Raw genomic sequence first — 57,671 nt, 5'->3', positions numbered from 1 at the left:
CGCTGGAGTTGGCCTGCTGCTTGGACTGCAGCGCGGCCACGGCGATCGGGGCACCCAGGGTGACCACGTAGTCGATGGTCGGGTCCTGGGCCAGCTTGGCCTGGATGGTCGAGGTGACCGACGCGATGTCGGCGCCGTTGACCTGGAGGTTCTCGGTGTTCGGGGCCTTGTCCTTCACACCGGCGCAGCGCGCCTCCAGCGCAACCGAGCCCTCGGCCTGGATCACGCAGAGCGGGTGCTTGGCACCGGCCTCGGTGATCTTCTCGCCGACGGTGTTGCCGGCGATGGTCTCGTCCGAGCCGAAGTACATCAGCGCGCCGAGTTCCTTGTACTCGCTGATGCCGGAGTTGAACCCGACCAGCGGGATCCCGGCGTCGGTGGCCGCCTTCACCGCGCCGGAAAGCGCGTCCGGGGTCACCAGGGTGGTGGCGATGCCGTCCACCTTGGAGTCGACGGCGGTCTGGATCAGCTGCGCCTGCGCGGCGGCCTGCGGGTCGTTCGAGTACTTCAGCTCGATGTTGTACCGGGCGGCCGCGGCATTGGCCCCGGACTTGATCTTGTCCCAGAAGGTGTCACCCGGGGTCTCGTGGGTGACCATGGCGATGGTGAACTCGGGCGTTCCGGAGGTGCCACCCCCACCGGCCGGCTGGGAGGCCGCCGTGGTCTGGGTCTGCGCGCCACCGGTACTGCTGCACGCGGCCAGCGCGAGTGCCGTGACCAGCACTCCGGCGATCCGCACACCCCTGCGTGCACGACTCGACATCATCGGGAGATCCTTTCATCGGTGGTGGGATCCGGCGACTCGCCGGGGCTCCGGACGCCCGGACGGGCGGGCGGAGCGGGATGCGTACCCGGAGGAACGGGACGCGGGTCTGTGGTGAGGGTCGGAGATCCGGTGCGACGGACCGGGTTGCTCTCCGGACCGATCGATCAGGTGGTCCGGTGCCGGACCGGGGTGTCCGGCCGGTGGACCGGTGCGGCCGGCCCGGTGGATCTGCTCCGGAGGGAAGGACGGACATCCGAACGGCGGACCGGCGGGCCGGGGTGTGAACGGCCGGCCGGGCGGATCACCGGGCGGGCGGCGAGGGAGAACCTTCCGGAGTGCGGGGCACCTGCGGCGACCGGACGGATCACGTCCGCGCCACCGTCTCCGCCGGCCCGGATGGAACCGGCGGGAACTGCCCACTGCACCGTCGCCCTGGTGGTGATCACCATCAAGCCTCCGATCGTCGACCGGCTCCGGCGCCGGACCGGTCAAGAGTGACGTAGACCGCAATCAGTGTCAATACTTTGTTCTGACATGTTGATGTCCTCATGCAAGGTCCACCCGTGTGGCGGCACTCGGATCATCACGTGACACGTCCGCCCACGACCCGCACCGGCGCCGGGTCACCGCGGCACACCGCCGGGAACGCGAGAACCGTGATCGGCGAACAACTTCACGGCATGCCACCGACCCGCGCCGGAAGGCGCGGGTCGGTGCGATGACGCGATCACCGGGGGATCCTGTCACTCCCCGGCGCGGGCGTCATGTCCTGCGGGACAGTGCGGCGGCACCGTCATCGGGATGCGGCCCGATCGAGACCGGACCGCGACAGTGCCGGTCCCGGTCCAGCGGCCGGCCGGCGGAGGTTCAAAGGCCGGCCGGCGGCGGTTCAGAGGCCGGCCGGCGGCGGTCCAGGGGCCGGTCAGAGACCGGCGGCCACCTCGGCGCCGAAGTGCTTCGCCACCAGCGCGAGGACCTTCTCCCGCTGCCGGGTGCTCACCTGCTCGGCGATCTCCTCCCAGCCGAACACGCAGCTGCTGAGCACCCCGTCGAACCCGGCTGCGGCCAGGCCGGCGAAGGCGGCGTCGAAATCGACCTCACCACGCCCGATCTCGGCGTGCTGGTGCACCCGCACGGTGGAGCCCGGCGGATTCACGATGTACCGCAGGCCGTTCGAGGCCGTGTGGTCCAGGGTGTCGGCCAGGTGCACGTAGCTGGTCAGCGGTCCGGCGGCGGCCAGGATGCCGGCCGGGTCGTTGCCCTGGTGGAAGGTGTGCGGGGTGCAGTAGAGGAACGAGATCCAGTCCTTGTTCAGACCTTTCACCATGTTCACCGCGGCGCGGCCATCCTCGATGAAGTCGTCCGGGTGCGGCTCCAGGACGAGCTTCACCCCTTCGGACTCGAACACCGGGATCAGCTCGTCCATCGACCGCAGGAACTGGCTCTCGGCGTGCTCGGCGCCCTCCGGCCGACCGTTGAACTCGGAGTTCATCACGTCCACCCCGAGGTCCACCGTCATCCGGATGGCCCGCTTCCAGGCGCGGACGGCGGCCTGCCGCTCGTCCTCGCCCGGTCCGGACCAGCGCAGCACCGGAAGCACCGAGGCGATGCCCACTCCTGCGTCGGCGGCCCGCTTGCGCAGCGCCTTCACCGTGGCGTCGTCGGCCCGCGGGTGCTTGAAGAACGGGACGAAGTCCTCCTTCGGCGAGAGCTCCATCCAGGAGTAGCCCATCCGCGCCACCACGTCCGGCAGCTCCAGCACCGAGTGGGTGGCGTAGAACATCTGCGGGTCGAGGGCCAGCTTCACGGCCGCGGTCCCATCTGCACGGCGACCGTCTCCCCGGTCAGCACGGCCTCGACGCCGGCCTCGCACACCGCGACGGCCGCATAGCCGTCCCAGGCGCCGGGGCCGTCGATGGTGCCCTCCGTCGCCGCCGCGACCCAGCGCTGCAGCTCGGTGACGTAGGCCTGGCCGAAGCGCTCGACGAAACCGGGGGTGATGGACCCGCCCCAGCGCCCGTCGGTCGACTTGACCAGCATGTTCTGGTCCAGCCCGATGAAGGCGGACCCCTGCGAGCCGACGACCTCGGTGCGCACCTCGTAGGCCACGCCGGTGCGGACGAAGATCTCGTCGGTGGCGATCCGGCCGCCCTCGGTGGTGAAGGTGACCATCATCGGATCCGAGACACCCTCCGGCGCCGAGGGTGTCGGCCGGCCGCGGGTTACCTGGACGGAGGTGATCTCCTCGTCGAGCAGGAACCGGATGACATCCACCTCGTGCACCACCGAGTCGCGGATCATCATCTCGGAGTTGAAGTGCGGCGGCACGTCCGGGTTGCGATGGGTGCAGTGCACCAGCAGGGGGTCACCCAGACCACCCTTCGCGATCAGCTCGCGCAGGGCGGCGTACTCGGCGTCGAACCGGCGCATGAACCCGACCTGGATCAGACTGCGGCCCAGCGCCGCCTCGGCCTTGACCACCGCATAGGCGGTGTCGATCGACGTGGTCAGCGGCTTCTCGCAGAGCACCGGGATGCCGCGGTCCAGGCAGGCCAGCACCTGCGCCTCGTGGGCCGCGCCCGGGGTCGCGATGACCACGGCGTCCACGTCCGGGTCGGCGATCGCCGCGAACGGGTCGTCGACCACCCGGGCCCCGGTGGCGGCCGCGACCTCGGCGGCCCGCTCCGCCGAGAAGTCGTTCACCACGGTGACAGTCGCGCCGCGGACGAGCGACGAGAGCGTGGTGGCGTGGTAGGACCCCATCATCCCGACGCCGAGCACGGCCACCTTCAGATCGGACACGATCAGTGCTCCTTCGGGGTGAGCTCGTGCTGGGTGCCGATCTCCATCCAGGGACCGCCGCACGAGGCCAGGTAGGTGTGGGTGCGCCGGGCGATCGGGAACGGCTGGTCCGGCGGGCACGGGTACATGTCCTGCTCGACGATCCCGTACAGGTCGCGGTCGAGTTCGTGCACCGCGGCGAGTACGGCCCCGAGATCCGGTTCGCCGCGGGGCGGCTCGGTCATGACGCCCATCTTGACCGCCTCGCTGAACGGCAGGTCCTCGGCCAGCACCTTGGCCACCAGTTCCGGGTCGACCTGCTTGAGGTGCAGGTAGCCGATGCGGTCCGGGTACTTGCGGATCAACTCGAGGTTGTCGCCGCCGTAGTAGGAGACGTGCCCGGTGTCCAGACACAGGTTCACGTACTCGGGATTCGTGGACTCCACGAACTTCTCGATGTCGACCTGGTAGCCGACGTGCGAGTCGGCGTGCGAGTGGAACTGCACCTTCAGGCCGTACTCGTCGAGGATGCGGCGACCCAGTTCGTCGTGGCCGGAGGTGATCAGGCCCCACTGCTCGGCCGTGAGGTCGCGGGACTCCTTCTCCTTGCCGGTCTTGTCGTCCCGCCACAGGTCCGGAATCACCACGATGTGCTCGCCGCCGACGGCCTTGGTCAGGGCGGCGACATCGGTGACCTGGCGCCACACCTCGTCCCAGGTGCCCTCGTGCTGCAGCCGGGAGAACACGGTGCCGGCGGACACCCGGAGCCCGTGGGCGTCCAGCGCGTCCTGCAGCTGCGCCGGGTCCTTCGGCAGGTAACCGTAGGGACCGAGCTCGATCCACTCGTAGCCCGAGGCCGCGACCTCGTCGAGGAACCGCTCCGCCGGGGTCTGCAGCGGGTCGTCGGCGAACCACACCCCCCAGGAATCGGGGGCGGATCCGATCCGGATCTTGCCTGCCATGGAAGAACCTCCTGCACGTCGTCGTCCGGGAATCTCCGGGCCGGGATCTGGGTGGAACGAAGGTCAAACGGGTGATGCTGGTGCCGGTGTGGTCGTGCGTGAGCTGGTGCCGCGGACGAGCTCAGTCGGCGTTGGGATCCCCGCCGTCGAGCAGGATGTCGATCTCGGCCGAGGTCGGCATGGCGGTCGAGCACTCGAGCCGGGAGGCGACGATCGCGCCGGCGGCGTTCGCCCGCGCCAGCACCTTCTCCAGCGGCCAGCCGGCCAGCAGCCCGTGCGCCAGTGAGCCGCCGAAGCTGTCACCGGCGCCGAGCCCGTTGACCGGCTGGATCAGGATCGGCGGCGAGACCACCCGCTCGGTCCGGGTCTTCGCCAGCACACCCTTCGGGCCCTGCTTCACGATGGCCAGCTCGACGCCGGCGTCCAGCAGCGCGTCGGCCGCCTTCTCCGGGTCGGTCTCGCCGACCGCGACCTCGCACTCCTCGCGGTTGCCGACGGCCACCGTGACCTGGGACAGGATCTTCTGCACCTGCTCGGTGGCGTGCGCCGGGGTCTCCCAGAACATCGGCCGGTAGTCCAGGTCGAGCACGGTGAACTGCTTCTTCGCCCGGGCGGTCAGCACCTCCAGATGCGTCTCCCGGCTGGGCTCCTCGGACAGGCCGGTGGTGGACACCCACAGCAGGTCGACCGCCCGGACCAGGTCCAGATCGACGTCCTGCGGCCGGATCTGCAGGTCCGGGGCGGTCGGCTTGCGGTAGAACCACAGCGGGAAGTCGTCCGGCGGGAAGATCTCGCAGAAGGTCACCGGCGTCGGGTACTCGGTGTTCGTGACCACCTGGCCGTCGTCGACCCCGAGCTCCAGCAGCGCCCGCCGGACGAACCGGCCGAACGGGTCGTCGCCGACTCCGGTGATGATCGAGGTACGGCGGCCCAGCCGGGCCGCCGCCACCGCGACGTTGGCGGTGGTGCCGCCGAGGAACTTGCCGAAGGTCTCCACGTCCTCCAGACCGACACCGATCTGCAGCGGGTAGATGTCGACCCCGGCACGGCCGAAGGTCAGCACCTCGGGGGTGCCGGTGTTCGTCATCGTCAGTACCTCTTCAAGGAGTGCTGGTCGGGAGGATCGGATGGCTGCCGACCCCGCGGCGGCAGCCCGGACGGGAGAGCCGGAAGGCCCTGGGCTCAGTCGTTCTGCGGGAAGCCGAGGTTGATCCCGCCGTGGCTCGGGTCGAGCCAGCGGGTGGTGATCACCTTGCCCCGGGTGAAGAAGTGCACGCCCTCGGTGCCGTGGGCGTGGGTGTCGCCGAACAGCGAGGCCTTCCAGCCGCCGAAGCTGTAGTAGCCCACCGGCACCGGCACCGCGACGTTGATGCCGACCATGCCGACCTCGACCTCGTTCTGGAAGCGCCGGGCGGCGCCGCCGTCGTTGGTGAAGATCGCCACGCCGTTGCCGTACGGGTTCGAGTTGATCATCTGCAGGCCCTCGTCGTACCCGTCGACCCGGAGCACCGACAGCACCGGTCCGAAGATCTCGTCGGTGTAGATCGACATGTCGGTGGTCACGTGGTCGAACAGCGTCGGCGAGACCCAGTAGCCGCCGGCATCGCCGTCGACCTCTCCCCCGCGCCCGTCGACCACCGCGGTGGCGCCGGCCTGCACGCCGGCCTCGATGTAGCCGACCACCCGGTCCCGGGCCTGCGCGGTGACCAGCGGCCCCATGTCGCAGCCGCGGCGGCCGTCACCGGTGCGCAGCCCGGCCATCCGGTCCTTGATCTTCCCGACCAGCTCGTCGGCGATCGAGTCCACCGCGACCAGCGCCGAGATCGCCATGCAGCGCTCGCCGGCCGAACCGAACCCGCCGTTGACCGCCGCGTCCGCGGCCAGGTCCAGGTCGGCGTCGGGCAGCACCAGCATGTGGTTCTTCGCCCCACCCAGGGCCTGCACCCGCTTGCCGTGCCGGGTGCCGGTCTCGTAGACGTAGCGGGCGATCGGGGTCGAGCCGACGAAGCTGATCGACCGCACCGACGGGCTCTCCAGCAGCGCGTCCACCGCGGTCTTGTCGCCGTGCAGCACGTTGAAGACGCCGTCCGGCAGGCCGGCTTCCTTCCACAGCGCCGCCAGCCAGTTCGCCGCCGACGGGTCCTTCTCGCTCGGCTTGAGCACCACCGCGTTGCCGCAGGCGATGGCCACCGGGAAGAACCACATCGGCACCATGGCCGGGAAGTTGAACGGGGAGATGATGCCGACCACCCCGAGCGGCTGCCGCAGCGAGGCGACATCGACCTTGGTGGAGGCGTTCTCGGTGTTGCCGCCCTTGAGCAGGTGGGCCAGGCCGCAGGCGAACTCCACCACCTCCTGGCCGCGGGTCACCTCGCCCAGCGCGTCGTCCAGCACCTTGCCGTGCTCGGCGGTGATGATCGCCGCCAGCTCTCCCTTGCGGGCGTTGAGCAGCTCCCGGAAGGCGAAGAGCACCTGGGTGCGCCGGGCCAGCGAGATGTCCCGCCACGCCGGCCAGGCCTGTGCCGCCGCCGCGATCACGGCGTCCGCGTCCTCCCGGGACGCCAGCGAGACCAGTGACGACGCCACCCCGGTGGCCGGGTCGAACACCTGCGCGGTCCGGCCGGACGTCCCGGCGAACTCGGTGCCGCCGGCCCAGTGCGGCAGCACCGGCAGGCCCGCCGTCTCCTGCGCCAGAGTGTCGGTGTCGGTGATGGTGGTCATGAGAGTTCCTCTCGGTGAACGGTTCTCGTCCTAGAACAGCGGGCGCTGGGCCTGCTTGTGGTGGTCGTAGTTCGCGCGGGCGGTCTGCGTGACGTCGAGGGTGGAGACCTCGGCCACGGGCACGTCCCACCAGCCGTCGCCGGACGGGGACTGCTCGATCAGGTCGGTGTCCACGTGCACCATCACCGGCCCGCCGGTGTGCGCCTTGGCCGACTCCAGCGCCGACTTCAGCTCGGTGAGCGTCTTCGCCCGGAACACGGTGACGCCCATGCTCTCCGCGTTGGCCGCGATGTCGACCGGCAGGATCCCGCCGTCCAGCCGGCCCGAGGTCTCGTCCCGGTAGCGGTACTTCGTGCCGAAGCGGCTGACGCCGACCTGCTCGGTCAGCGCGCCGATCGAGGCGTAGCCGTGGTTCTGCAGCAGCACCACGATGATCTTGATGTGCTCCTGCACCGCGGTGACCAGCTCGGTCGGCATCATCAGGTACGAGCCGTCGCCGACGGTCACGAAGACGTCCCGCTCGGGGGCGGCCATCCGGATGCCGATCCCACCGGGGATCTCGTACCCCATGCAGGAGAAGCCGTACTCGACGTGGTAACCCTTGCGCTCCCGGGTGCGCCACATGCCGTGCAGGTCACCGGGCAGCGATCCGGCGGCACACACCACGACGTCGGTCGGCTCCATGGCCGCCTCGACGGCGCCGAGCACCTCGGCCTGGGCCAGCACCCCGGTCCGTTCGCCGTAGCCGGAGTGGTGCGAGGCCACGACGACGGCGTCCCACTCCCGGGCCAGCGCGGTGGCGCGGTCCTGGTAGTGCTGGGAGGTCCGGTGACCCGCCAGGGCCGCGGTCAGCGCGGTCAGCGTCTCCCGGGCGTCGGCCTGCAGCGGCAGCCCGGCGTGCTTGACCGCGTCGATCCGGGCCACGTTGACGTTGACGAACCGGACGTCCGGCGCCTGGAAGGCGGTGCGTGACGCGGTGGTGAAATCCGAGTAGCGGGTGCCGATCCCGATGATCAGGTCGGCCTCGCGGGCCAGCGCGTTGGCTGCCGTCGTTCCGGTCGCCCCGATCGCGCCGGCGTTGAGCGGGTGGTCGAAGGGCAGCGAGCCCTTGCCGGCCTGGGACTCCCCGATCGGGATCCCGGTGGTCTCGACGAACACCCGCAGCGCCTCGTTGGCATCGGCGTAGGTGACGCCGCCGCCGGCCACGATCAACGGTCGCTTCGCGGCACGGATGAGCTCGGCGGCCTCCTGCACCAGCGCCGGCTCGGGCACCGGCCGGCCGACCCGCCAGGTGCGGTCGGCGAACAGCTCGACCGGCCAATCGTGCGCCTCGGCCTGCACGTCCTGCGGCAGCGCGATGGTCGCCGCGCCGGTCTCCGCGGGATCGGTGAGCACCCGCATGGCGCCCAGCAGCGCTGCCGGCAGCTGCTCGGCCCGCCACACCCGGTCGAAGAACTTCGACAGCGGGCGGAAGGCATCGTTGACCGACACGTCGTACCCGGACGGCAGTTCCAGCTCCTGCAGCACCGGGGACGACACCCGGGTGGCGAAGATGTCGCCGGGCAGCAGCAGCACCGGGAGCCGGTTGATCGTCGCCAGCGCGGCACCGGTCAGCATGTTGGAGGCACCCGGGCCGACCGACGCGGTGACCGCGAAGGTGCGCAACCGGTCGTGCTGCCGGGCGAAGCCGGAGGCGATGTGCACCATGGCCTGCTCGTTGCGGCCCTGGTGGTACGGCAGCAGCTCCGGTTCCTCGATCTCGGCCTGCAGCAGCGCCTGGCCGAGGCCGGCCACGTTGCCGTGGCCGAAGATCCCGAAGCAGCCGGCGAAGAACTTCTGCCGGATCCCGTCCCGCTCGACGTACTGGTGCCCGAGGAAACGGACCACCGCTTGCGCGACGGTCAGCCGGACCGTGGTCGGGGTCATCACCGATCTCCTTGCTGCGCAGGGGCGGTCGCCGTGTAGAAGGGCAGCCGCGGGTCGACGTCCTGGTCGGCCCAGCGGTCGCGGACCCAGCCGTGGTCGGGATCGTCGACGATCTTCCACGCCCGGGTCGGCTCCGGGCCGGCCATCACGTTCAGGTAGTACATGTCGTGCGACGGGGAGGCGATGGACGGGCCGTGCCACCCGTGCGGGATCAGCACCGTGTCGCCGTCGGCCACCTCCTCGAGGATCTCGATCGGCCGGTCCGCGGTCCCGTAGACCCGCTGGATGCCGGCGCCGTGCCCGCTCACCGGCACCGGGGCCTGCGAACGGAACCGGTACCAGTAGATCTCCTCGAGCTCCGACTCGCTCTCCGAGGTCTCGTCGTGCTTGTGCGGCGGGTAGGAGGACCAGTTGCCGGCGGGGGTGAGAACCTCGCAGGCGATGAGCTTGTCGGTCTCGAACGCGGCCGGGGTGGCGAAGTTGTTGACCTGCCGGCTGGCCGAACCGGCGCCGCGCAGCTCGACCGGCACCTCGGCGGCCGGGGCGTACCGCAGCGGCAGCCGCCGGGACGCCCGGGCGGCCGGCAGCGCCACCAGCGCGCCCTGTTCGCTCTCCAGCACGGCGTCGGTGTCCCGCGGCAGGTACACGAAGTCGGTGACGCCGTCGAAGACGGAGGTCCGGCCGGCCAGCAGCAGTCGCTGCCCCTCGGCCCGCACCTCGAGCCCACCGGACAGCGGCAGCACGATCACCTCGTCCTCGCCGGTGGCGACGGCGACCGGCACGCCCGGCGGCAGGGTGAGCACGCGCAGACCGGAGAAGCCCCAGCCCGCGGTCTCCGGGGTGACCTCGAGGTCGAACGGGTCCCGGGCGGCGGACCCGGCGGGAAGGTAGAGCTGCGGCACGACCGTCACCGCACCATCGAGACGGCGGTGTCCACCGCGGCGGCGACGTCGCCGTCCTGCGGGTAGAGCAGGGTGCGGCCGACGACCAGGCCGCGCACCGCGGGCAGCTGCAACGCCTTCCGCCAGGTCGCGTAGGTCTCCTCCGGCGAGGTGGCCGGGTCGCCGCCGAGCAGCAGGGTCGGCATGGTCGTCGACTCCATGACCCGCTCCATGTCGTCCACCACCGGCAGCTTCATCCACGTGTAGGCGGACGTACGGCCCAGGCCCGAGCACACGGCGACCGACTTGATCACGGCCTCCGGCGAGAGGTCGTTGGTGACACGGCCTCCCGAGCGGAAGGACCAGAACGGCTCGATCATCGCCATCAGCTTGCGCTCGGCCAGCTCGTTGATCGCCTGCGCGCTGGCGACCATCGTCGACACGGTGCCCGGATCGCCGAGGGCGATGCGGGTGAGCATCTTCCCGCCCTCCAGCCCCATGTCCGCGCAGCCCTGCGCGTCGTAGCCGGTGAACCGGTCGTCGAGCTCGAACTCGGCACCCTGCAGGCCGCCGCGGTTCATCGAGCCGATGACCACCTTGTCGTCGAGAGCGCCGAGCAGCAGCAGGTCCTCGATGATGTCGGCGGTGCCGAGCAGGCCGTCCACGCCGGGGCGGGACAGCGCGGTCTGCAGCCGGTCGAGCAGTTCGATCCGGCTGCCCATCGCCATCGGCGAGGACCCGACGCCGAGCGCGCCGCGGGCGGGATGGTCGGCGGCGATGATCATCAGCCGGCCGTCGCCCTGCAGCAGCGGGCGGCGGCGGCGGGCCGCGGCGGCCCGGGCGACGGCATCCGGGTCCTGGGCGCGGATCTCGGTGATCCGGGCGTAGCGGCCGGCGAGCGTGTCAGACATGGAGCACCTTCGCGGTTGCGGACGCGGGAACGGGGAGGGCGGCCGGGGACGACGTGGCCGCGCGGGCAGCGGGGGTGGGAGCCGGACCGCCGGCGCCGCCGAGGCACCGGCGACGGCCAACGGCAGGGAGGGAACGCCGGTCGACCCGGGAACCGGGGACCGACACGATCCGGACGAGATGTGGCGCCACGCCGAGCCTTTCTGCTGTGGAACACGTGCACACGGGCCGGAGACCAGGAAGCGCACATGGACCACGACGGCGTGTGCGCCCAGACTGGTCTCGCTGCCCGCGCTCTGTCAATAGTTTGTCAGAACATTCCGTCATTCAGTCGTGCGGAGCTGCCCGCTAGTCTGTGTGTCACCTCATACCCCGGGCGGAGCCGATGACCGACCTCTTCGTGGACCTCGACCGGTCCAGCCCCATCCCCCTGTACTTCCAGGCCGCCCGGCAGATCGAGGAGGCCATCTCCTCCGGCCAGCTGGGCCCGGGGACCCGCCTGGACAACGAGATCAGTCTGGCCGACCAGCTCGGCCTGTCCCGCCCGACGATGCGCCGGGCCATCCAGGAACTCGTCGACAAGGGGCTGCTGGTCCGCAAGCGCGGGGTGGGCACGCAGGTGGTGCACGGCAAGGTGACCCGGCCGGTCGAGCTGACCTCGCTCTTCGACGACCTGAGCCGGCACCACCAGGCGCCGCGCACCGACGTGCTGTGCAACGAACTGATCCCGGCGTCCGAGCTGGTCTCCTCGCAGCTGGAGGTCGCCGTCGGGCGGCCGGTGCTGCACCTGCGCCGGCTGCGCTGGGCCAACGGCGAGCCGCTGGCGATCCTGGAGAACTACCTGCCGGAGGAACTCACCGACATCGGCAACGCCGACCTGCAGGACCGCGGGCTGTACCAGGTGATGCGGTCCCGGGGCGTGCACATCAAGGTGGCCAAGCAGCGGATCGGAGCCCGCTCGGGCCTGCCGGAGGAGTGCCAGCTGCTCACCGAGCGCCGCGGCAGCCCGCTGCTGACCATGGACCGCACCACCCACGACGACACCGGGCAGGTGGTCGAGTGGGGACACCACGTCTACCGGGCCAGCCAGTACTCCTTCGAGGTCACCCTCGTCGACCACTGATCCCGGCGCCGCTCCGGCCGTCGGGGCGGTCCTGTGCGGACGGTTTGGAGCGCGCCCCGGGCGCGGGTAGGCTGGAGCGGTTGCCTCGGCGAGGGTGATCCCCGTCGTGTCCGTCGGCTCAGTCCTTCCGGTTCCCGGAGGTGCGGTCGGGCGGACATGCCGGATCACCGTGATCGACGCGGTGGGTCCGTCCCGCTGTGCCTGTCCCCGCGCCCCGGCCACACGCCCCCGGGCCGGAGGATCCGCACGTCGCTGCGATCGCCGAGGCCCACCGCACCGAGAGTCTGCTAGGAGTCACCGTGTCCGAGTCCCGCCTGAGCGCCGAGACCCGCACCGAGTTCGGCAAGGGCGGCGCCCGCCGCACCCGCCGCGCCGGCAAGATCCCCGCCGTCCTGTACGGCCACGGCACCGAGCCGCGCCACCTGTCGCTGCACGCCCGCGAGTTCGCCCACGCCATCAAGGCCGGCGCGAACACCGTCCTCACCCTCGAGCTCGAGGGCGGCGCGTCGGAGCTGGCCCTGGCCAAGTCCGTCGTCCGGCACCCGCTGAAGGACTACGTCGAGCACATCGACCTGGTCATCGTGAAGCGCGGCGAGAAGGTCACCGTCGACGTGCCGGTCACCACCGTCGGCGAGCCGGCCCCGTCGACCCTGCTGCTGGTCGATTCCGCCACCGTGTCGATCGAGGTCGACGCGCTGCACATCCCGTCCGGCATCGAGGTGTCGGTGGAGGGTGCCGAGGCCGGCACCCAGATCCTGGCCGGGGCGCTGACCCTGCCGTCCGGCGCCGTCCTGGTCACCGACCCGGAGACCCTCGTCGTCGCGGTCAACACCGCGCAGCTGGCCGAGGTCCCCGAGGAGGACGAGGCCGCCGAGGGCGAAGCTGCCGAGGGCGAGACCGCCGAGGCCGAGAGCTCCGACGAGTCCTGATCGGAACCCACGCCACCTGCTGTCCTGTCGGGCGCCGCACCGGGAACTCCCGGGCGGCGCCCGCCGTGGTTCTGCCCCGGCCGCCGGCCGGTAGCCGCTGAGTACCCATGATCGAGAGGATCCCGCCGTGCCCCCGTTGATCATCGGTCTCGGCAATCCCGGACCGGGCTACGCCGGGAACCGGCACAACGTCGGTGCGATGGTCGCCGATGTGCTCGCCGCGCGCGCCGGCAGCCGGTTCACCTCGCACAAGAGCGGCGCCGACGTCGCCACCGGCCGGCTGGCCGGGCAGTCGGTGGTGATCGGCAAGCCGCGGTCGTACATGAACCTCTCCGGGGGGCCGACCGCGGCACTGGCCCGGTTCTACAAGACCCCGCCCGCCGAGATCGTCGTGCTGCACGACGAACTCGACATCCCGGCCGGCACCATCCGGGTCAAGCTGGGCGGCGGCGAGGGCGGCCACAACGGGCTGCGCTCGATCTCCGCCTCGATCGGTACCAAGGACTACCTGCGGGTGCGGATCGGCATCGGCCGGCCCCCGGGCCGGCAGGACCCCGCCGACTACGTGCTCAAGGACTTCTCCGCCGCCGAGCGCAAAGAACTGCCGCTGCTGCTGGAACTGGCGGCCGACGCCGCGGAGTCGCTGCTGGAGATCGGGCTGCTCGAGACGCAGAACCGGATCCACGGCTCCTGAGCCGTGCCCGAGCAGCGGGCGCGGCTACTGGTCCTGTTCCGCCTGCCAGTCCAGGTACTGACCCTCGACCTCGTTCCAGACCTTGGCCGGGACAAGGGCTTTCGAGGCCTCCTCCAACGCCTCCATGGCGATCCGCGAGTCGCGGTTGAACCCGAGCCGGTCACCGAAGACGGTGCCGTCGGGCAGGGTGATCCGGTAGGTCGCCCAGGAGCCGCCGACCGATCCGTCGTCGGCGTCGTCGATGGTGCCGTCCGGGAACTGCTCGTGCACCACCGCGAGGTAGGCGGCCACCGCCTCCGGGCCGGGCTCGAAGGTCTGCTCCCAGCTGGGCTCGTCCTCGACGTACATCGCCTGGAACATCAACGTTCCGGTGTCCGGGGACCCGTCCTCGCCGACGGTCAGCGTGACGGTCCACTCGTGGTTGTAGGGCGGCGCGATCGACCCGGTGTTCCACGTGTACTCGATGACGGTGCCGGTGGGGTACGTACCGGCCGGCCCGTCCACCACGCTGCTGCTGACCGGCGCCGTGGTCGTGGCGCTCGCGGCCGGGGTGGTCAGGGCGGGGGTGGTGCCGTCGGCGCGCACCGGGGTGCCCTGCGAGCCGCAGGCGCCCGCCAGCAACAGGGCGGCACCGGTGGCCAGACCGGCCAGCGCGCGCACGCTGCGGGTGGTGCCGCGCCGGTCGGCGGTGCGGCCGGGCCGGCCGGTCGGTCGGGTGCGGGTCGTCGTGCGGGAGTCGGTCGGGTTCATGTCGGATCCTCGGGCTGGGTGCATCGGTCGGCTGTCAGGTGCCGATCCGACGCCGTCCGATACGTCCCGGTTCCCGGTTGTTCGTGAATCTTCCCGTTTCTTCCGGTTCGGTGCCCACCACTGCCCGGAGACTTCCGGCGCCGTGTTCAGGACTGCCCGGAGACCTCCGGGCCCGCACTCAGGCCTGCAGCAGCTTCCCGGCGGCGGCCCGCTGCAACTTGCCTGACGGCGTCTTCGGCAGCGTGCCGACCGGCAGCACCTTCACCAGCCCCGGCCGGACCCCCATCGCGGCGGTGACCGCCGACCGCACCGCACTCGCGATCCCGGCCGCCGCCGACTCGTCGTCGGCCTGCCGCGATTCCACCGCGACGGCGAAACTCTCCCGCCGGCCGTCCTCCACCCAGCGCACGGCCACCGCGTTGCCCGCGCGGACCCCGTCGACCTCTTCGGCCACCCGCTCCACGTCGGTCGGGTAGATGTTGCGCCCGCCCATGATGATGACGTCCTTGACCCGCCCGCAGACGACCACGCGGCCGTCGGCCAGGTAGCCGAGATCGCCGGTGTCCAGCCAGCCGTCGTCGCCGCGGGTGGGCACCGGGCCGTCGACGGTGAGGTACAGCGAGGTGATCGCCGGGCCGCGCAGCTGCAGCACGCCGACCTCACGGTCGCCGCGCACGGCACCGTCGTCGGCCACCACCCGTACCTCGATCCCGTCCAGCGGCGGACCCAGGACGGGGAAGGACCGGGTGTCCGGTCCGGGTTCGGCAGGTCGCGCCCGCGCCTCGTGCTCCAGGGCGTGCGCATCCAGCACGTCGATCTCCAGCGGGGTGCCCCACGGATGGAACGACACACCGAGTGTCGCCTCGGCCATGCCGTAGGCACAGACCACCGCTGTCGGTGCCAGGCCGAACCGCTCCCCGGCCGCCAGGAAGCCGCGGACCGCGCGCACGTCGATCGGCTCTGCCCCGTTGAGCGCGAACCGCAGGGTGGACAGGTCCAGCTCCTCCGCACGCGGCAGCACCCGGGCCGCCAGCGCGTAGGCGAAGTTCGGCGCGGCCGTGCAGGTCCCGCCGTACCGGCTGATCAGCTCCAGCCAGAGCAGCGGCCGGCCGAGGAAGTCGGCCGGGGTCACCGTGACCAGATCGATCCCGCGGCACATCGGCAGGGTCAGGAAGCCGACCATGCCCATGTCGTGGAACAGCGGCAGCCAGGACACCATCACGTCCCGGCCGCCACGGAGATCCGCTGCGGCACACATGGACTCGAGGTTCGCCCAGAGGTTGCCGTGGGTGATGCGGACCGCCTTCGGTGCGGCGGTGGAGCCGGAGGTGAGCTGCAGCAGCGCCGGGTCGTCGTCGCCGCGGGTCACGTCGGGGGCGGCGTCGGGGTCGCCGGCGCGCAGCTCGTCGACGGTGACCGCGTCCACCCCGTTCTCCCGGAGCGCGTCGGCGAACTCGTCGAACGGCGCCCCGACCACCACCCGGCGGGCGCCGATCACCTGGAGGGTGCGCAACGTCTCCGCGGCGTACCGGTCCAACCGGGTCCGGGCGGTCGGCTGGTGCAGCATGGTGACCGACCCACCGGCCAGCCAGACGGCCTGTGCGGCGGGCGCGACATCGGCCGGGGCGCCGGCGAGGATCGCGACCGCGTCGCCCGGTGCCAGACCGCCGGCCGCCAGGACGGCGGCCCCGCCGAGCGCGGCCCGGTGCACCTCGTCCCAGCCGGTCCGCACCGCCGCGTGCGGCTCACCGGTGGTCATCCCGGCGTCCCCCTGTCCAGCGGTGCGCAGGGCGTCGAGGAAGGCGCTCATGGCCACCACCGTAGAGCAGCCCGGTCCGCGGTAGGTTCGGCCGGTCCCGGCCGGAGAGCCGGGATCACGAGCGCCGCACCACCGACCCCCAGGAGAGACCGTTGCCCGCGCAGGCCACCAGGATCGTCGTGCTCGGATCGATGAACATGGACCTGGTGGGCACGGTGGCGCACTTCCCGGCACCGGGCGAGACCATCCTGGGGCGGGAGTTCCGGACCGTGCCCGGGGGCAAGGGCGCCAACCAGGCGATCGCCGCGGCGCGGGCCGGCGGCGACGTCCAGTTCGTCGGGGCGCTGGGCACCGACCCGTTCGGCGACACCCTGGCGGCCCACCTGGCGGCCGAGGGGGTCGGCCGGGACGGACTGGACCGGGTCGACGGGGTCAGCGGCATCGCACTGATCACGGTGGCCGACGGCGGCGAGAACACCATCGTCGTGGTGCCCGGGGCCAACGGCACGCTGGCGGACCTGAACCCGGTCCAGCAGCAGCTGATCCGGGACGCGGACGTGCTCGTCTGCCAGTTGGAGATCCCGATGGCCGGGGTGACCCGGGGCGCCGGGATCGCCGCCGCCGCCGGAGTCCCGGTACTGCTCAACGCCTCCCCGGTCACCGCGCTGCCCGACGAGCTGATCGACGCGGTGACCGTGGCGATCGTGAACGAGGGCGAGGCGGCGGATCTGGGAGATGCGGTGCTGCAACGGATCCCGCACCTGGTCACCACGCTGGGCGCGGCGGGCGCCCGCTACCGCGGCCCGGAGGGTACGACCGCGGCCGTCGGCGCCCCGGCCGTGAACGCCGTCGACACCACCGGAGCCGGAGACGCCTTCACCGGCGCCCTCGCGGTCGCCTGGTCGCGCGGGCTGCCCCCGGCCGAGGCGCTCGAGTACGCCTGTGCCGCAGGCGCTCTGGCCACCACGGTGTTCGGCGCCGGGGTGAGCGCGCCGACCGAGTCGGCGATCCGTGAACTGCTCGCCGGCTGAGAACATCGGTCCGGGACCGGCCGGCGACACTGCTCCATCCGGGCGGAATCCTGATCTTGGACTCCGAAAATCGGGCGAACCGGACCGAGCGTTCGCCACTGCCCCCGCGCGGTCCTAGAGTCCCCGTGTCGACCGCGCCGGAGCGGTCGGGAGCGGAGGACACGATGGCCGGCACGGACCCGTCGGAGCGGTCGCACAACGCCCTGATCTTCAGTCCCTGGAACCTGCTGCTGCTGGTCCCGCTGCTGATGCTGATCACCGCCTGGTTCAACAAGGACGGGCCGCGACTGTTCGGGATGCCGTTCTTCTACTGGTACCAGTTCGCCTTCGTCTTCGTCGGTGTCGCCTGCGTCTGGATCGTCTTCGCCGCGACGAAACACCTACGGGCGCCGGGATCCCCGGCGCTGACGCCGGCGAACCCGGACGAAGGCGACCTCGGGGAGGCCCGGCGATGACCGGCGGGCAGGTCGTCGAGCTGATCGTCTTCTCGGTGCTCTTCGTCGGGGTGGCGGTGATGGGTTTCCTGGCCAGCCGCTGGAAGCGCGGCGACACCATGGAGCACCTCGACGAGTGGGGCCTGGGTGGCCGCAAGTTCGGCGGCTGGATCACCTGGTTCCTGGTCGGCGGCGACCTCTACACCGCCTACACCTTCGTCGCCGTGCCGGCGCTGGTCTTCAGCTCGGGGGCGCTGGGCTTCTACGCCCTGCCGTACACGGTGGTGCTCTACCCGATCGTCTTCCTGCCGGTGCTGCGGCTGTGGTCCGTGTCCCGGGCGAACGGCTACGTCACGCCGGCCGACTTCGTCCGTGGACGCTACTCCTCCCCCACCCTGGCCCTGCTGGTCGCGATCACCGGCATCGTCGCGACCATGCCCTACATCGCCCTCCAGCTGGTCGGTCTCGAGGCCGTGCTGCGCACCATGGGCATCAACGGGTCCGGGATCGTCGGCCACCTGCCGCTGTTCGTCGCGTTCCTGGTGCTGGCGCTGTACACGTTTCAGTCCGGGCTGCGCGCGCCGGCGCTGATCGCGTTCGTCAAGGACTCGCTGATCTACATCGTGATCATCGTGGCGGTCATCTACCTGCCCAGCAAGCTCGGCGGCTGGAGCCACATCTTCGACACCGCACAGGCGAAGTTCGACGCCAGCGAGTCGAAGGCGGACGGGATCCTGCTCACCGGGAACAACCAGTTGCAGTACGCCACACTGGCTCTCGGTTCGGCGCTGGCGCTGTTCCTGTACCCGCACTCGGCCACCGGGATCCTGGCGTCCAAGAGCCGGAACACCATCAAGAAGAACATGATCGCGCTGCCGGCGTACTCGTTCCTGCTCGGCCTGCTGGCGCTGCTGGGCTTCGCCGCGATCGCCGCCGGGACGAAGCCGGTGACCAACAACGCGACCGGCCGGCCGGACAGCAACACCATCATCCCGGCGCTGTTCGACGGCCAGTTCCCCGACTGGTTCGCGGGTGTCGCCTACGCGGCGATCGGGATCGGCGCGCTGGTGCCGGCGGCGATCATGTCGATCGCGGCCGCCAACCTGTGGACCCGCAACATCTACAAGGAGTACATCGCCAAGCACGCGACGCCGAAACAGGAGGCCAAGCAGGCGAAGTGGGCCTCGCTGGTGGTCAAGTTCGGCGCGGTGGCGTTCATCCTGTTCGTCGACCCGCAGTTCTCCATCGACCTGCAGCTGATCGGCGGTGTCATCATCCTGCAGACCCTGCCGGCGGTGGCCATCGCGCTGTACACCCGGTGGCTGCACTCCCGGGCGCTGATCGCCGGCTGGGTGGTCGGGATGGCCTGGGGGCTGTACCTGCTCTACACGATCCCCAACCCGGCCAACGGCAAGCTGCACTTCGGCGGCTCGGCGCTGTCCCTCGGTGAGCTGTCGATCTTCGGCTGGCACCCGTTCAGCGGGTCCACGATCCAGATCTACGTCGGCATCGTGGCGCTGGTGGCGAACATGGTGGTCGCCGTGGTCGTGACGGTCGTGCTGCGGGCGATGAAGGCGCGGGAGGGCCGCGACCTGACCAGGGGCGAGGACTTCCACGTGGACGAAGGCGACGCCGGACTCCGCGAGGTGGCCACCTGACCCTGTCCGCCTCCGCCGCCCTGCCGCGCACGTCGCCCCGACCCCGTCCCGCCCTGCGGGATCGGCGCTGATCAGTCATGATCGGCGGATGTACAGCGCTGTGCACGACATGCTCATCGACGAACGCGAACTCCGGATCTGCAGCAACGGCACCGGGCCGCCGCTGCTGATGCTGCACGACCTCGGGGACTCCGCCGCCGTCTTCGAGCAGCTGACGGGCCCGGTGTGCGAGGCCCGCCGCGAACTGGTGGCGCTGGACCTGCCGGGATCGGGTCATTCCGACCCGGTCCCGACCACCGATCTGGCGTCCTTCGTCGAGTACCTGGCCCTGGCGTTGCCCGCGCTGGCCGACGGCAAGACCATCGACATCGGTGGCCACGGCTTCGGCGGCTACCTCGCTCTGTCGCTGGCCGCGACCCTGCCCGACATGTTCGGCCACGTGGTGGTCGTCGACCCGGCGCTGCCGCCGCGGTCCGGCCCGGCCGCCAGCTCGCGGATGTCGATGGGCATGGCGGTGAACGGCGCCCTGACCACCCTGCGCCGCGGCAAGCTCCGGCAGAACCTGTCCGGCCTGTCCCGCGCCCGCAGCGTGCTGGACCAGCTGGCCCAGGCCGATCCCGCCTGGTGGGACCGGCTCGCGACGATCACCGCACCCACGCTCATTCTCGGGCACAGCGGCGCGGACACCGGTGAGCGGGCGCTGCTGGACCAGCTGGCCGGGGCGGTGCCGGACGCGAAACGCAACACCGTCGCCGGGGGCCGCCGCCCGCATGTCGCCGATCCCGCCGACTTCGCCGGTCACGTGCTGGACTTCGTCGCGACCTGACCTCCTCCGGGTGTCCCGCCCGGTGGGACCGACGCGGCGACGCTCAGCCTTGTTCCAGCTTCTCCGCCACGCCCAGCCATTCCAGCTCGACGTCCTCCCGCTCGCCCAGCACCGACCGCAGCTCGGCGTCCATCGCCGCCGCCGCGGCGAAGTCGGCGCCCACGTCGGCCAGTCGCCTGTGCAGATCGGACTCCTTGCGCTGCAACGACTCCATCTTCTTCTCCAGCCGCTGCAGGTCCTTGCGCAGCTGCCGCGCCTCACCCGGGTCCAGGGCGGTCGGCGCTGCCGGCGCTGCCGGACCCGGCAGGCCCGGACGGCCTGCCGCAGGGCGGGCCGTCGCAGCGGCACCTTCCCGCCGACGCCGCAGGTACTCGTCGATCCCGCCGGGCAGGCCGGTGATCCGGCCGTCCCCGAACAGCGCGACCACGTCGTCGGTGACCCGCTCGACCAGGTACCGGTCGTGGCTGACCACCAGCAGGGTGCCCGGCCAGGAGTCGAGCAGGTCCTCCAGGGCGGAGAGCGTGTCGGTGTCCAGGTCGTTGGTCGGCTCGTCGAGGACCAGCACGTTGGGCTCGGCCATCAGGATCCGCAACAGCTGCAGCCGGCGTCGCTCACCGCCGGACAGCTCCCCCACCCGGGTCCACTGCTGGGCGTTGGTGAAGCCGAACCGCTCGGCCAGCTGACCGGCGGTCAGGTCCTTGCCGCCGAGGTTCACGGTGCCGGCGATCTCCGAGACCGCCTCGATCAGCCGGAGGTCCGCCGGCAGCTCGGCCACCGCCTGGGACAGGTACCCGATGCGCACGGTCGAGCCGACCTTGCGCACGCCGGACTCCAGCGGGCGCTCCCCGACCAGCACCCGCAGCAAGGTGGACTTCCCGGAGCCGTTCACGCCGACCAGGCCGATCCGGTCACCGGGCCCGATCCGCCAGGTGACGTCGTCCAGCAGCACCCGGTCGCCGTCGGGGGTGGGCACGGTGGCCGTCGCGTCCTCGACGTCCAGCACGTCTTTGCCGAGGCGACGGCGGGCGAAGGTGTGCAGCTCCACCACGTTCCGCGGTTCCGGGACGTCGGCGATCAGCGCCTCGGCCGCGTCGATCCGGTAGCGCGGCTTGGACGTCCGGGCCGGCGCGCCGCGGCGGAGCCAGGCCAGTTCCTTGCGCGCCAGGTTCTTCCGGCGGTCCTCCGCGGCCCGGTCCAGCCGGAGCCGCTCGGCGCGGGCGAACACCCAGTCCGAGTAGCCGCCTTCGCGGATGTACACCGTGCCGTCGACGACCTCCCAGGTGGTGGTGGCCACCGCGTCCAGGAACCAGCGATCGTGGGTGACGGTGATCAGCGCGCTGCGCCGGGAGAGCAGGTGCTCCGCCAGCCACGCGACACCCTCGATGTCCAGGTGGTTGGTCGGCTCGTCGAGCACCAGGATGTCGGTCGGGCTGTCCGGGGTGACCAGCACCGCGGCCAGGGCGACCCGCCGGCGCTCACCGCCGGAGAGCCGGTCCACCGGTGAGTCCAGCCCGATCGCGGACAGGCCGAGGCCGTCCAGGATGCCGCGCACGGCGGAGTCCGAGGCCCAGCCGTGGTCCCCGTCGCCGAACCGGGCCAGCACCACCTCGCGGACCGTGTCCCCGGGCGGCAGCTCGCCGCCCTGGGTGACGACCTCCATGGTGGTGCCGCGGGACACGGCGACCCGGCCGGAGTCCGGCGGGACCAGGCCGGCCAGCACCGACAGCAGGGTGGTCTTGCCGGAGCCGTTGAGGCCGAGCACCCCGATCCGGTCACCGGTCTGTACGCCGAGCGAGATCCCGTCCAGCACGGTCCGCACCCCGCGGTTCACCGAGACCGCTTCCAGGTTCACCAGATTCGCCATGCCGTACCCACTTCCGCGCCCAGATCCGCACTCCTGCCGGCCACATCCACCTGCACCGTCCCCGACGTCGGGCATCCCGTGAGCAATCGCCCACGCGCTGCCGGACGCCCGGTGGTGCGCATCATCCGATCACCCGGGCGCCGGGCACCGGGCCGCTCGCCACCCGCACCGACCGGCAGGTGCCGGTGCCGGCCAGTTCGGTGGCGACATCCGCTGCGGCTTGGGCACTCTCGCAGAGGAAAGCAGTGGTCGGACCGGACCCGGAGACGATCCCGCCGAGCGCACCGGCCTGCAGGCCGGCCTGCAGCGTGCGACGCAGACCGGGCTGCAGCGAGATGGCCGCCGCCTGCAGGTCGTTGCCGAGCGCGGCGGCCACCCGGTGCACGTCGTGCGAGGCGAGGGCGGAGAGCATGTCCTCGACTCCGGGTACCCGCGGCGGGTCCCCGGCCGCCCGCAGCCGGTCGAGCTCGCCGAAGACCGCCGGGGTGAGCAGGCCCTCGTGGCCCAGCCCGAGCACCCAGTGCAGCTGCATCCGGGTCAGCACCGGGGAGAGCAGGTTGCCGCGGCCGGTGCCGACCGCGGTGCCGCCGCGGAGCGCGAACGGCACGTCGGAGCCCAGCTCGGCGGCGATGGCGGCCAGCCGGTCGCGCGGCACGTCGGTCCCCCACAATCGATCACAGGCGACGAGAGCGCCTGCGGCGTCGGCACTCCCGCCTGCCATCCCGCCGGCCACCGGGATCTGCTTGGTGATCTCGATGGCCACCGGGCCGGTCGCCCGATACTCCTTGGCCAACCGACGCGCGGCCATGCCGGCCAAGTTGCGGGCGCCGGCCGGCACACCGGCCACCGCCTTGCTGCCCGGCGACACCGTGCGCACCGAGTGCCGGTCGGCGAGCCGCACGACGAGCTCGTCGAACAGGTCCACGGCGTGGAACACGGTGACCAGGTCGTGGTAGCCGTCGGGCCGCAGATCGCCCACCGCGAGCAGCAGGTTGATCTTCGCCGGGACCCGGACCCGGACCTCCTGGGTGCTGCGGCTCATCCGGCGGAGCCCGCGGGGTCGTCAGCGGGATCGGCGTCCCCGGGGACCTCGTCCGCAGCCGCGGCAATGGCGACAAACGCTCCGATGTCGAGCATCTCGCCGCGCAGCGACGGGTCGACACCGGCCGTCCGGAGCACCGCCTCGGCCCGCGGCGCCGACCCGGCCCAACCGGACAGGGCGGAGCGCAACGTCTTCCGGCGCTGGGCGAAGGCACCGTCGATCACCGCGAAGACAGCCGCACGCTCCCCGCCCATCGGGACGTCGTGCCGGTGCAGCGACACCAGCGCCGAGTCCACACCGGGCACCGGCCAGAACACCGACCGGCCCACGGCCCCGGCGCGTTTCGTGCGCCCGTACCAGGCGGCCTTCGCACTCGGCGCACCGTAGGTCCGGGATCCGGGCGGGGCGGCCAGCCGGTCGGCGACCTCGGCCTGCACCATCACCAGCACGGTGCGCAGCGACGGCAGTTCGGCGAGCAGGTGCAGCAGCACCGGCACGGCGACGTTGTACGGGAGGTTCGCGACCAGGGCGACCGGCTCCCCGTCGATGTCGGCGCGCGCCACCCGCAGTGCGTCGGCCTCGATCACGGTGAGGTCGGCCGCCCGGTCCGGTGCGTGCTCGGCGACGGTGCGGGGCAGCAACCCGGCCAGCCGCGGGTCGATCTCGACGGCGGTGACCCGGCCGGCCCGCTCCAGCAGGGCCAGGGTCAGCGAGCCGAGTCCCGGCCCGACCTCGAGCACATGGTCGCCCGGACCGATGCCCGCGGCATCGGCGATCCGCCGCACCGTGTTGGCGTCGTGCACGAAGTTCTGCCCGAGGGTCTTGGTCGGGCGCAGATCCAGCTCGGCGGCGAGCCGGCGGATCTCCGCGGCGCCGAGCAGGGTCAGCGGCGACGGACCGGTCCCGGCCGCCGCGGTCTGCTCGTCGCTCACCCCACCATCCTCACACGGGTGGAGCAGCGCCCCGACCGGCTCAGCCGGTCATCCAGTACTGGCTGTTCAGGTGGAAGTAGTGGTCGCTGTAGTAGTCGGCGCAGGTGACGCCGTACTCGCGGACGGTGCAGGTGATCGCGCCCATGGTGAGACTGTCGCCGTAGCCGAGGGTCGCACCACCGAGCCGACGTCCCGCCGCTGCACATCCGTGCCGTTCAGCCGTGGATTCAGCGGTCGGACTGCACCGATCGGCGCCCGCGTCCCGGCCCGGTGCCAGGACGGTGCCGGAGGCGGACGGACCGGACGGGGCTGCGGATCAGATCGGCTGCACATCCGTGCCGTTCAGCCGTGGATTCCGCGGTCAGAAGGCACCGATCGGAACCCACCTCCCCGGCCTGGTGCCAGGACGGTGCCGGAGGCGGACGGACCGGACGGGGCTGCGGATCAGGTCGGCTGCACATCCGTGCCGCTCACCCGCGCCTTCCGCGGTCAGAAGGCACCGATCGGAGCCCGCCTCCCGGCCTGGCGCCAGGACGGTGCCGGAAACGGACGGATCGGCCGGGGCCGGGATGGTGGCGGACCACCTCGGTCGGCGGCACATCCGTGCCGTTCACCCGCGCCTTCTACGGTTGAATGGCACCGATCAGCTCCTTTGCGGGTGCGGCTGATCAACGATCCCCCGTCCGGCGCGTCGGTCAGCGATCAGGCGGAGTCGCGGCAGGCCCAGGGCTCGAGGCCGCGCTGCAGGTAGAGGAGCTTGGCCCGCATCAACTGCTCGGAGGGAGTGGCGTCCATCGGGTTGCCGGACCCGCCGACGGACTCCCAGGTGGGGATGTCGAACTGGAACATGCCGTAGGTGGGCAGGCCGGCCGACGGATAGGCGTTGACGGCCTTCGGGTTGTGGGTGGACTCGCAGAAGGCCAGCCCGTCCCAGTCGACGCCGAAGGTGGTGTCGTGGGTGAAGACCTGCTCGCCGTCGTAGGTGAACTTCTTCTCGGCCAATGCCGCCTCGGCGGGGGTGCCCGGCTCGGGGGTGCGGGTGCCGACCTTGATCAGCGAGGACACCGGCGCGGTGAGCACCTTCCGGCCGGTGACCACCCGCGCGGTCTCGGTGCCGTTGACCGTGGTGACGCGATAGGTGACGGATTCCTCGCCCGCGCTGCCCTTGGTGGCGACGACGGTGGTCCCCAGATCGACGTTCTTGTCCTCGACGCGGCGGTCGGCCGGTTGGGCCAGCGCCTTCTTCTCGGTCACCGAGGTGGTGACGACCCGGTTGACCACGACCGACATCCCGGCGGCCAGTGTGGTCGACACGGCCGGCTCGACGGTGTCCGAGGCGCCCAGCGTCACGCCGTGCTCGGTGAGCAGCTCGCCGACGGTGGTCGCACCGGTGACCTGCTCGGTGGCCGCCGCACCGCCGACCGACAGTTCCACCCGGACGGTGCTGGTCGCGGTGACCGCCATGCCGTCCAGTGGGATGTCCCGCGAGCGGTCCGCCGACAGTGACAGGGTCCGGCCACGCTGGTCGCCGACGCCGAGATCGGCGAGCGCCTCGTCGACGGTCCGGGCGGTGGTCCAGACGTCCTGCTGCTTGCCGTTCCAGGTCAGCGTCAGCTTCCGCGCCCGCTCCATCACGATGGTCGACCCGTCGGAGATGGAACTGCCGGCGGACGGCGCGAGCACGTCGTGCTGACCCTCGTCGATGCCGGCGGCGGCCAGCGCGTCGGCGACGGTGCCGGCATAGGTCGAGATCTGGGTGGTCTGGCCGTCGACGACCAGGGTGACCTGCTTGCGCAACGCGAGGGCCGTGCCGCCACCCGCGGTGAGCAGGCACAGCGCCGCGGCTGCGCCGATCAGCACCGGCTTGCGCCATCCGCGACGCAACCGCACCTCGTCGACTGCCGACACGGCCCGCTCGCGGCCCGTCGGGTCGTCTTCGCCCTGCTCATCGGTGACAACAGGGATCTCCGCGGTGGCGTCCGCGGGCTCCTCGATGTCGACGGAGGTCAGCGCCGCGGGCACGGGGATCTCGTCGGTGGCATCGACAGCGCTGACATCGGCGGCGCCGGCTTCGATGGCGCCCGGATCCGGAGCCCCGGACCCGACGACAGCACCGGCAGCCGGATCGGTGGCCGCGAGCTCGGCAGCGGCGGCGGGGTCAGCAGCAACAAGGTCGGCAGCGACGACGGCCGGCTCAGCAGAGATGACGGTGCCCGAGGAGTCCTCGTCCTCGGCGGCGCGACGGCTGCGTCGCCCGCCCGGCCGGAGCTGGGTGGCGCCGGGCTCGCCGGCCTCGGCGGCGGCCAGCAGCCGCTGCCAGGACTGATCAGGCCGGTCGGCTCTGTCGTCGTCGGCGGCGCGGTGCTTGCTCACGGATCTCCGGGTGGTCGAGGTGCCCGGGCAGGGTGCGCCGGCGGCGGCAGTACCTGTGGGTGCGAAGCGCATCGACCCCCGACGAACCGATGCGACCGCTGACCTGCCGACGCCGGAGATCTCTTCGGACCATCCCGGCGGCTATCACAGGACGATAACAAGAACATTCACCGAGAAGCAAACCGGACATTGTCGAAAACATTGTTGCTGATACGCCGATGCGAATCCGCCACCCGTGTGACATGCCTGCCGGAATGACCCGCCGGACCTTTGACCGGAAAGACACATCGGCACCCGGCCGCAGCCTGCGGTCGGGTGCCGATGATGTGCCGGTCGTCACGGCAGAGCGGATCAGCCGGCGGCGTACCCACACGCCCAGGGCTGGAGACCCCGGTCGGCGTAGACCTTCTCGGCGATCGCGATCTGCTGGGCCTTGGTGGCGAGGTCGGCCCGCTCGGCGTACACACCGCCACCGGCGCCCTGCCAGGTGCCGTAGTCGAACTGCAGACCGCCGTAATAGCCGTTGCCGGTGTTGATGGACCAGTTGCCGGTCGATTCGCAATGCGCGATGGCATCCCAGTCGGTGCTCCAGTGCGCCGGGTCCGCGTAATAGGCGGCGGGGTCCGCAGCGGCAGCAGCCGGATCAGCAGCGGCCGACGGGGCGGGGTCGGCCGCAGGAGCCGGATCGGCGGCCGGGGCCGGATCCGGGGCGGGCGGCGGCGGGACCTTGGTGCCGACCCGGGTGATCGTCGGCAGCGCCTCGGTCACCGTCTTGCGGGAGACCTCGGTCGGGGTCCCGGGCTTCCCGTTGACCACCTTCGTCCGCAGCGTCACCTCGACGACGCCACCGCGACCCTGCTGGTCGACCTGGGTGACACCCTGGTCGATGGTGTCGTCCTCGACGGTCTGGTCGGCGGGCTGGGCGGTCGCGACGGAGCGCACCTCCACCGTGTAGCCGATGCGGGTGATGCTGATCTTGAGACCCTCGGCGAGCGGGGTGGTCAGTGCCGGGGTGACGGTGTCGTCCTTGCCCAGCGTGATGCCCTGCGCCTTGAGCAGGTCACCGACGGTCTTCGCCTCGGTGGCGGACGCGGCTCCCGGCTTCGACCCGTCGGCCACCACGACCGTCGGCAGCGTCCGGATGGTGACTGCGACGCCGTCGGTCAGCGGGGTGGTCGCCGGCACCGAGAGCCGGTCGTTCTTGCCGACCGGGATCTTCTGCTCGGCCAGCAGGTCCTTGACGGTGGTGGCGGTGGTGCTCACCGAGATCTTCTTGCCGGCCGGCGTGGTGACGCTGACGTCGTTGAGGGTCTTCGCGCTCACCCCGAGGCCGGTCAGCGGGATCTCCCGCGAGCGATCCGCGGACAGCTGGTAGTCGGCCGGGTTCTCGCCCAGCTCGGCCAGCGCCTCGTCGACCGTCCGGGCGGTGGTCCACACGGTCTGCGGGGTGCCGTCGACGGTCAGGGTGAACTCGCGGCCGCGCTGGATCACCACCGAGGAACCGTCCGAGATGTCGGTGCCCAGACCCGGAGCCAGCGTGTCGTGCTCGCCGACCTGCAGCCCGGCGGCCTCCAGCGCACCGGACACGGAGCCGGCCAGCGTGGTGACCTGACGCTGCTCGCCGTCGACGGTGACGGTGACGGTCTTGGTCATGGCGGCGACGGTGCCGCCGCCGACGGTCAGTCCTGCCACCAACACGGCGGCGGCGACCAGGGCGACCCGGCGACCGCGGCGGCGTCCCGGGCGGTCCACAGCGATCGGGGTGCCGGACGCCGGCGGCGGCGGGGCGGTGCCGGTCTCGGCAACGTTGTCCGCTGCGGTCTCCGCAGGGGTGTCCACGACGGCGACCACGGGCGCGGTGGTGGGGGCTTCTTCGTCGGTCTCGCGCTCATCCACCGGGGCGGTCACGGCGGCAGCGGGCACGGCATCCTCGGCCGCGGCGGCGGAGGATGCGGAACGGTCGGCCTGGAACGGCAGCAGGGGGACGGCCCGGAGCGTTTCCGCGGCAGCAGCACTGTCGAAGGCGGTGGAATCGGCACCGGTGTCCGATTCGGTCCCGCGGGCAGGCGCGAAACGGTCGAAGAAGGTGGTCAAGGGTCCGTCCAGGGTCGTGCTGCCCGGGCAGTGGCGGGGCGTCGTGACGTGGCGCGGCTGTGCACACGATCAAAGGCAGGGCGGCACCGGAAGCCTTCCGCGCACACTCGCACGGGCCTCGCCGGTACTGCACCTGCCCCGACACCCGGAACTTCCCCATCCCGGCCGTTGTCACAAGACAATAACGACAGGGGCACGGACCGGCAACCTCACGGCCGCTCGCGCGTCGACACTTCAGCCGTTCGTACGCCGTGGGCGCCCTGCGCACGGCCGGACCGTGCACGCGGTGACGATTTCAGGCCGTCGGTTGCGGCAGTCGGTACACCCGTTCCGCGGTCCCCCGCACCTGGTCACAGACGGTATCGAGATCCACATCACGGAGCGCTGCCAGGGCCCGGACCGTCCACGGCAGTGCGTACGGCTCGTTGCGTCGGCCACGGTGCGGGTGCGGGGTGAGGAACGGTGCATCGGTCTCGGCCATGTACAGATCACCCGGGATCACGGCGGCCGCCTCGGCGAGGTCCCGGGCGTTCTTGAACGTCACCGGTCCGGCGAAGGAGAGCACCCACCCGCGGTCGGCACAGCGACGGGCCATCTCCGCGTCGCCCGAGTAGCAGTGGAAGACCACGGTCTCCGGGGCGCCTTCGCCGTCCAGCACGTCGAAGATCGCCTCGTGCGCCTGCCGGTCATGGATCATCAGCGCCTTGCCGGTCCGTTTGGCCAGGTCGATGTGCCAGGCGAAGGCCTCCCGCTGCACATCGTGCGGCGCCGCGTCCCAGTAGAAGTCCAGACCGGTCTCGCCGATCGCCACCACCCGGTCGGAGCCCGCGAGCGACTCGATCTCCCGGCGGGCGGCGTCGTCGAGCGTGTCGGCCCGGGTCGGGTGCAGGGCGACCGCCGCGAACACCCGCGGGTCCCAGGTGGCGGCCCGGGCCGCCCAGTGGGCGGAGGCCAGGTCGTCGGCGACGGTCACCAGCCGGGTCACCCCCACCGCCGCGGCCCGGTCAGCGGCGGCCACCACGTCGGCCGCGTCGAGACAGCCGCAGGCGTCCAGGTGGGTGTGCGCGTCCACCACCTGGGCGGGCAGCGGTTCCGGGACGGGCGCCGGCTTCCTGTCGGCGACCGCCTCGTGCACGGTCACGCGATCGGCGCCCAGTCCGGGCCGGTCTCGCCCAGCCCCGGGTCGAGCTTGGTGAACAGCGGGCTCGGCTTCTGCAGTCGGCGTCCGCTGGTGATCTCCGTCCGCACCCACCGCGCCTGCTCGGCGGCGTAATCACCGGTCAGCACCGGGTAGTCGCGCACTGGCGGCACGCCGACACCCTCGACGTCGTCGTCGAAGTCGGTGACCTCGTGGATCTCCGGCTGCGCCGCCCACACACCTTCGCCGCCGAGCGCGGCGAACACCGACTGGCTGGAGTGCGGCAGGAAAGGCGTCAGCATGGTCTTGACGTCGTCGACCACCTGCAGCGCCGTGTGCAGCACGGTGCCCTGCCGCTCCTTGTCAGCCCCCAGCTTCCACGGCTCGGTCTCCGACAGGTACTTGTTCGCCAGCGCCGCCACCCGCATCGCCTCACCGGAGGCGGCCCGGAACCGACTGCGCGCCAACAGGTCCCCGACGGTGTCGAAGCCCTTCCCGGCGGCCGCCAGCAGCTCGGCGTCCACGTCCTGCAGGGCACCGCGCTGCGGGATCTCACCGAAGTTCTTGTGCGCCATGGAGATCGAGCGGTTGACCAGGTTGCCCCACTCGTTGGCCAGCTCGAAGTTGGTGCGCCGCACGAACTCCTCCCAGGTGAAGTCGGCGTCCTGGTTCTCCGGGCCGGCGGCTGCGATGAAGTAGCGCAGCGCGTCCGGACCGTAGGCCTTCAGGAAGTCACCGACGTAGATGACCGTCTTCCGGGAGGTGGAGAACTTCGACCCGCTCATGGTGAGGAACTCGCTGGAGACCACCTCGGTGGGCAGCTGCAGCCCGCCGAAGGTGCCCGGGGCACCGCCGCGCTCGCCCAGGCCGTCGTAGCCGAGCAGCTCGGCCGGCCAGATCTGCGAGTGGAAGGTGATGTTGTCCTTGCCCATGAAGTAGTACTGGGCGGCGCCGGAGTCCGAGCTCCACCACTTCTGCCACTGGTCGGCGTCCTTGCCGAAGCGGCGCGCCCACTCGATGCTCGCGGACAGGTAGCCGATCACCGCGTCGAACCAGACGTACAGCTTCTTGTCGCCGCGCTCGCGCCAGCCGTCCAGGGGAACCGGGATACCCCAGTCGATGTCGCGGGTCATCGCCCGCGGGCGGAGGTCGTCGAGCAGGTTCAGCGAGAACTTGAGCACGTTGGGGCGCCAGTCGTTCCGGGTGCGCAGCCAGTCGCCGAGCGCCCCCGCCAGGGCCGGCAGGTCCAGGAAGAAGTGCTCGGACTCGACGAACTTCGGTGTCTCGCCGTTGATCCGCGAGCGCGGCTCGATCAGGTCGACGGGATCCAGCTGGTTGCCGCAGTTGTCGCACTGGTCGCCGCGGGCCGCGGTGTACCCGCAGATGGGGCAGGTGCCTTCGATGTAGCGGTCGGGCAGGGTGCGGCCGGTGGACGGCGAGATCGCCGACATGGTGGTGCGCGGCACCAGATACCCGTTGCGGTGCACCGTGCGGAACAGTTCCTGCACCACCGCGTAGTGGTTGCGGGTGGTGGTCCGGGTGAAGAGGTCGTAGGACAGGCCGAGCCCCTGCAGGTCGCCGACGATGACCCGGTTGTAGCGGTCGGCGAGCTCGCGTGCCGACACCCCCTCCTGGTCGGCCTGCACCAGGATCGGCGTGCCGTGCTCGTCGGTCCCGGACACCATCAGCACGTCGTTGCCGGCCATCCGCTGGTAGCGGGAGAAGACGTCGGAGGGGACGCCGAAGCCGGACACGTGGCCGATGTGGCGGGGGCCGTTGGCGTAGGGCCAGGCCACCGCGGTCAGGACGGAACTCATGCACCCAGATTAGTGCGCGTCGGCCATCGGCTTTCCCGGGCCGCCGCGACCGGACCGGGGTCAGGAACCGGCGCGGTAGCGGAGCCCGTCGTAGATGAGGTCGATCAGGGCCACCGCCACCGGGCCGGCGGCCGGCTGGTCGGTGGCCATGCACACCCCGCCCATCGCCCGCAACAGCTCCGGCGGCCCGAAACCGCCGAAGTCGGGCCGGATCTCGCCGGACTCGCGGGCGGCGTTGAGCAGCCTGTTCGCGGCCGCGTGCAGCGTCGCCTTCGCGTCGACGAACAGCTCGCTGTCCGTCTCCATCATCGACTTGAGCAGTCCGACCATGCCGCGCTTGACCGCCGCGTAGTTCACGAAGGCGTGCATCCACTCCCGCAGCGCCTCTCCCGGCGGCAACTCGTCGAGCAGCCGCAGCGAGGTGGCGTCCAGCTCGTCGATCTGCTGCCGGTAGACGCCGAGGACCAGCGCCTCCCGGGTCGGGAAGTGCCGGTAGAGGGTGCCGATGCCGACCCCGGCCTGGCGGGCGATGTCCTCCAGCGAGACGTCGACGCCGTTCGCGGTGAACGCGGTCGCGGCGGCGGCCAGCACCTTGTCGCGGTTACGGCGCGCGTCGGCGCGCAGCGGCTTCACGGCGGGCGTCGCCGGCGCCGCGCGGTCCGGCGCCTCGGCGAGCCGGGTCCTGGTCGTCACGTCCACCGCTCCTGTCACTCCTCCGTCGGTCCCCGGCGGGGTCCCTCCGGTCCCGACGATACCGACATCCACTGCGTTTCCGACTGCTGCCGGTGGTCCGACCTGCAGTGACACCGGCGACACCATGATCGACACCAGTCCACGGCAGCATCCACTTGCAGAACCGGAGGCACCCTCCGTATAGTTCTATCCGGAGGCCAGCTCCACTTCGAGGAAGCCTCCGCTTAGCGCAAGAGTACGCCACCTGGCGTCGGAAGGAAGTCCGCATGTCCGTCCAGTCCTCCGTGGACCGGCCCGCAGGGGCCGGCACCGCGACGAGTGCCCCCACCGCAGCACCGGGAGGTCGCCGGCAGCGCTCCCGCGGCCTGGTGCTCGCACTGGTGCTCACCGCGCAGCTGATGATCGTGCTGGATGCCAGCATCGTGAACATCGCGCTGCCCGACCTGCAGTCCTCGCTCGGCTTCACGCCCACCGGCCTGTCCTGGGTGGTGAACGCCTACACGCTGGTCTTCGGTGGCCTGCTGCTGCTGGGCGCCCGCGCCGGTGACCTGCTGGGCCGCCGCCGGGTGTTCCTCATCGGCATCGGCATCTTCGCCGCCGCATCCTTGGCCGGCGGGTTCGCCGAGGGCCAGGGCCTGCTGCTGGCCTCCCGCGCCCTGCAGGGCGTCGGTGCCGCGATGGCCGCGCCGTCCGCGCTGGCCCTGCTGATGACGATGTACCCCGAGGCCAGGGAGCGCACCAAGGCGCTCGGCTACTTCACCGCGGTGTCCATCGGCGGTGCCGCCCTCGGCCTGATCGCCGGCGGCATGCTCACCGAGTGGGCGTCGTGGCGCTGGGTGTTCTTCGTCAACGTCCCGATCGGTATCGCCGTGCTGGTCGGCGCGATCGTCGCGATGTCCGAGACCCCTCGCCGTACCGGTCATTTCGACCTCGCCGGCGCCGTCACCTCCACGCTGGGCACCACCGGCCTGGTCTACGGCTTCGTCCGTGCGGCCTCCGACGGCTGGAGCGACCCGCTGACCATCGCCGCCTTCGCCGGTGGCGTGATCCTGCTGGCCTCCTTCATCGCGGTCGAACTGCGGGCCACCTCGCCGATCACCCCGCTGCGGCTGTTCGCCGACCGGGAGCGCGCCGTGTCCTACGTGGCCCGGCTGCTGCTGGTCGCCGGGATGATGGGGATGTTCTTCTTCCTCAGCCAGTTCCTGCAGGACGTGCTCGGCTACTCGGCCCTGCAGTCCGGCCTGGCGTTCCTGCCGCTGACCGTCATGGTCTTCTCCGCCTCCCAGCTCTCCGCCCGGGTGCTGGCCGAGAAGCTGCCGACCAAGTGGCTGATCGCCGGTGCGCTGTCGGTGTCCACCCTGGGTCTGCTCTGGCTGACCCAGCTGCACGCCGACTCGTCCTACCTGGACCTGCTGTTCCCGCTGATCCTGTTCGGTCTGGGTAACGGCCTGGCCTTCGTGCCGCTGACCGCGCTGTCGCTGCGCGGGGTGCAGCCGGCCGACGCCGGCGCCGCCTCCGGGCTGGTCAACGTCACGCAGCAGGTCGGCGGTGCGCTCGGCCTGGCCGTGCTGGTCACCGTGTTCGGTGCCGCCTCGCGTGGCGCCGTCCCGCCGGTCGGTGCGACCGCCGCCGAGGCCGCGGAGCACGCCTTCGTGGTGGGCGCCGACCGTGGCTTCCTGGTGGCCGCCGGCTTCCTGGCCGCCACCGTGCTGCTGGTGCTGTTCGCCGTCCGCGGCACGCCGCGCCGCAGCGAGGCCCGCGCCGAGGTCACCGTTCCGGCGACCGCGGTGCCCGAGCCCGCCTGATCCACCTGCACGACCGGAGGCCGGGTACGACGAGCGTCGTACCCGGCCTCCGGCGTTCCACCGGCACTTCAGACCCCGAGGGACGAACCCTCAGTGCCCGACAGCCTTCTCGGCCCCGAGGCCGGTGAGGGAGCGCACCTCCAGCTCGGCCCACTTGGCCTTGTCGTGCTCCGAACTGGTCAGCGCGCCCACGATGGCGAAGATGAAACCGAGCGGGATCGACACCAGGCCGGGGTTGGCCAGCGGGAACCAGTCGAAGTCCGCGGACGGGATCAGGCTGGTCGCGGTGCCGGAGACGTTCGGCGAGAACACCAGCAGCACCAGGGCGGATCCGAGGCCGCCGTAGATGCCCCAGGTGGCGCCCCGGGTGTTGAACTTCTTCCAGAACAACGACAGCAGGATCGCCGGCAGGTTCGCCGAGGCGGCGATGGCGAAGGCCAGCGCCACCAGGAAGGCCACGTTCAGGCTCTGCGCCGGGATGGCCAGCGCGATGGCGACCGCCCCGATCACCACCGCCGCGATCCGGCCGACCCGCACCTCCTGTGCATCCGTCGCCCTGCCGCGGCGGATCACGTTGGCGTACAGGTCGTGTGCCACCGAGGCCGAGGACGCAAGGGCGAGCCCGGCGACCACCGCCAGGATGGTGGCGAAGGCGACGGCCGCGATCAGTGCCAGCATCGCAGCGCCGAGCGTGGTGCCTTGTCCGCCCAGTGCCTCGGCCAGCTGTGGTGCCGCGGTGTTGCCGCCCTTGGACTGCGCGGTGATCGCCGCGCCGCCGACCAGGGCCGCCGCCCCGAGGCCGAGCACCAGCACCATCAGGTAGAAGAGCCCGATGATCCCGATCGCCCAGTTGACGCTCTTCCGGGCGGCCTTGGAGTCCGGCACGGTGTAGAAGCGGATCAGGATGTGCGGCAGCCCGGCGGTCCCCAGCACCAGTGCCAGGCCCAGCGAGATGAAGTCCAGCTTGGAGATGAGTGTCTTGGTGGCGTCGGCACTCTCGACGCCGTACCGCTGGCCCGGCTGGATGAAGGCGTCGCCCTTGCCGGAGGCGTTGGCCGCCGCGTCCATCAGGCCGGAGATGTTGAAGCCGTACTTGGCCAGCACCCACACCGTCAGCACGCCGGTGCCGACCAGCAGCAGCACGGCCTTGATGATCTGCACCCAGGTGGTGCCCTTCATCCCACCGAAGACCACGTAGACGATCATGAGAACGCCGACCAGGGCGATGATCCCGTTCTTCGCGGCGGCGCTGCTGATGCCCAGCAGCAGCGAGACCAGTTCTCCCGCACCGACCATCTGCGCCAGCAGGTAGAAGATCGACACCACGACGGTGGAGATCGACGCCGCGGTCCGCACCGGCCGCTGCCGCATCCGGAACGACAGCACGTCCGCCATGGTGAACTTGCCGGTGTTGCGCATCAGCTCGGCCACCAGCAGCAGCGCCACCAGCCAGGCCACCAGGAATCCGATCGAGTACAGGAACCCGTCGTAGCCGTAGAGCGCGATGATCCCGGTGATGCCGAGGAACGAGGCCGCCGACATGTAGTCGCCGCCGATGGCCAGGCCGTTCTGCATGCCGGTGAAGGACCGGCCGCCGGCGTAGAAGTCGGCGGCGCTGCGGTTCTGCCGGCTGGCCCAGATGGTGATGCCCAGGGTGCCAGCCACGATCACCCCGAACAGGATGATGGTCAGCGTCTGGTGGCCGTCCGACGCGGTGGCCTCGGCGGCGACGGGCGTGCCGTCGAAGGTCAGGAACGGTGCGCTCATCGGTGCTCCCCCGCCTCTTCGCGGATCTGCTCGGCCTGCGGGTCGAGCTTGCGGTCGGCGTACCGGCTGTACAGGATCGCGATCCCGAAGGTGGTCACGAACTGGCCCCAGCCGAGCAGGAAGCCGACGTTCACCGACCCGAAGACCTTGGTGGACACGAAGTCCCGCGCATACGCGGTCAGCAGCACGTAGAGCAGGTACCAGGCCAGGAACGCTACCGTCATCGGGAAGACGAAGCGGCGCAACGCCCTTCGCAGCCGGGCGAACTCGGGTGTGGCCTGCAGGTGTTCGAAGTCCGTCTCGGACCTGCCGGATACGTCGGTCTCGGACGACACGCACGACCTCCTCGTCGTCGGGGTGACCGACCGACGAGGCGACAGCATCGTCAGGGGCCACCGGCTCTGTGGTCGGCCTCACACTAGGAACCCGGCGGCGGCGCGCACAGCAGCCGCGGCGGTGGCTGCGGACAGCGGCACCACCGGTGCGACGAACGGCGGTCCCGGGCCGGTCGAACGGTCGTCGGCCGGGGTGGTGGGCAGATCTCCGTGGCGGTGACGGAGTGCTGCCGGTGCGGTGTCAGCGGTGGTGCAGGGTGCCGGGCAGGTGCAGCCGGGCCAGGACGGCGTCCACCTCCGGGCGCACCGTCCGCCGGGTGGCCAGCGACACCCCGATCATCACCGCGAAGGCGACCGGAACGCTGATCACCGCCGGCTGTTCCAGCAGCCAGGACCACCGGCCGGCCCGGTCGCCCAGCACGATGCCGGCGGTCACCGCCCCGAGCGCGAGCCCGCCGCCGCAGAGCATCCCGGCCGCCGCACCGGCCACCGTCACCCCGCGCCACCAGATGCCGAGCACCAGCAGCGGGCAGAAGGTGGAGGCCGCCAACCCGAAGGCCATGCCCACCACCCGGACGATGTCGGTGCCGCCGGCACCGAGCGCGACCGCCACCGGCACCAGCACCCCGAGCACCGCCGCCACCCGGAAGTCCCGCACCCGGCCGGGCAGCACGTCCGTCGAGATCACCCCGGCGGCCGCCACCAGCAGGCCGGAGGAGGCGGACAGGAAGGCCGCCACCGCGCCGGCCGCGATCATCGCGGCGAGCACGGTGCCGGCGGTGGCGGCACTGCCGTCCAGCGCCCGGGCCGGCACACCGAGGATCACCAGGTCACCGCCGGCCGGGTCGGCACCGGCGGACCGGCTGATGAGCCCGAGCAGCACCGTGCAGAAGTAGAAGACGACGAGCAGGGTGATCACCTGCACCGTGGTCCGCCGCGCCGCGCCGCCCCCGGAGTTGGTGTAGAAGCGGACCAGCACGTGCGGCAGGCCCATCGTGCCGAGGAAGGTGGCGATCACCACCGAGTAGACCTCCGGCAGCGCAGCACCGCCACCGAAGCCGAGACCGGGTGCTGCCCAGGGTGTGTCGAGCGCCGAGAAGGCGTCACCGCGGAGCAGCGCGATCATCACCACCACCGGGACGGCCACCGCGGAGAGCTTGAGCCAGTACTGGAAGGCCTGCACGAAGGTGATCGACCGCATCCCGCCGGCGACCACGCTGGCAGTGACCACCAGGGCGACCCCGACCACCCCCACCCAGCGCGGGACGCCGACCAGGTACTGCAGCAGCAGCCCGGCACCGTGCAGCTGCGGCACCAGGTAGAGCCAGACGATCACCAGCACCACCACGGTCGCCAGCCGGCGCAGCCGCAGCGATCCCCAGCGGATCTGCGCGAAGTCCGGCACGGTGTAGGCACCGGAGCGGCGCAGTGGTGCGGCGACGAACAGCAGCAGCGCGAGGTAGCCCGCGGTGAAACCGATCGGGTACCAGAGGGCATCGGCGCCGAACTGCACGATCAGCGCGGCGACGCCGAGGAAGGATGCGGCGGAGAGGTACTCGCCGGAGATGGCCGCCGCATTCCAGGTCGGGCCCACCATCCGCGACGCCACCAGGAAGTCGCCGGTCGTGCGGGACAGCCGCTGGCCGTAGGCACCGATCAGCACGGTCGCCAGCACCACCAGCCCGACGGCCACAGCTGACGGCACTGAGGCACCGAGCCCGCTGTTCATCCGGCTGCGCCGTTCATCCGACAGCGCCGTCCATCCGACAGCGCCGTTCATCCGACAGCGCCGCTGATCCGACCGCTCCCATCGGCACCACCACGGCTGTCATCGGCGGAGCAGTGCGGTGAACTCGTCCTCGTTGCGGACCGCCTGGCGCAGGAACACCCGCGCCACCACCAGCACCACCAGCGGGACGGCCACCCCGAGCACCCACCAGGGCAGCGGCACGCCGAGCCAGCGCATCTCCGCCAGACCGGGTACCACCGCGAACAGCGCCGGCCAGGTGCCCACCCCGAGCACTGCGATGGCGGCCAGCCGCAGTGCCAGCGCCAGCTGCGCCCGCATCAGTCCGCGGACCAGCAGCCGGCCCACCTCGGTCTGCTCGCGCACCTCGTCCTCCGGCGGCACCGGGGCCGGCGCGGGACGCCGGTCCGCCAGCACCACCCGCACCCGCCGGGGCCGCTCGACCGCCACCGGCTACCGCGCCCGGCCGAGCGCGTCCGCGGCGAACAGCCGGTCCTTCAGTTCCTTGAGATGTCGCCGGGCCACCGGGATCTCAGGACAGCGCGGGTGGTTGCCGAGGGTGACCTGGTGACCGCCCGGCATCGCCCGCAGCTCGGTAATCCGGGCCAGGTCGACCAGGAAGCTGCGGTGCACCCGGACGAACCCGGCTGCCTCCCAGCGCTGCTGCAGGGTGGAGATGGGCGCCCGCAGCAGGTGCGAGCTGCCGTCCTGCACGTGCAGGCGCGCGTAGTCGCCCTGCGCTTCCACCCAGCAGACCGTGGACCGCGGGATCAGCCGGGTGGCGCCGGCCAGTTCCACGGCGATGGTCTCGTCGGCCGGTGCGGCCCGCTGCTCCCGGTCGGCCGTCCCGGACCGCGTCAGCCGGCTGACCCGGTCCACCGCCGCGGTCAGTCGCTGCGCCCGGATCGGTTTGAGAACGTAGTCCACGGCTCCGATGTCGTAGGCCTCGACGGCCCGTTCGTCGTGCGCACTGACGAACACCACGGCCGGCGGGGTACGCAGCTCGGCGATCACCCGGGCCAGTTCCATCCCGTCCAGCCCGGGCATCCTGATGTCCAGGAACACCGCGTCCGGGACCGGCGTCGACCGGTCCTGCAGTTCGCGCAGCGCACCGGTCGCGTCGTGCGCGGTACGGACCGTGGTGATCCGCGGATCCCGGGACAGCTGGTGGACCAGCTCGGCCAGGGCGGGCTCCTCGTCGTCGACGGCGAGCACCACCAGGCCCTCCTCGGCGAGTGCGGTCATGCGGGGATGCTCCCACAGTTCCGGGGCGCGCGGCCGGATCCCGGCCGGGTCAGTCCACCCGCACACCCGGCGCGAACTTCGGCACCCGCAGTACCACCTTGGTGCCCGCCCCCGGTGCGGTCTCCACCACCAACCCGTAGTCCTCGCCGAAGACGGCCCGCAGCCGGTCGTCGACATTGCCGAGACCGACGTGGGTCTCGCCCGCGTCGTGCACCCCGACCGTCGCCGGATCCATCCCGATGCCGTCGTCCTCGACGGAGATGACGCAGTCGGCGCCGACGTCGGCCGCCTCGATGGTCACCGTGCCGCCGTCCGGCCGGTCCGCGAGCCCGTGCCGGACGGCGTTCTCCACCAGCGGCTGCACCGCGAGGAACGGCATCACCACGCCGAGCACCTCGGGCGAGATGCGCAGCCGCACCTGCAGCCGGTCGCCGAACCGGGCCCGCTCCAGCGCCAGGTACCGGTCGATGTTGCCGAGTTCGTCGGCCAGCGTGGTGAAGTCGCCGGCCGAACGGAACGAGTAGCGGGTGTAGTCGGCGAAGTCGAGCAGCAGGTCGCGGGCCCGGTCCGGGTCGCTGCGGACGAAGGCGGCGATGGTGGCCAGCGAGTTGTAGACGAAGTGCGGGGAGATCTGTGCCCGCAGCGCCCGCGCCTCGGCCCGCGCCAGGTCGGCCCGGGCCGAGTCGGCGCCGGCCAGCTCCAGCTGGCCGCTGACGAACCGGGCACACTCGTCGGTGGCCGTCACCAGGTGCGGCCCGACCGAACTGCCGGCCAGCACGGCGAGCACCCCGGCCGGGCGGCCGGCCACCACCAGCGGTTGGAGCAGGGCCCGGGCCGCGGTGCAGTCCGTGCTGCCGCACAGCGCCAGCCGCACCACGCTCCGTCGCCCGGAGGCCGCGGCTTCCGTTGCCGCGCCGGTGATCTCGGCGGCGTGTCGGCCCGCCGGGCCGTCCGCACCGAGCACCTCGCCGTCCGGCCCGAGCAGCGCCACCCCGTCGGTGGCCAGCAGCCGGCGCAGCGGCGGCAGGGCCACCGCAGCCGACTCCCGGTCCAGGCCGTGCCGCAGCGGCGGCACGGCCGAGCCGACGAGTTCCAGCGCCCGGGACGCGGCCCGCAGGTCCGGCGAGGCGGTGGCCCGCGACCGGAGCCGGACCGCGACGAGCAACGCCACGACGCCGACCAGCACCACCGTGATCCACAGCAGCACGCCGGTCATCCGCCCGGACGCCTCCTCGCAGCCGGCTCCGCCCCGTCAGGTGTCAGCGGGTCAGGACTGCACCTCGCTGCGGTCGCCGGACCACAGCACGTGGTAGGTGCCTTCCTTGTCGGTGCGCTGGTAGGTGTGCGCGCCGAAGAAGTCCCGCTGCCCCTGGATCAGCGCCGCCGGCAGCCGCTCGGCCCGCAGCCCGTCGTAGTAGGCCAGCGCCGAGGAGAATCCAGGCGTCGGGATGCCGTAGCGCGCCGCCCCGGCCACCACGTCCCGCCACGGCCCCTGCGCCCCGCCGATCGCCTCGGTGAAGTACGGCGCGAACAGCAGCGACAACGGCTTCTCCGCGGTGGTGTCATAGGCCTCGGTGATCCGGTTGAGGAACACCGCCCGGATGATGCAGCCGCCCCGCCAGATCCGCGCCACCGCACCGAGATCGATGTCCCAGCCGTACTCCTTCGCCCCGGCCTGGATCTCGTCCAACCCCTGCGCGTAGGCCACGATCTTCGACGCGTACAGCGCCACCCGCACCGTCGCCACGAACACGTCCAGGTCCTCGATCGGCCACTGCTCCTGCGGCCCCGGCAGACCCACCTGCTGCGCCGCCGCCCGCTGCTCGCCCTGCGAGGACAGCCCGCGCGCGAACACCGCCTCGGCGATCCCGGACACCGGCACACCCAGGTCCAGCGCGGTCTGCACCGTCCACGTCCCGGTGCCCTTCATCCCCGCCACGTCCTTGACGATGTCCACGAACGGACCACCGGTGGTCGCGTCGACCTGCGCCAGCACCTGCGCGGTGATCTCGATCAGGAACGAGTCCAGCTCGCCCTTGTTCCACTCGGCGAAGATGTCCGCGATCTGCGCCGGCGACAGCCCCGCACCCCGGCGCAGCAGGTCGTAGGCCTCCGCGATCAGCTGCATGTCGGCGTACTCGATGCCGTTGTGCACCATCTTCACGAAGTGCCCGGCACCGTCTGTGCCGATGTGCGTGCAGCACGGCGCCCCGTCCACGTGCGCCGAGATCTTCTCCAGGATCGGGCCCAGCGATTCGTAGGACTGCTTCGACCCGCCCGGCATGATCGACGGCCCCAGCAGGGCGCCCTCCTCACCACCGGAGATGCCGCATCCCACGAAGTGGATGCCCTTCTCCCGCATGGCCGCCTCCCGGCGGATCGTGTCGGAGAACTTCGCGTTGCCACCGTCGACCAGGATGTCCCCCGGCTCCAGCAGCTCCGCCAGCTCGTCGATCACCGCATCGGTCGGGCCACCGGCCTTCACCATGATGATGATCTTGCGCGGCGTGGCCAGCGACGCCACGAAGTCCGCCGCAGACTCCGACCCGACGAACGTGCCGTCCCCGCCGTGCTCCTCCAGCAGCGCCTGGGTCTTGGCGTACGAGCGGTTGTGCACCGCGGTCACGAAACCGTTCCGGGCGAAGTTGCGTGCCAGGTTGGACCCCATCACCGCCAGACCGGTGACTCCGATCTCTGCCTTCGGGCTCTCGGTCATGTGCGGTGCTCCTCGTCGATCCGGGCTGCGATGCTTCGCGACTGAGCCGGACGGTGATCCGGCCGGTCCATCCTGCCCGACCGTGCTCGGCTCGTGCAGCCCGGGACCGGTCAGCGGTGCTCCAGCAGCTCCCCGGTCGACGCGTCGACCCGCACCGCGAACGTCTGCGGGTCGTCCCCCGACCCGGAGTGCCTGTGCTGCGCGGTGACGTCGACGACGGTCCGACCGTCGGCGGTGGCCACCGAGAAGGTCAGGTCGTACCAGGTCAGATCGGCGGCGCTGGAGGCATCCGGGCCGAGCAGGCCGTCCGCACCGGCCTCGTGCACGGACTGGGTGGCGATCCACTGCTCCCAGGCCGTCGCCGGGCGGCGGTTCTCCCCCGGCCAGGGCGCGGTCAGCTCGCTGGCGGGAGCACCGGTCGAGGGGCAGCCCTCGTCGCCGGGCAACAGCGGCACGAAGGACAACCACAGGGACTCCGGGGTCGCCACCCCCGTGGAGACGCCGACGGTCAGGGCGCCACCGACCATCACGTCGTCCTCGGTCCCGGCCAACAGAACAGCGGCCGCAGCGGCATCCTGGCCGGCCAGTTCAGCACACCCGCTGTCCCCCAGCAGTTCCCGGAGGGAAGTCGGACCACCCCAGGTCTGCTCCGGCACCGGATCGCCGTCCAGCGGCAGGTACCTGGCCATCAGTCGGTAGCGCGAGACCTCGTACGGCGCAGCGGGTGCGGTGAGCCGGTCACCGGCCAGTCCGGCGATCTCCGCGGACAGCGCCCCGAAGGCGCGGCGGTGGTCGACCTGCGCCCCGGTCAGACCTTCCTCGTAGCCGGGCGCGTAGACGCGGTGCTCGATCTCGCGGGTGGCCAGGGTGATCGTCATCGTGGTCCACGGGGAGTCGGTGATCCCCGGCTCGCCCATGTCCAGATCCCCGAGCAGCCCGAGCTCCGTCGCCCGGATCATCAGTGCGTCGAGCTCTCCCGGGGCGAGAACCGCCACCGTCCAACCGGTCCCGTCCTCGTCCGGTCGCAGCACTGTGCCGTCGCCGTAGACGACCAGTCGCTGCTCACCGCTGATTCCGCCGACGCCGGCCATCGTGTGAACGACCGAGATCACCGGCCGGTCGGGACGTGTCGGATACCCCGGGACCTGGGCGGGAGTGACCTGCGACGACTGCGTCGCCCCGGTGGTCCCGGAAGTCTGTGACGTTGCCGTGGTCGGGACGGTGCTGCCGGAGGTCCCGGTCGGCGATCCGGCCACCGCTCCGCCGGCACAACCGGCGAGCAGGGCCGCCGCGGCCAGAGCGGCGAGCAGTGCTGCGGTGCGCGGGCGGCGCGCTGTGGTGATGGCTCTCATGGAGTGTCGGACGCAGCGGACCCCCGATCCGGTTGCACTCCGTTCGGGGGATCTCGGTACCGGCCCGTGCTGTCCGGCCGGTCTACCGGTCCCGGCGGGCGAACAGGAAGGCCTGATCGGCCTTCTCGGGTCCGCTCGGGGCGCGCACTACCCGGGCGTCCACGTGCAACCCGGCCTCCGCGAGTTCGGCGGTGATCAGGTCCGGGTCGAGACGCCAGACGTCCAGCGCGATCTCGTGACCGTAGGCCTGCTGCAGCAGGCGCCGGTCGGTGCCGACCTGGAAGGCCACCAGCGCCCGGCCGCCCGGCCGCAGGGCCGCGTGCATCGCGGCGAACGCGATCGGCCGGTCGGTCGGCAGCAGGTGGATGACCGAGTACCAGGCCAGCACCCCGGCCAGCGAACCGTTCGGTGCGAGCGGGCCGCCGGTCATCGAGGCGACGTCGAACGACACCTCCGGGAACCGGCGGCGCGCCACGGCGATCATCCCCGGCGACAGGTCGCTGCCCGAGATCATCAGCCCGGCCGCCGCCAGGTGCCCGGTGATCCGGCCGCCACCGCATCCCACCTCGAGCACCGGGCCGCCGAGCTCGCGGACCTGGTCCGCGAACGCGGCGAGCACGGCGTCGTCGAGCGGGTGTGTCCCGATCATGTCCCGGAGCAACTCGTCGTAGGACTCGGCGACGGTGTCGTAGGCGACCCGGGTGCGCTCCTGCTGGGTCGCCCGGTCCTCGGTGCCGTCGTCGTGGACCGACTGCGCCCGCACCTGCATCGGGTCGAGCGGTGCTCCGGTCAGGACAGAGCCTTCTTCACCGCACCGGCGATCCGGCCGCCCTCGGCCCGCCCGGCCGCCTTCGCCTGGGCCAGCTTCACGACCTGGCCCATCTGCTTCATCGTCGGTGCGGCGCCGACGGTCTCCGCCACCTCGGCGACGGCCTCGGCCACCAGGGCGGCCACCTCGTCGTCGGTGAGCTGCTGCGGCAGGTAGGCCTGCAGCACCTCGGACTCGGCCTTCTCCTTGTCGGCGAGCTCGGCGCGGCCGGCGCCGGCGAAAGCCTCCGCGGCCTCCTTGCGCTTGCGCACCTCGCGGGCGAGCACCTTTTGCACGTCGGCGTCGGACAGCTCGCGGGCGGTGTCGCCCGAGACCTCCTCGGTGGTGATCGCGGCCAGCGCCATCCGCAGGGTGCCCAGGGTCAGCGTGTCCCTGGCCTTCATCGCGGTCGTCATGTCGTCCCGCAGCGTCTGCTTCAGCGTGCTCATCGGTGGTTCACCTCGTCGTCCCGGCCGGTCCGTCCGGTCGGCTTCCGCACGGTAGCCCGGCAGGCCCGGTCCGCGCACCGACGTTCCTGCCGCCCTGCCCCTGCCCGGCGCGAGGATCTTCATCGCAGGCGCGTCCGAAAATGGCGACAACCGCCCCACCCGTCCCAATCCCGCAACTTTCACACGCGTCGGCGATGAAGATCCTCGCGCCAGGTGGGGCGGTCAGCGGTGGGCGGCGTCGTACACCCGGCGGCGCGGCAGGCCGCGGCGGGCGGCGATCTCACCGACCGCGTCCTTGCGGGACGCCCCGCCGCCGACGAGCTCGGCCACCTCGGCGGCCAGTTGCTCGTCGGTGACCTCCTGGTCGACGGCACCGGACGCTCCGGCGATCACCAGGGTCACCTCGCCGCGGACATCACCGGCGCCGGCGGTGATCTCGCCGAGGGTGCCGCGGCGGACCTCCTCGTAGGTCTTGGTCAGCTCCCGGCACAGCGCTGCCGGCCGGTCGGCGCCGAACACGTCGACCATGGCGGCCAGCGTCTCGTCCAGCCGGTGCACGGACTCGAAGAACACCATCGTCCGGCGCTCCCCGGCCAGCTCCAGCAGCGCGGACCGGCGGGCGCCGGGCTTGCGCGGCGGGAAGCCCTCGAAGGTGAAGCGGTCCGACGGCAGCCCGGACAGCGCCAACGCGGTGAGCACCGCCGACGGGCCGGGCACCGAGGTCACCCGCACCCCGGCGGCCGCGGCCGCCGCGACCAACCGGTAGCCGGGATCGGACACCGACGGCATGCCGGCGTCGGTGACCAGGACAACGGTCAGCCCCTGCTGCAGCTGGCCGATCAGCGCCGGGATCCGGCTCTGCTCGACGGCCTCGTAGTAGGAGACGACCGACCCGCGCACGGTGACGCCGAGATCGGTGACCAGCCGGTGGAAGCGCCGGGTGTCCTCGGCGGCGATCACGTCCGCGGCGGTCAGCACCGCGGCCAGGCCCGGCGAGGCGTCGGACACCCTGCCCAGCGGGGTGCCGGCCAGCACCAGCACCCCGGCGCCGGGGAACGGTGCGTCGGCGGCGGGAACAGTGGCAGGGACGGCGGCCGGATCCACCTCAGTCGACCCACTTCACCCGGCGCATCATCCGTTCACCCTACGATCGTCCGCATGACCGCCCCGCCGGCCGCTGACGCCGCTGCCGACGACCGCACGGAACACGACACCCCACCCGGCCCGCTCGGGCCCGACGACCTGGTCGCCCGGCCGACGGTGCTGGGCCTGGACGAGGACGACCTGCGGCAGTCCCGGCCGGATCCGGCCCGCGGCGTGGTGGCGATCGGCGAGGTGCCCCCGTTCCTGCCCCCGGTACGGCCGGAGCGTCGTCGTCCGACCGGACTGCCCAGCGACCGGGCCCGCGGCTGGCTGGTCACCGGGCTGCTCACCCTGATCGGCGGCGTGCTGCGGTTCGTCGGCCTGGGCAACGCGGTGGACGGCGGCAGCAGCGGCGGCGTCGGCACCCCGCTGTTCGACGAGAAGTACTACGCCGTCCAGGCCGCCGAGGTGATGCGCAACCTGGGCGTCGAGGACAACCAGGCGTATGGGGTCGTCGTGCACCCGCCGCTGGGCAAGCAGCTGATCGCGATCGGCGAGTGGCTGTTCGGCTACAACTCGTTCGGCTGGCGCTTCTCCTCCGCGGTCGCCGGCACGATCATCATCCTGCTGGTGATCCGCGTGGTCCGGCGGATGACCAGCAGCACCCTGATCGGCGGCATCGCCGGGGTACTGATCATCTGCGACAGCCTGTCCCACGTGCTGGCCCGGGCCGCGCTGCTGGACGTGTTCCAGGAGCTGTTCGTCATCGCCGCCTTCGCCTGCCTGATCGCCGACCGGGACCAGGTGCGGGCCAGGCTGGAGGCGGCCACCTTCGGCGGTTTCCTGCACGAACCGGCCAAGGGGCCGGGCTTCTGGGCCCGCTCCGGCGAGCGGGCCGGCATCGCGCTCGGCGCCCGTTGGTGGCGGTTCGGCTGCGGCATCTGCCTGGGCCTGGCCACCGGGATCAAGTACTCCGGCATCTACTGGGTCGCCGCCTTCGGCATCCTGACGATCATCTGGGACATCCTGGCGCGCAAGGAGGCCGGCGTCCGCCGACCGGTCGCGGCGGTGGTCCGGCGTGACCTGGCCCCCGGGCTGTGGTCGCTGGCGGTCATCCCGATCGGTACCTACATCGCCTCCTGGTGGGCCTGGTTCTTCTCCGAGACGGCCTTCCCGCGGAACGTCATCTGCACCGCCGAGGGCAACCCGTGCGGCGCCTGGGACACCGGGTTCTTCAAGTGGCTGGCCGGACTCTGGGACAACACCCTGTGGACCTGGACCTGGCGCATGCTGGACTTCCACTCGACGCTGCTGACCCCGGACGATGTCGCGTCCCGGCACCCGTGGGAGTCCAAGCCCTGGACCTGGCCGATGGGGCTGCGCCCGGTGCTGACCTACGTCGGGTCGAACATGTCCTGCGGCGACGGCAGCAACGACTGCGTCGCCCGGATCTTCATCATCAGCCTGCCGGCCATGTGGTTCCTGGCGTTCTTCGTGCTGGCCTGGGCGCTGTGGCGGGCGATCGGCCGCACCGACTGGCGGTACGCCGCCGTGCTGGTCGGCTACGGCGCCGGTTACATCCCGTGGTTCGCCAACCTGGACCGGCAGATGTACTTCTTCTACGCCGCCTCGCTGGCCCCGTTCCTGGTGATCGGCATCAGCCTGGTCCTCGGCGACATCCTCGGCCGGGCGAAGGTCGGGATGGAACGCAGATACCTCTTGATCGCCATGGTCTCGCTCTACGTCGGCATCGTGGTGGCGAACTTCCTGTGGATGCTGCCGATCCTCAACGGCGACCCGATCACCCAGTCCGAGCTGACCGCGCGGACCATCATCCCGCCCTGGGGCTGAGCTCGCCCGCGCTCGGACGGACCCCACAACAACACCCCGACGGGCCCGGATGTTCCACGGGTGAGCCATCTCCCATGCCCCTGATACCTGCCGGAAACACGGGTATAGGGTCAGGTGAGTTGGTGCTGCGCCGGTATTTCCACGGTCGGCGCCGGACCCGACGAACGACCCACGTGCTGCACCCAGTTCCACCGCGGGGTCGGCGGGGTACCCACCCGGCCGTCCCGCACCGTCCGAACGTTGCCGTGTCGAAGGAGCCCTCATGGCCGTCTACACCCTCCCCGAACTCCCCTACGATTTCGCGGCCCTGGAGCCGCACATCTCGGGCGAGATCACCGAGCTGCACTACACCAAGCACCACCAGGCCTACGTGACCGCGGCCAACCAGGTGCTGGACCAGCTGGCCGAAGCCCGCGAGAAGGAGGCCTTCGGCCCGCTCGGCGGCATGGAGAAGACCCTCGCCTTCAACCTCGGTGGTCACATCAACCACTCCATCTGGTGGCCGAGCCTGTCCCCGGACGGCGGCGACAAGCCGACCGGCGAGCTGGCGGCCGCGATCGACGAGTTCTTCGGCTCGTTCGACGCCTTCCAGAAGCAGTTCACCGCCAACGCCACCACGATCCAGGGCTCCGGCTGGTCGATCCTGGCCTGGGACACCCTGGGCCAGCGGCTGAACATCTTCCAGCTGTACGACCAGCAGGGGAACATCCCCGCGGCGCAGATCCCGATCGTCCTGGTGGACGTGTGGGAGCACGCGTTCTACCTGCAGTACAAGAACGTCAAGGCCGACTACATCAAGGCCTGGTGGAACGTCGTCAACTGGGCCGACGCGCAGGCGCGGTTCGACGCCGCCAAGACCAAGACCGCCGGTCTGATCACTCTGTAGATCGGACGCGGGAGACGGACGGCCGATTCGCCCGGCCGACCGACCTCAGCAGGACACCGCGAGCCCCTGCCCGTTCCCGGGCCGGGGCTCGCGGTGTGTCCGGATCCGTCAGGGCCGACAGCAGGTCCGACAGCATGCCCGGAGCGCCGATCTGTCCGGGACCTGCGGGCGGCACGGCGGTCTTCACGACGCACACGGCCCGGGCCGACCAGGTCCATCTCCGACCGGGTCGATCAGGAGTGGTCCGGCCAGCCCATCTTGCGCAGGTCGTCCGGTGCCGGCTCCCCGCCGGCCCGCGCGAACTCGGCCAGCGCATCGACCACCGCGCCCCGCCGCTCCGGCGCCAACCGCTCCAGCACATCGCCGACGGCCTGCCGCCGCGCCTCGGTGACCGCGTCCACCACCGCCCGGCCGCGCGACGTCACCGTCAGCACGAGATGCCTTCTGTCGTTCTGGTTGTCGCGGCGGACGACCAGGCCGGCCGCGACCAGTCGGTCGCACAGGCGGGTCGCGTTCGACGGGTGCACGCCCATCGCGTCCGCCAGCCCGCGCAGGTCCAGATCGCCACGGGTGCTCAGCACCACCAAGGCCCGCAGCTGGGTCACGGTCACCTCGTCCTCGACCGCGGCCATGGAGCGCGCGGCGATGCCGACCAGCAGCCGGGACGCAGTGATCACCTGATCGACCTGGTCCCCCGGAACGCTGTCCTCCGTCGGTGTACCGCCCACGTCACCATTCTGCCCCGGCCACGCAACCGGGGCACCGCGGGTGCGCCGAAGCCGCGGTCGGCGTGGCGAACGACAGCGCGCGGACCCGACGGAGCAACGGGCCCGCCGACAGTTTCGGACCGAACGGAGCAGGACCGCACACCGTGTCCGATCCAGCCGTCCGCGCCGGTGGCGCTCACATCCGACTCACATCAAAAACTTGTGCGGAACCGTGTTCCGTGGCGCACTCTCATCACACGAGCGCGGGACTCCCGCTCCCCCAAGACCAGCGGAACCGCTTCCAGGCAGCGGTTTCTCGCCAGAACGGCCGACCGGGCACCGTACCGGTCGGCCGTTCGTACGTTCCGGCTCGCTCCGTGAACCCGGTGCGCTGACCCGATCGGACAGCGCCGGCACGCTCCAACGGCCCGAGCCCGGCGCGATCCGGGTGTCAGCTCCCGAGCAGCCTCTCCACCCGCGCGACCTTGCCGTCGATCTCCCCGGTACGGCCGGGCCGGATGTCGGCCTTCAGCACCAGTGAGACCCGTGACCCGTAGCGCCCGACCACCTCGCAGGCCTGCTTGATCACGGCCATGCACTCGTCCCACTCGCCCTCGAGGGTGGTGAACATCGAGTCGGTACGGTGCGGCAGCCCGGACTCCCGGACCACCTGCACGGCCGCCGCGACGGCCGCGGACACCGAGCCGTCACCCGACCCTCCCGCGGGATCAACCGGCGACAGCTCGCCGGTTCCGGACGGGGCGACGGAGAACGCGATCAACATGGTCCAGAATCTATGCCGGTCGTCCCGGCTGCCCGCCGGGGCCCGGCCGGAGCAGGAGTGCAGAGGGGGCGGGAGTGGCGAAGGCATCCCCACCGCCGCACGTCCCGACCCGCCGCATCCTGTCGCTCTCCGCCTCCGCCTTCGTGGTGCTGGCCGCGGAACCGCTGTTCCTGCTGGTCGACACCGCCGTCGTCGGTCACCTCGGGGACGTGCCACTGGCCGGTCTGGGCGCCGCGGGCGCGGTGATGACGTTGCTGGCCGTGGTCGGCACCGCTCTGGAGTACGGCACCACCGGGCGCGCGGCCCGGTTCTTCGGCGCCGGACGGCGCGCCGCCGCCGTCGGCGAAGGAGTGCAGGCGTCCTGGCTGGCGCTGCTCATCGGCCTGGCCGCCGTCGCCGTGGGCCAGCTGGTCGCCGGGCCGGTGGTCCGGGTGATCGTCGGGTCCGACGGTCCGGTGGCGCAGGCCGCCGAGTCCTGGCTGCGCATCGCGATCCTCGGGCTGCCGGGCATCCTGCTGGTGCTGGCCGGCAACGGCTGGATGCGCGGTGTGCAGGACACCCGGACCCCGGTCGTGATCGTCACCATCGCCAACGTGCTGTCCGCAGCCGCGTCGCCGCTGCTCGTCTACACGGCAGGCTGGGGACTGGAGGGGTCCGCCGTCGCGAACGTGTTGGCCCAGTGGACCGGCGCGCTGCTGTGCCTGCGGGCGATCCGCCGGGAGCAGGTACCGCTGCGGCCGGACCGGTCGGTGATGGGCCGGCAGCTGGTGATCAGCCGGGACCTGGTGATCCGGGCGCTGGCGTTCCAGGCCTCCTACCTCACCGCCGCCGGTGCCGCCGGCCGGATGGGTGCGGCCGAGCTCGCGGCACATCAGATCGGCATGCAGCTCTGGAATCTCATCGCACTGCTGCTCGACTCGTTCGCCATCGCCGCGCAGGCACTGATCGGTGCCGCGCTGGGCGGCAACGACGAGGCGACGGCCCGGTCGACGGCCTGGCGGGTGACCCGGCTGGGTCTGGTGGCCGGCCTGGTGTTCGGCGGCCTGCTCGCCGCCGGTTGGTACCTGGTCCCGCGGATCTTCACCAATGATCCCGACGTCTGGCAGCAGGCCCATCTGCTGTGGCCGTTCCTGGTCGCCATGGCGCCGATCGGCGGGGTGCTGTTCGCGCTGGACGGGGTGCTGTTCGGCTCCGGCGACCACACGTTCCTGCGCACCATCACGCTGATCGGCGCCTTCGGCGGCTACGTGCCGATCGCCGTGCTGTCGTTGGTGTTCGGCTGGGGCATCGCCGGGGTGTGGGCCGGCCTGGCAACTTTCATCGTGATCCGGTTCATCGGTATGGCGCTCCGGGTCCGGTCCGGGCGTTGGCTGGTCCTCGGCGAGACCCGTTGACCGTCAACTCTTCCCGCTGACAACCGGAGACGCGGCCGCGCACAGCCGGTCCAGCGTGGTCCGCATGCCGGCGGCCAGGTGCGCGGCCCGGTCGGTGACCCCGGCCCGCCGCCGCAGCCATTGCTGGATGCCCGGTGACGGTTCGAACTGCTCCACCGACTCGGTGACCACACATCCGTGCGCACCGTCCGGCCGCGGCGAGAAGGTGTAGGTCCACAGCGGGCCGCCGGTGCCGGCCACCCGGAAGGCGAATCGGGACCCGCGGTCGGCGGCGGTGACCGTGGCGCGGGTCGACCAGCGCAACATCCCGAGGCGGTTGCTGCCCTTGAACCGCGCACCGACGACCGGTTCCCGCAGCTCGCCGGTCCACCGGGCCGAGACCGTTTCCGGACTGCGGTCGCCGACGGTGGTGATGTCGCTGACCAGGTCGTAGAGGGTGACCGGATCGATGTCGCTCTCGACCGAGACGGACACGTGGATCGGGGTGCTGTTCATGGGCGCTCCTGGGGGACCGGAGGCGATCGGCGACCGCCCGCTCGCACCCATGACGCAGCCGCGGACAGCTCTCGACAGCTCGGAACCACGCCGAACGGGTGAAACGTCCGGATCAGTGCGGCGTCTCGGGGGCCGGAGCGGCCGGCGCACGGTCCCGGAGCAGATCCGGCTCGATGTACAGGACGCGCGCCACCGGCACCGCGGCGCGGACACGGGCCTCGATCGCGTCGATGGCGGCGGCGATCTCGGCAGCGGTGTCCGACGCGGGCACGGCGACCTTCATCCCGACCAGCAGTTCGTCGGGGCCCAGGTAGAGGCTCTTCATGTGGATGATCCGCTCGACGTCGTCGCCGGCCTCCACCGCGGCGCGGATCCGCTCGGAGTCCTCCGGGCTCGCGCCCTCGCCGATCAGCAGGCTCTTCACCTCGATGCCGAGCACGATCGCCACCAGCACCAGCAGCACACCGATCGCGACAGTGCCGATGCCGTCCCAGATCCCGTCGCCGGAGAGCACCGCGACACCGACCCCGACGAAGGCGAGCACCAGGCCGACCAGCGCCGCGATGTCCTCCAGCAGCACCACCGGCAGCTCCGGCGACTTGGCGCGGCGGACGAACTGCCAGAGCGTGATGCCCTTGCGCAGCGGCGCCGACTCCCGCAGCGCGGTCCGCAGCGAGAAGCTCTCCAGCACGATGGCGATCGCCAGCACGGTCAGCGGCAACCAGGCCTGCTCGATGGGTTCCGGGTGCTCGAGCTTGTGCACGCCCTCGTAGATCGAGAACACGCCGCCGACCGAGAACAGGATGATCGCGACCATGAACGCGTAGACGTACCGCTCGCGCCCGAAGCCGAACGGATGGTCCGGGGTGGGCGCCCGCTTGGCGCGCCGGCCGCCCACCAGCAGCAGCACCTGGTTCCCGGAGTCCGCCAGCGAGTGCACCGACTCCGCCAGCATCGACGAGGAGCCGGACACCAGGAACGCGATGAACTTCGTGACGGCGATGCCCAGGTTCGCGAACAACGCCGCGATGATCGCCTTCGTGCCGCCCTCGGTGCTCACGTGCACCTCCCCTTCCGACCGCTCCGACGTGGGGCGCATCGTCGCACAACGGGGCGACGACCGGGGGTGCGGGGCGGGGCCGGCCGCCGGCCATGATCATCGACGCGCACCGAAGATGATCATGTGAATCGCGGACTAGTCCGCCCACCCGCCCAGGACACATGCACGTAACAGGTCCACAATGCAGTGTCATGACCGTGCAACACGCCGAACCTAGCGTTCCGGCCATGGCCGACCTCTTCGCGGAATACCCGTTCGGCCGGGCCTTCGACGAGATGTTCGCCGGCCCGGGTGAGATCAGGACGGCCTACGAGTCGGTCTACGGAACGCTGCAGCAGCTCACCGCGGCCGATCTGAAGGCCCGCGCCGACATCATGGGCCGGACGTTCCTGGACCAGGGCATCACCTTCGCACTGGGTGGTGTCGAGCGCCCGTTCCCGCTGGACCTGATCCCGCGGATCGTCACCTCCGCCGAGTGGCAGACGGTGCAGCAGGGGGTGCCGCAGCGGGTCAAGGCGCTCGAGATGTTCCTGGCCGACTGCTACGGGCCCGGCCGGATCTTCGACGACGGGGTGGTGCCGCGCCGGCTGGTCACCACCTCCCCGCACTTCCACCGGCAGGTCGCCGGGATGTCCACGCAGGACGGCGCCCGCATCGTGATCTCCGGCGTCGACCTGATCCGCGATGAGAAGGGCACCTTCCGGGTGCTGGAGGACAACGTCCGGGTGCCGTCCGGCGTGTCCTACGTGCTGGAGAACCGGCAGGCGGTCGCCCAGGTGCTGGGCGAGGCCGGTGCCGACCAGGACGTGCGGCCGGTCGCCGAGTACCCGGCGCGGCTGCTGGCGGCGCTGCGCGCGGTGGCGCCGCCGAACGTCAGCGACCCGACGGTCGTGGTGCTCACCCCGGGTGTCTACAACTCGGCGTACTTCGAGCACACGCTGCTCGCCCGGGAGATGGGCGTCGAGCTGGTCGAGGGCCGGGACCTGATCTGCCGCAACAACCGGGTCTACGTGCGGACCACCGCCGGCGAGATGCCGGTCCACGTCATCTACCGCCGGGTGGACGACGAGTTCCTCGACCCGCTGCAGTTCCGGCTGGACTCGTTGCTGGGTTCGCCGGGCCTGGTCAACTGCGCCCGGGCCGGCAACCTGACCATCGCGAACGCGGTGGGCAACGGCATCGCCGACGACAAGCTCGTCTACACCTACGTCCCGGACATCATCAGGTACTACCTCGGCGAGGACCCGATCCTGCCGAACGTGGACACCTACCGGATGGAGGTGCCCGACCACCGCGAGTACGCGCTCGAACACCTCACCGAGCTGGTGGTGAAGCCGGTCGACGGCTCCGGCGGCAAGGGCATCGTGATCGGTTCCCGCGCCGACTCCGCCACTCTGGCCAAGGCCCGCGAGGCGATCCTGGAGAACCCGCGCGGGTTCATCGCCCAGCGCGAGATCGCGCTGTCCACCGTGCCGACGCTGATCGGCGACAAGATGCGGCCGCGGCACGTCGACCTGCGCCCGTTCGCGGTGAACAACGGCAACGACGTGTGGGTGCTGCCCGGCGGGCTGACCCGGGTGGCGCTGCCCGAGGGCGAGTTGGTGGTCAACTCCTCGCAGGGCGGCGGGTCCAAGGACACCTGGGTGCTGGCCGACGCCGGCGACTACCACGTCCCGGCGCCCGAGGTCGAGGAACTGCCGTGGACCGAGTCCGGGGTGCCGGTGGGTCAGCAGACCAGTTCCGAACTGACCGGCGGGTTCTTCTTCGAACCACCGATCACACCGACCTTCGAGCAGCAACCGCTGCGCGGCCAGCAGGGCCAGCAGCAGCAGGCCGGTACCGATTCCAGGGGGACCACGACGTGCTGAGCCGGATCGCGGAATCGCTGTACTGGCTGGGCCGGCACGTCGAGCGGGCGGATTGCACCGCGCGGATCCTGGACACCTACCTGCACCTGCTGCCCACCGGTTCCTGGCAGACCGACCACCAGGTGATCCGGTCGCTGGTCGACTCGATGGGGCTGACCGGCGACGCCGATCTGGAGGGCGCCGACTCCGGCCGCCTGGTGCGGACCCTGGTGTTCGACACCGAGAAGGCGTCGTCGGTGTCCGGTGCGCTGATCGCGGCGCGGGACAACGCCCGCGGCGTCCGCGACACGCTGCCGCTGTCCGTGTGGGAGTGCCTCAACGTCACCTGGCACGGACTGCGCGGCCGCACCGCCACCGGCGGCGGCCCGCACACCTACCTGCGCTGGGTCGGCGAAAGGTGTGCGATCGCCGCCGGTCTGGTCGACGAGGTGATGAGCCACGACGAGGGCTGGCACTTCCTCGCCGTCGGCCGCGCCCTGGAGCGGGCGGACATGACCATCCGGCTGCTGGCCGCCGCCGACTCGCAGACCGGCTCGGTGCCGCCGTGGCGGGCGCTGGTGTCGGCGTGCGGCGGCTGGGAGCCCTACGTCCGCGACCACGGCGGGTCCGTGGGGCCGCGCACGGCGATCGAGTTCGTGCTGCTGGACCGGCGTTTCCCGCGGTCGGTGCTGCGGGCCCTGACCGCCGCCGAGTCGTCGCTGGCCGAGCTGGAGTCGGGAGTCGGTGCGCAGCAACGGGACCCGCGCCGCGACCCGTCCAGCGCGCGACGCATTGTCGGCCGCACCCGGACCGGACTGGACTACCGCACCGGCACCGAGCTGACCACCGAACTGCAGTCGCTGCTGTCCTCGCTGCAGCGCACCGTGGCCAGTGCGCACAATGCCGTCACCACCTCGTTCTTCCGCCGCGGGGACGACGTCACCTGGGCGAACATCGGTGCGACGGACATCCCGGCGGTCGTCGGATGAGCCGCGCACCGATGCCCACCGCTCGCCCCCGGCCGAACCGGAGCACCCACCGATGACCTCGTCCGAGATGCCTGACTTCACGGCTGAATACGCGACCCCGCTGTACGCCACTCAGCAGCAGACCCAGGCGCACACCCAGACCCAGACGCAGGGCCTGTGGTACCCGACCGAGATGTGGCGACTGATGATCGTCCACCGGACCGAACTCACCTACCCGGACACGGTCACCACCTCCTACAATGAGGTGCGCATGCAACCGCTGGAGGAGCCGGGCCAGTCGGTGCTGTCCTCCCGGATGGAGATCGATCCGTTCGAGGGTGTGACCGCGTACGCCGACTACTACGGCACCCGGGTCGCCGCGTTCGACCTGCACCGGCCGCACCGGCACCTGACGATCACCTCGACCTCCACCGTCGAGACCTTCACACCGCCGGAAGATCCTGCACGCCAACCGCTCTCGTGGGAGGAGCTGTCCGCGAGCGACGCGAACGACCGGTTCGAGGAGTTCCTCACCCCCACCGCTCTCACCGAGCTGTCGGACGAGCTGGCCGGGCGCGCCGAGAAGATCCGCGAGGAGGCGGCGACGCCGGCCGATGCGGCGCGCGCGGCCTGCGACCTGGTCCGCCGGGTGGTCCGCTACGAACAGGGCGCCACCGGCGTGCACACCTCCGCGGTCGAGGCCTGGGAGGAGAAACGCGGTGTCTGCCAGGACTTCTCCCACCTTGTCTGCGCACTGATCCGGGCCACCGGCATCCCGGCCCGGTACGTCTCCGGGTATCTGCACCCGGCGCCCGAGTCGGAGATCGGCCGCGCGGTCGTCGGCCAGTCGCACGCCTGGGTCGAGTGGTGGGACGGGGCCTGGAACGCTTTCGACCCGACCAACGGTGCCCCTCCCGGACTGGCCCACGTGGTCGTCGGCCGTGGCCGCGACTACACCGACGTCCCGCCGGTCAAGGGCGTCTACGCCGGACCTGATGCCACCGGGAACACGGTCACCGTGCGGGTCACCCGGCTGCGGTGACCGGTCAGGTCTGGCTGCACGGGTTCCCGGTCCCGGGCCGGACCGCGGACGCCGGGGCCGTCGCCGAGGACCTCGGCTTCGACGGCATGCTGCTCGCCGACAGCCAGCACCTGGTCGCCGATCCGTTCGTCGAACTCGCCGTGCTGGCCGGTCGGACGAGCACGCTCGGTCTCGGCACCGGGGTGATCAACCCGGTCACCCGACATCCCGCCGTGGCCGCCGCCGCGGCGGCCACCCTGCAGCTGGAGTCCGGCGGCCGGATGGTGCTCGGCATCGGCCGCGGTGACTCGGCACTGGCCCAGGCCGGGCTGGCGGCGCCAGGTGCCCGTCAGCTGCGCGAGTTCGTCGTCGCAGCAAGCGGTTTCCTGCGTGGTGACGGCACCGGTGAGGGGCGGATCGGCTGGATCGCCGATGCCGTTGCCGACGGCCGGTGCCCACCGGTCCCGGTCGAGGTCGCCGCCACCGGGCCGCGCACGGTCGCGGACGCCGCGGTGCACGCCGACCGCGTCATGCTGACCGTCGGCGCCGACGAGCAGCGGATTGCCACGGCCGTGGCCACCGCGCGGCAGGCCCGGACGGCCGCCGGCATGGATCCGGCGGACCTGCGGATCGGTGCGTACCTGAACATCGCGGTGCACGACGACGTGCACGTGGCCTGCGACCTGGTCCGCGGCAGCACCGCGATCTTCGTGCACTTCTCGTCGATGCATCCGGCGCCGGCCGACTTCACCGAGGCCGACGCCGCGGTCGTCCGGTCGGTCGGTGTTCAGTACGACGAGGCACGGCACGGCCTGGGCGATGCCGGCCACGTCGCGGTGCTCGACGACGACTTCGTCGGTCGCTTCGCCGTGGTCGGGCCGCCGGAGGTGTGCGCGTCCCGGCTGTGCTCGCTGCTCGACCTCGGCCTGGACCGCATCGTCATGGTCGCCGGATCCCGGGACGCACCCGCGGATCTCGTCGCGGCGACCACCGCCCGCTTCGCCGCCGAGGTCGCCCCGCAGCTCCGGATCTGAGGCCGCGGGCCGGCTCGAGGCCTGCTCCGGGCGTGTCGGATCCGCCGCGACCACGTAGGGTCGTAGCAGGAGAGCAGGTGGGAGCAGCCCCACCGCGACGTCGAGGAGGACGAGGATGCCCACCACGACCGGCGGCGTGTCGTTCGCGCAGCAGTTCGTCGATCGGGTCGAGGCCACGCCCAACGGCGCTGCCTTCAAGTACCTGGACGGCGAG

The 57,671-nt window shown here is 71.7% G+C and carries 50 protein-coding genes (2 of these 50 only partly in view); 16 read left to right on the top strand and 34 right to left on the bottom strand.

The window, feature by feature from the left end; translation table 11 throughout:
- The 9 genes from GIS00_RS02010 to GIS00_RS01970 all read right to left on the bottom strand — a co-directional run.
- A protein-coding gene (locus GIS00_RS02010) for a substrate-binding domain-containing protein (protein WP_154766732.1) crosses the window boundary here: on the bottom strand, positions 1–763 show its 5' portion. The gene continues 242 nt to the left of window position 1, outside the view; 763 of the gene's 1,005 nt are visible here — the first part of the coding sequence; its start codon is at positions 761–763; the stop codon falls past the left edge of the window.
- A gap of 925 nt (positions 764–1,688) precedes the next feature.
- Positions 1,689–2,573, bottom strand: a complete 885-nt coding sequence (locus tag GIS00_RS02005; RefSeq protein WP_322097358.1) for a sugar phosphate isomerase/epimerase family protein — start codon at positions 2,571–2,573, stop codon at positions 1,689–1,691.
- A complete protein-coding gene (locus GIS00_RS02000) occupies positions 2,570–3,571 on the bottom strand; it encodes a Gfo/Idh/MocA family protein (protein WP_407666777.1) in 1,002 nt (333 codons plus the stop codon). The genes GIS00_RS02005 and GIS00_RS02000 overlap by 4 nt, the downstream gene beginning before the upstream one ends.
- The gene (locus tag GIS00_RS01995) at positions 3,571–4,509 is read right to left on the bottom strand and encodes a sugar phosphate isomerase/epimerase family protein (protein ID WP_154766731.1); all 939 of its coding nucleotides are present in this window, start codon (positions 4,507–4,509) and stop codon (positions 3,571–3,573) included. The genes GIS00_RS02000 and GIS00_RS01995 overlap by 1 nt, the downstream gene beginning before the upstream one ends.
- Positions 4,510–4,630: 121 nt before the next feature.
- Positions 4,631–5,596 (bottom strand): 5-dehydro-2-deoxygluconokinase, encoded by a 966-nt coding sequence (gene iolC, locus GIS00_RS01990; RefSeq protein WP_154766730.1) that lies wholly within the window; start codon positions 5,594–5,596, stop codon positions 4,631–4,633.
- 95 nt (positions 5,597–5,691) lie between these two features.
- Positions 5,692–7,230, bottom strand: coding sequence for a CoA-acylating methylmalonate-semialdehyde dehydrogenase (locus GIS00_RS01985; protein WP_154766729.1), 1,539 nt, complete (start codon positions 7,228–7,230; stop codon positions 5,692–5,694).
- A 30-nt stretch (positions 7,231–7,260) separates the two neighbouring features.
- Complete coding sequence (gene iolD / locus GIS00_RS01980; protein ID WP_154766728.1) at positions 7,261–9,156, bottom strand: 3D-(3,5/4)-trihydroxycyclohexane-1,2-dione acylhydrolase (decyclizing); 1,896 nt, start codon at positions 9,154–9,156, stop codon at positions 7,261–7,263.
- Entirely contained in the window at positions 9,156–10,067 is a 912-nt protein-coding gene (iolB, locus tag GIS00_RS01975) for a 5-deoxy-glucuronate isomerase (RefSeq protein ID WP_196073187.1), read from the bottom strand. The genes iolD and iolB overlap by 1 nt, the downstream gene beginning before the upstream one ends.
- Positions 10,064–10,948, bottom strand: coding sequence for a Cgl0159 family (beta/alpha)8-fold protein (locus GIS00_RS01970; RefSeq protein WP_154766727.1), 885 nt, complete (start codon positions 10,946–10,948; stop codon positions 10,064–10,066). Before GIS00_RS01970 ends, iolB begins: the two co-directional genes overlap by 4 nt.
- Positions 10,949–11,331: 383 nt before the next feature.
- On the opposite strand from GIS00_RS01970, the gene GIS00_RS01965 reads away from it, so the two are divergent.
- The 3 genes from GIS00_RS01965 to pth all read left to right on the top strand — a co-directional run bounded on the left by GIS00_RS01965 (position 11,332) and on the right by pth (position 13,692).
- Positions 11,332–12,069 carry a GntR family transcriptional regulator gene (locus tag GIS00_RS01965; RefSeq protein ID WP_154766726.1) on the top strand — a complete coding sequence of 246 codons (738 nt, stop codon included), beginning with the start codon at positions 11,332–11,334 and terminating at the stop codon, positions 12,067–12,069.
- Between the two features lie 299 nt (positions 12,070–12,368).
- Positions 12,369–12,998 (top strand): 50S ribosomal protein L25/general stress protein Ctc, encoded by a 630-nt coding sequence (locus GIS00_RS01960; RefSeq protein WP_322097355.1) that lies wholly within the window; start codon positions 12,369–12,371, stop codon positions 12,996–12,998.
- 127 nt (positions 12,999–13,125) lie between these two features.
- Positions 13,126–13,692, top strand: coding sequence for an aminoacyl-tRNA hydrolase (pth, locus tag GIS00_RS01955; protein WP_322097354.1), 567 nt, complete (start codon positions 13,126–13,128; stop codon positions 13,690–13,692).
- Between the two features lie 24 nt (positions 13,693–13,716).
- Here pth and GIS00_RS01950 read toward each other — a convergent pair whose 3' ends face one another.
- A complete protein-coding gene (locus tag GIS00_RS01950; protein WP_154766724.1) occupies positions 13,717–14,442 on the bottom strand; it encodes a hypothetical protein in 726 nt (241 codons plus the stop codon).
- A gap of 178 nt (positions 14,443–14,620) precedes the next feature.
- Positions 14,621–16,252 (bottom strand): fatty acyl-AMP ligase, encoded by a 1,632-nt coding sequence (locus GIS00_RS01945; RefSeq protein ID WP_154766723.1) that lies wholly within the window; start codon positions 16,250–16,252, stop codon positions 14,621–14,623.
- A gap of 101 nt (positions 16,253–16,353) precedes the next feature.
- Between GIS00_RS01945 and GIS00_RS01940 the strand changes: the two genes are divergently transcribed.
- The 4 genes from GIS00_RS01940 (at position 16,354) to GIS00_RS01925 (ending at position 20,150) form a co-directional block, all read left to right on the top strand.
- Positions 16,354–17,232, top strand: a complete 879-nt coding sequence (locus GIS00_RS01940; protein WP_230312721.1) for a ribokinase — start codon at positions 16,354–16,356, stop codon at positions 17,230–17,232.
- Positions 17,233–17,396: 164 nt separating this feature from the next.
- Positions 17,397–17,687: a DUF3311 domain-containing protein gene (locus GIS00_RS01935; RefSeq protein ID WP_154767796.1), complete on the top strand. Its 291-nt coding sequence runs from the start codon at positions 17,397–17,399 to the stop codon at positions 17,685–17,687.
- Positions 17,684–19,324 carry a monocarboxylate uptake permease MctP gene (gene mctP / locus GIS00_RS01930; RefSeq protein ID WP_154766722.1) on the top strand — a complete coding sequence of 547 codons (1,641 nt, stop codon included), beginning with the start codon at positions 17,684–17,686 and terminating at the stop codon, positions 19,322–19,324. Before GIS00_RS01935 ends, mctP begins: the two co-directional genes overlap by 4 nt.
- An 88-nt stretch (positions 19,325–19,412) precedes the next feature.
- Entirely contained in the window at positions 19,413–20,150 is a 738-nt protein-coding gene (locus tag GIS00_RS01925) for an alpha/beta fold hydrolase (protein ID WP_154766721.1), read from the top strand.
- A 43-nt stretch (positions 20,151–20,193) separates the two neighbouring features.
- Here the strand turns inward: GIS00_RS01925 and GIS00_RS01920 are convergent, their stop codons facing one another.
- The 8 genes from GIS00_RS01920 to GIS00_RS01885 form a co-directional block, all read right to left on the bottom strand.
- Positions 20,194–22,014, bottom strand: coding sequence for an ABC-F family ATP-binding cassette domain-containing protein (locus tag GIS00_RS01920; protein ID WP_154766720.1), 1,821 nt, complete (start codon positions 22,012–22,014; stop codon positions 20,194–20,196).
- 121 nt (positions 22,015–22,135) lie between these two features.
- Positions 22,136–23,056, bottom strand: a complete 921-nt coding sequence (locus GIS00_RS01915) for a 4-(cytidine 5'-diphospho)-2-C-methyl-D-erythritol kinase (protein ID WP_154766719.1) — start codon at positions 23,054–23,056, stop codon at positions 22,136–22,138.
- Positions 23,053–23,988 (bottom strand): 16S rRNA (adenine(1518)-N(6)/adenine(1519)-N(6))-dimethyltransferase RsmA, encoded by a 936-nt coding sequence (rsmA, locus tag GIS00_RS01910; RefSeq protein ID WP_322097352.1) that lies wholly within the window; start codon positions 23,986–23,988, stop codon positions 23,053–23,055. Before rsmA ends, GIS00_RS01915 begins: the two co-directional genes overlap by 4 nt.
- Positions 23,989–24,690: 702 nt before the next feature.
- The gene (locus GIS00_RS01905) at positions 24,691–26,361 is read right to left on the bottom strand and encodes a ubiquitin-like domain-containing protein (RefSeq protein WP_154766718.1); all 1,671 of its coding nucleotides are present in this window, start codon (positions 26,359–26,361) and stop codon (positions 24,691–24,693) included.
- Positions 26,362–26,712: 351 nt separating this feature from the next.
- Complete coding sequence (locus GIS00_RS28615; protein ID WP_154766717.1) at positions 26,713–28,455, bottom strand: ubiquitin-like domain-containing protein; 1,743 nt, start codon at positions 28,453–28,455, stop codon at positions 26,713–26,715.
- Between the two features lie 295 nt (positions 28,456–28,750).
- A complete protein-coding gene (locus GIS00_RS01895) occupies positions 28,751–29,596 on the bottom strand; it encodes a TatD family hydrolase (protein ID WP_322097351.1) in 846 nt (281 codons plus the stop codon).
- Positions 29,593–31,410 carry a methionine--tRNA ligase gene (gene metG / locus GIS00_RS01890; RefSeq protein ID WP_154766716.1) on the bottom strand — a complete coding sequence of 606 codons (1,818 nt, stop codon included), beginning with the start codon at positions 31,408–31,410 and terminating at the stop codon, positions 29,593–29,595. Before metG ends, GIS00_RS01895 begins: the two co-directional genes overlap by 4 nt.
- Before the next feature lie 60 nt (positions 31,411–31,470).
- Positions 31,471–32,103 (bottom strand): TetR/AcrR family transcriptional regulator, encoded by a 633-nt coding sequence (locus GIS00_RS01885; protein WP_196073074.1) that lies wholly within the window; start codon positions 32,101–32,103, stop codon positions 31,471–31,473.
- 266 nt (positions 32,104–32,369) lie between these two features.
- On the opposite strand from GIS00_RS01885, the gene GIS00_RS01880 reads away from it, so the two are divergent.
- Positions 32,370–33,908 carry an MFS transporter gene (locus GIS00_RS01880; RefSeq protein WP_154766714.1) on the top strand — a complete coding sequence of 513 codons (1,539 nt, stop codon included), beginning with the start codon at positions 32,370–32,372 and terminating at the stop codon, positions 33,906–33,908.
- A 90-nt stretch (positions 33,909–33,998) separates the two neighbouring features.
- On the opposite strand, the gene GIS00_RS01875 is transcribed toward GIS00_RS01880, so the two are convergent.
- From GIS00_RS01875 to rsmI, 11 genes are all read right to left on the bottom strand, one after another.
- The gene (locus GIS00_RS01875; protein WP_154766713.1) at positions 33,999–35,675 is read right to left on the bottom strand and encodes a solute symporter family protein; all 1,677 of its coding nucleotides are present in this window, start codon (positions 35,673–35,675) and stop codon (positions 33,999–34,001) included.
- Positions 35,672–36,058 (bottom strand): DUF485 domain-containing protein, encoded by a 387-nt coding sequence (locus GIS00_RS01870; RefSeq protein WP_154766712.1) that lies wholly within the window; start codon positions 36,056–36,058, stop codon positions 35,672–35,674. Before GIS00_RS01870 ends, GIS00_RS01875 begins: the two co-directional genes overlap by 4 nt.
- Before the next feature lie 193 nt (positions 36,059–36,251).
- Entirely contained in the window at positions 36,252–37,739 is a 1,488-nt protein-coding gene (locus tag GIS00_RS01865) for a sodium/solute symporter (RefSeq protein ID WP_154766711.1), read from the bottom strand.
- Positions 37,740–37,838: 99 nt separating this feature from the next.
- The gene (locus GIS00_RS01860) at positions 37,839–38,207 is read right to left on the bottom strand and encodes a hypothetical protein (RefSeq protein ID WP_230312718.1); all 369 of its coding nucleotides are present in this window, start codon (positions 38,205–38,207) and stop codon (positions 37,839–37,841) included.
- A 3-nt stretch (positions 38,208–38,210) separates the two neighbouring features.
- Complete coding sequence (locus tag GIS00_RS01855; RefSeq protein WP_154766710.1) at positions 38,211–39,002, bottom strand: LytR/AlgR family response regulator transcription factor; 792 nt, start codon at positions 39,000–39,002, stop codon at positions 38,211–38,213.
- A 49-nt stretch (positions 39,003–39,051) separates the two neighbouring features.
- On the bottom strand, positions 39,052–40,218 hold the full coding sequence (locus tag GIS00_RS01850; RefSeq protein WP_154766709.1) for a sensor histidine kinase: 1,167 nt from the start codon (positions 40,216–40,218) through the stop codon (positions 39,052–39,054).
- A 51-nt stretch (positions 40,219–40,269) separates the two neighbouring features.
- Positions 40,270–41,718, bottom strand: coding sequence for an NADP-dependent phosphogluconate dehydrogenase (gene gndA / locus GIS00_RS01845; protein WP_154766708.1), 1,449 nt, complete (start codon positions 41,716–41,718; stop codon positions 40,270–40,272).
- 110 nt (positions 41,719–41,828) lie between these two features.
- On the bottom strand, positions 41,829–43,070 hold the full coding sequence (locus GIS00_RS01840; protein ID WP_154766707.1) for a hypothetical protein: 1,242 nt from the start codon (positions 43,068–43,070) through the stop codon (positions 41,829–41,831).
- An 82-nt stretch (positions 43,071–43,152) separates the two neighbouring features.
- Positions 43,153–43,839: a class I SAM-dependent DNA methyltransferase gene (locus tag GIS00_RS01835; RefSeq protein ID WP_154766706.1), complete on the bottom strand. Its 687-nt coding sequence runs from the start codon at positions 43,837–43,839 to the stop codon at positions 43,153–43,155.
- Positions 43,840–43,859: 20 nt separating this feature from the next.
- Complete coding sequence (locus GIS00_RS01830) at positions 43,860–44,327, bottom strand: GatB/YqeY domain-containing protein (protein ID WP_154766705.1); 468 nt, start codon at positions 44,325–44,327, stop codon at positions 43,860–43,862.
- A gap of 222 nt (positions 44,328–44,549) precedes the next feature.
- Positions 44,550–45,431, bottom strand: coding sequence for a 16S rRNA (cytidine(1402)-2'-O)-methyltransferase (gene rsmI / locus GIS00_RS01825; RefSeq protein WP_322097348.1), 882 nt, complete (start codon positions 45,429–45,431; stop codon positions 44,550–44,552).
- 54 nt (positions 45,432–45,485) lie between these two features.
- Between rsmI and GIS00_RS01820 the strand changes: the two genes are divergently transcribed.
- Both GIS00_RS01820 and GIS00_RS01815 read left to right on the top strand, forming a co-directional pair.
- The gene (locus GIS00_RS01820; protein ID WP_154766704.1) at positions 45,486–47,261 is read left to right on the top strand and encodes a dolichyl-phosphate-mannose--protein mannosyltransferase; all 1,776 of its coding nucleotides are present in this window, start codon (positions 45,486–45,488) and stop codon (positions 47,259–47,261) included.
- A 262-nt stretch (positions 47,262–47,523) separates the two neighbouring features.
- Positions 47,524–48,147: a superoxide dismutase gene (locus tag GIS00_RS01815; RefSeq protein ID WP_154766703.1), complete on the top strand. Its 624-nt coding sequence runs from the start codon at positions 47,524–47,526 to the stop codon at positions 48,145–48,147.
- A gap of 233 nt (positions 48,148–48,380) precedes the next feature.
- On the opposite strand, the gene GIS00_RS01810 is transcribed toward GIS00_RS01815, so the two are convergent.
- Both GIS00_RS01810 and GIS00_RS01805 read right to left on the bottom strand, forming a co-directional pair.
- Complete coding sequence (locus GIS00_RS01810) at positions 48,381–48,875, bottom strand: MarR family winged helix-turn-helix transcriptional regulator (RefSeq protein ID WP_322097347.1); 495 nt, start codon at positions 48,873–48,875, stop codon at positions 48,381–48,383.
- A 430-nt stretch (positions 48,876–49,305) separates the two neighbouring features.
- On the bottom strand, positions 49,306–49,638 hold the full coding sequence (locus tag GIS00_RS01805) for a thiamine-binding protein (RefSeq protein WP_154766702.1): 333 nt from the start codon (positions 49,636–49,638) through the stop codon (positions 49,306–49,308).
- 74 nt (positions 49,639–49,712) lie between these two features.
- Between GIS00_RS01805 and GIS00_RS01800 the strand changes: the two genes are divergently transcribed.
- Positions 49,713–51,032: an MATE family efflux transporter gene (locus GIS00_RS01800; RefSeq protein WP_322097346.1), complete on the top strand. Its 1,320-nt coding sequence runs from the start codon at positions 49,713–49,715 to the stop codon at positions 51,030–51,032.
- Positions 51,033–51,035: 3 nt separating this feature from the next.
- Here the strand turns inward: GIS00_RS01800 and GIS00_RS01795 are convergent, their stop codons facing one another.
- The gene (locus tag GIS00_RS01795; protein WP_196073073.1) at positions 51,036–51,527 is read right to left on the bottom strand and encodes an SRPBCC family protein; all 492 of its coding nucleotides are present in this window, start codon (positions 51,525–51,527) and stop codon (positions 51,036–51,038) included.
- 112 nt (positions 51,528–51,639) lie between these two features.
- Positions 51,640–52,587 (bottom strand): cation diffusion facilitator family transporter, encoded by a 948-nt coding sequence (locus tag GIS00_RS01790; protein WP_322097345.1) that lies wholly within the window; start codon positions 52,585–52,587, stop codon positions 51,640–51,642.
- A gap of 227 nt (positions 52,588–52,814) precedes the next feature.
- Here GIS00_RS01790 and GIS00_RS01785 point away from each other — a divergent pair, with 227 nt between their 5' ends.
- The 5 genes from GIS00_RS01785 to GIS00_RS01765 all read left to right on the top strand — a co-directional run.
- Positions 52,815–54,455 carry a circularly permuted type 2 ATP-grasp protein gene (locus GIS00_RS01785; RefSeq protein WP_154766699.1) on the top strand — a complete coding sequence of 547 codons (1,641 nt, stop codon included), beginning with the start codon at positions 52,815–52,817 and terminating at the stop codon, positions 54,453–54,455.
- Positions 54,449–55,423 (top strand): alpha-E domain-containing protein, encoded by a 975-nt coding sequence (locus GIS00_RS01780; RefSeq protein ID WP_154766698.1) that lies wholly within the window; start codon positions 54,449–54,451, stop codon positions 55,421–55,423. Before GIS00_RS01785 ends, GIS00_RS01780 begins: the two co-directional genes overlap by 7 nt.
- A gap of 52 nt (positions 55,424–55,475) precedes the next feature.
- Positions 55,476–56,444, top strand: coding sequence for a transglutaminase family protein (locus tag GIS00_RS01775; RefSeq protein WP_230312717.1), 969 nt, complete (start codon positions 55,476–55,478; stop codon positions 56,442–56,444).
- A complete protein-coding gene (locus GIS00_RS01770) occupies positions 56,441–57,457 on the top strand; it encodes an LLM class flavin-dependent oxidoreductase (protein WP_154766697.1) in 1,017 nt (338 codons plus the stop codon). Before GIS00_RS01775 ends, GIS00_RS01770 begins: the two co-directional genes overlap by 4 nt.
- A gap of 115 nt (positions 57,458–57,572) precedes the next feature.
- Positions 57,573–57,671, top strand: partial view of an AMP-dependent synthetase/ligase gene (locus GIS00_RS01765; RefSeq protein ID WP_154766696.1) — the 5' portion only. It continues 1,716 nt past the right edge of the window; 99 of the gene's 1,815 nt are visible here — the first part of the coding sequence; it begins with the start codon at positions 57,573–57,575; its stop codon lies off the right edge, out of view.

Source organism: Nakamurella alba (genome assembly GCF_009707545.1).
Classification (GTDB): domain Bacteria; phylum Actinomycetota; class Actinomycetes; order Mycobacteriales; family Nakamurellaceae; genus Nakamurella; species Nakamurella alba.
This window is presented reverse-complemented; position numbering and strand designations above follow the sequence as displayed.

Excerpts from the sequence above, each read along its gene's own strand:
- GIS00_RS01970 (WP_154766727.1), bottom strand. The coding sequence starts at position 10,948 with ATGTCTGACACGCTCGCCGGCCGCTACGCCCGGATCACCGAGATCCGC.
- GIS00_RS01805 (WP_154766702.1), bottom strand. The coding sequence starts at position 49,638 with ATGTTGATCGCGTTCTCCGTCGCCCCGTCCGGAACCGGCGAGCTGTCG.
- GIS00_RS01870 (WP_154766712.1), bottom strand. The coding sequence starts at position 36,058 with ATGCTGTCGCCTCGTCGGTCGGTCACCCCGACGACGAGGAGGTCGTGC.
- GIS00_RS01835 (WP_154766706.1), bottom strand. The coding sequence starts at position 43,839 with ATGCAGGTGCGGGCGCAGTCGGTCCACGACGACGGCACCGAGGACCGG.
- GIS00_RS01935 (WP_154767796.1), top strand. The coding sequence starts at position 17,397 with ATGGCCGGCACGGACCCGTCGGAGCGGTCGCACAACGCCCTGATCTTC.
- gndA (WP_154766708.1), bottom strand. The coding sequence starts at position 41,718 with ATGACCGAGAGCCCGAAGGCAGAGATCGGAGTCACCGGTCTGGCGGTG.
- GIS00_RS01775 (WP_230312717.1), top strand. The coding sequence starts at position 55,476 with ATGACCTCGTCCGAGATGCCTGACTTCACGGCTGAATACGCGACCCCG.
- metG (WP_154766716.1), bottom strand. The coding sequence starts at position 31,410 with ATGAGTTCCGTCCTGACCGCGGTGGCCTGGCCCTACGCCAACGGCCCC.
- GIS00_RS01880 (WP_154766714.1), top strand. The coding sequence starts at position 32,370 with ATGTCCGTCCAGTCCTCCGTGGACCGGCCCGCAGGGGCCGGCACCGCG.
- GIS00_RS01820 (WP_154766704.1), top strand. The coding sequence starts at position 45,486 with ATGACCGCCCCGCCGGCCGCTGACGCCGCTGCCGACGACCGCACGGAA.
- GIS00_RS01945 (WP_154766723.1), bottom strand. The coding sequence starts at position 16,252 with ATGAGCGCCTTCCTCGACGCCCTGCGCACCGCTGGACAGGGGGACGCC.
- GIS00_RS01950 (WP_154766724.1), bottom strand. The coding sequence starts at position 14,442 with ATGAACCCGACCGACTCCCGCACGACGACCCGCACCCGACCGACCGGC.
- GIS00_RS01985 (WP_154766729.1), bottom strand. The coding sequence starts at position 7,230 with ATGACCACCATCACCGACACCGACACTCTGGCGCAGGAGACGGCGGGC.
- GIS00_RS01830 (WP_154766705.1), bottom strand. The coding sequence starts at position 44,327 with ATGAGCACGCTGAAGCAGACGCTGCGGGACGACATGACGACCGCGATG.
- GIS00_RS01850 (WP_154766709.1), bottom strand. The coding sequence starts at position 40,218 with ATGACCGGCGTGCTGCTGTGGATCACGGTGGTGCTGGTCGGCGTCGTG.
- GIS00_RS01840 (WP_154766707.1), bottom strand. The coding sequence starts at position 43,070 with ATGAGAGCCATCACCACAGCGCGCCGCCCGCGCACCGCAGCACTGCTC.
- GIS00_RS01915 (WP_154766719.1), bottom strand. The coding sequence starts at position 23,056 with ATGAGCCGCAGCACCCAGGAGGTCCGGGTCCGGGTCCCGGCGAAGATC.
- mctP (WP_154766722.1), top strand. The coding sequence starts at position 17,684 with ATGACCGGCGGGCAGGTCGTCGAGCTGATCGTCTTCTCGGTGCTCTTC.
- GIS00_RS01925 (WP_154766721.1), top strand. The coding sequence starts at position 19,413 with ATGTACAGCGCTGTGCACGACATGCTCATCGACGAACGCGAACTCCGG.
- iolD (WP_154766728.1), bottom strand. The coding sequence starts at position 9,156 with ATGACCCCGACCACGGTCCGGCTGACCGTCGCGCAAGCGGTGGTCCGT.
- GIS00_RS01965 (WP_154766726.1), top strand. The coding sequence starts at position 11,332 with ATGACCGACCTCTTCGTGGACCTCGACCGGTCCAGCCCCATCCCCCTG.
- GIS00_RS01995 (WP_154766731.1), bottom strand. The coding sequence starts at position 4,509 with ATGGCAGGCAAGATCCGGATCGGATCCGCCCCCGATTCCTGGGGGGTG.
- GIS00_RS01785 (WP_154766699.1), top strand. The coding sequence starts at position 52,815 with ATGGCCGACCTCTTCGCGGAATACCCGTTCGGCCGGGCCTTCGACGAG.
- GIS00_RS01865 (WP_154766711.1), bottom strand. The coding sequence starts at position 37,739 with ATGAACAGCGGGCTCGGTGCCTCAGTGCCGTCAGCTGTGGCCGTCGGG.
- GIS00_RS01875 (WP_154766713.1), bottom strand. The coding sequence starts at position 35,675 with ATGAGCGCACCGTTCCTGACCTTCGACGGCACGCCCGTCGCCGCCGAG.
- GIS00_RS01920 (WP_154766720.1), bottom strand. The coding sequence starts at position 22,014 with ATGGCGAATCTGGTGAACCTGGAAGCGGTCTCGGTGAACCGCGGGGTG.
- GIS00_RS01815 (WP_154766703.1), top strand. The coding sequence starts at position 47,524 with ATGGCCGTCTACACCCTCCCCGAACTCCCCTACGATTTCGCGGCCCTG.
- iolC (WP_154766730.1), bottom strand. The coding sequence starts at position 5,596 with ATGACGAACACCGGCACCCCCGAGGTGCTGACCTTCGGCCGTGCCGGG.
- GIS00_RS01795 (WP_196073073.1), bottom strand. The coding sequence starts at position 51,527 with ATGAACAGCACCCCGATCCACGTGTCCGTCTCGGTCGAGAGCGACATC.
- GIS00_RS01855 (WP_154766710.1), bottom strand. The coding sequence starts at position 39,002 with ATGACCGCACTCGCCGAGGAGGGCCTGGTGGTGCTCGCCGTCGACGAC.